Raw genomic sequence first — 57,671 nt, 5'->3', positions numbered from 1 at the left:
TCCTGCGACACCAGCGGACCGATGTTGATGCCGCCCGCGAGGCCGGGACCGATCCGCAGCGCTTCCACCGCCGGGATCAGCCGGTCCAGGAACTCCTTGACGATCGTGCGCTCCACCAGCAGCCTGCTGCCCGCCGTGCACATCTGCCCGGAGTGCCCGAACACCGCGCGCACGGCGTTCGGTACGGCGGCGTCGAGATCGGCGTCGGCGAAGACGATGTTGGGCGACTTGCCGCCCAGTTCGAGCGTGAGGCGCTTGAGCGACGGTGCCGCCGCGGCCATGATGTGCCGCCCGACCTCGGTGGACCCGGTGAAGGACACCTTGGCGACACCGGGATGCGCGACCAGTGCCGCCCCCGTACGCCCGTCGCCCGTAAGGACGTTGACGACGCCCTCGGGCACGCCCGCCTCCAGACACAGTGCGGCCAGCCGCAGTGCGGTGAGCGGGGTCTGCTCGGCCGGTTTGACCACGACAGTGCAACCCGCGGCCAGGGCCGGGGCGAGCTTCCAGGCGGCGATCATGAAGGGGAAGTTCCACGGCAGTACGGCGGCCACCACGCCGACCGGTTCGCGGACGCTGTACACGTGCCGGTCGGGGCTGGCCGCGTGCACGGTGCCCTCCAGCCGGGTCGGGGTGCCCGCGAAGTGGCGGATGGCCTGGAGGCCCAACTCCACATCGCCACGGGCGCGTTCGATGGCCTTGCCGTTGTCGAGGGTGTCCAGCACCGCCAGTTGCTCGGCGTCGCGCTCCACCAGGTCGGCGAGGCGCAGCAGGACGTCACGGCGCTGCCGGGGCGGCAGCCCGCGCCAGCGGCGGTCCCGGTGAGCGGTGTTGGCTGCCTCGACCGCCGCCGACACCTCGGCGGAGCCCGCCTGGACGACGAGGGTGAGCTGCTGCTGGGTGGCGGGGTCGAGGACCGGGATGCGTTCCGTCGCCGTGCCGGTGGTCCACTCGCCGCCGATGAGCATGGGCTCGCAGTCCGGCAGGTGGGGGATCACGATGCTGGGGTCCACGGTGTTCTCCTTCACGCCGGGCGTCCGGGACGGTGAGTGGGGTCGGGCCACGGTTCACGTACCGCCGTGGACACCGCCCGGGCTGTGGTCAGGACGCAGCGGTCGAACTCCGCCTCGCCGTGCTTGGAGTTGGCGTCGGTCACGTCCCTGCCCCAGACCCCGGTCTCGCTGACCTGGTCCATGCGGTAGTCCCAGAACGAGTCGACGTCGACGTGGGAGGTGGCCCGGTCCATCCGGACCAGCTCCGGCGCGAGGTGCAGCATCACGGACGTCTCGAAGAAGTTGGCGTGCATCAACGCCCGGCCGTAGGTGACATGTCCGTCGACCTCGGGCCCCGGGTACATCGTCACGTACCCCAACGCCCGCACCCGCGCGTCACGGTGACGGACCCTCAGCTTCTCGGCCGACACGTCGAGCGCGCCGTTGTTCCAGATGTGCCCGTTCAGGAGCACGAACTGCCGTACTCCAGAGGCGTACAGGGAGTCGATGACGTCCTCGACGACGGCGATCATGGTCTCCGGCCGCAGGGCCACCGTCCCGGCGAAGTCGCCGTGGGACGCGGACACCCCGAAGCTCAGGGGCGGGACGACGGGCACGCCGGTCAGGGCGGAGACACCGAGGGCGACCGCCTCGCAGATCCGGGTGTCCACGGCGAGGGGGAGATGGGGGCCGTGCTGCTCGGTGGCGCCGACGGGGATGATGACGGCGTCCTGGGCGGCAGCCGTGGACCCGGCCTCCGACCAGGTCAGCTCCTCCCACAGCACCGGCGTGCCGGACCCGCCCAACTGCGCGGCTAGTTCGGGGACATCGAGCCCTGTGGGGATCGTTCGTCCGGACGGACCGGTGACGAAGACGGACGACATGGCTCTCCTCTCCTCGGGACCGATGGCGTTCGTCATCGGCACAGGCTCTTCTCGGGATCGACGGCGCTCACCATCGGCGTCGGCTCTTCTCGGGCAGCAGGTCCAGGGCGCGCAACGGGACGGGCTCGTCCCCGTCGACCGTGGTGACCCACACGGTGGCGTCCGGGCAGTAGTCGCTGATCAGTTCACGGCACACCCCGCACGGCGCGATGATCCGGAACCACCCCGCCGGCTTGATCTGCACCGACACCACCGACGTGATGCTCAGCTCCGCCCCGGCGGGCAGGGCGCCCCGGGCGGTGCCCATGGCCACGCCTTCGGCACAGATCGAACTGCGCCGGCAGGAACCCTCCACATGGACCCCGGTGTGCACCCGGCCGTCGGCGGTACGCAGCGCGGTCGCGACCTCGTGACGGCCCGACCGCCACACCTTGGCCAGCAAGCGCTGGGCGGTGGCGAGGAGTTCGACATCGTCCTCGTCCATCGACGGCGGTACGGTCACGGGCCGCGCGTCCACGGCGCTCATACCGTCAGCCCCAGCAGCCGGGCCATGTTGCCGCCCTCGACCAGCGCCCGGTCCTTCTCGTCCTCGACCGCCTTCGCGATCTTCATACGCTCCAGGTCGAAGTCGGAGCCGGGCCACTCGCTGCCCATGAGGATCTTCTCGGGTCCCAGTCGTGCGTAGGCGCGCTTGACGTCGCTCATCAGCGTCGCCGACGTCTCCAGGTACACGTGCGGCTGCCGTTCGGCGACGATGATCGCCTCCGGCACGTTCCACACGGCCCCCATGTGGGCGATGATCGTGGGGACTTGGGGGTGGTCCCGCGCGATCTCCTCGATGGCCAGGGGCGCGCAGAACGCGTCGTCGAGAGCGTTGATCAGCACCAGCAGCCCGCGCCGCGCGCACGCCTCGAACACCGGGTCCAGCAGGCCGTGGTCGGCGACGTGGTAGCCGTGCAGGCTCGGGTGCAGTTTCAGCCCGACCAGGCCCGCGTCGGCCATCCGGTCGATCTCGTCGAGCGCGTCGTCGGCCTGCGGCATCACCTGCCCGAAGCCGAAGAACCGGTCCGGGTACGAGGCCACCAACGAGGCGATGAAGTCGTTCTCGATGCGCTGCGCGAGTGAGCACACCATCGCCATGTCCACCCCTGCCGCGTCCATCCGGTCGAGGATGCGGCGTGGCTCGAAGGGCTTGTACGGCGGCGGGGCCTGGCCCTTGCGGGCGCCGGTGAGGTAGTCGGAACGGCCGCGGACGTCCTGAGTGGTGTTGTACGCGTCGATGATCAAAGCGGTTCGTCCTTACTCGCTACTCGCGACGTGCTGCTCGCTGGAGACCAGGGGCAGATGGCAGCGCACACTGCGGCCCGGCGCGATCTCGCGCAGCTCGGGCACGCTGGTGCGGCACCGCTCCGTGGCGATCGGGCACCGGGTGCGGAACAGGCAGCCCTCGGGCGGATTCGCCGGATCGGGCAACTCGCCCTCCAGCACCTGCTGTTCACGCGTCTCGCCGGGCCGTAGCACGGGAACGGAGGACAGCAGCGCCCGGCTGTAGGGATGTGCGGGGGCGTCGAAGAAGGCGTCCCGGGAGGCGACCTCGACGATCTGGCCGAGATACATGACCGCGATCCGGTCGGCGATGTGCCGTACGACGCCCAGGTCGTGCGAGATGAACAGCATCGTCAGGCCGCGGTCGCGGACCAGGTCCGACAGCAGGTTCAGCACCTGGGCCTGGATCGACACGTCCAGCGCGGAGACGGCCTCGTCGGCCACGACGAACTGCGGTGACGAGGCCAACGCCCGTGCGATCCCGATGCGTTGGCGCTGACCGCCGGAGAATTCGTGCGGCCTGCGCGCGCCGGCCTCGGCGCCGAGACCGACCAGGTCGAGAAGCTCGGCCACCGCCTTCGCGGCCTCGGCCCGGGTGGCGCCGCGCGCCCGCAGCAGCGGCTCGGCGACGATGTCGGCGATCCTGCGGCGCGGGTTCAGCGAACCGAACGGGTCCTGGAAGACCATCTGCAACTCCGCCCGGGTACGGCGCAGTTGGCGACCACGCAGCCGGACGAGGTCGGTGCCGTCGAACTCGATGCGACCCGAGGCGGGTTCGATCACGCGCAACAGGGCTCGCCCGAGCGTGGACTTGCCGCACCCCGACTCGCCGACCAGACCGAGGGTCTCGCCCTGGAGGATGTCCAGGTCGACGTCCCGCAGCGCCCTGACCCGGCCGCCCGCCCGCCCCGGGTACTCGACCCGCAACTCGCGGGCCTGGATGAGCGCGGCGGTCATGCGATGCCTCCCTGGGCGCGGGCCGTGGCACGGGCCGGGGAGGGCAGCACACAGGCGTCGAGGTGCCCGTCGTCGCCGTGCCGCTGCCGCAGTACGGGCCGTTCGGAACACGCGTCGTGGACGAACGGACACCGGGGAGCGAACGCGCACCCGGACGGCCGGTCCACCCCGGTCAGAGGACTGCCCGCGATGGTCGGCAGCCGTCGTACGACAGGACCGTCGATCGGTGGCACCGAACCCAACAGGCCCATGGTGTAAGGGTGTTGTGGGTGAAACAGGACTTCCTCGCGCAGGCCCTGCTCCACGATCCGGCCCGCGTACATCACCGCCACCCGGTCGGCGACCTCGGCGACGACGCCCAGGTCATGGGTGATCAGCAGGACGGAGGTGCCGTGGTCGCGCTGGACGCGTTTGAGCACCGCGAGGACCTGGGCCTGGATCGTGACGTCCAGGGCGGTGGTGGGCTCGTCCGCGATCAGTACCGCCGGGTCGTTGGCCAGGCCCATGGCGATCATCACGCGTTGCCGCATGCCCCCGGAGAGCTGGTGCGGGTAGGCGCGTGCCGTGCGGTCCGGGCCGGCGATGCCGACCTCGCCGAACAACTCCACGGCCCGGCCCATCGCCTGACCACGTGTCACATCTCGGTGGGCGCGGATCATCTCGGAGACCTGGGCGCCCGCCCGGTGCAGCGGGTTGAGCGCGGCCAGCGCGTCCTGGAAGACGACCGTGATGTCCTTGCCGCGCACACCGCGCAACTCACGCTCCGACGCGGCGACCAGGTTCCGGCCCTTGAAGGTCGCCTCGCCGCTGATGTGGGTGCGCGGACCGCGGTTCAGGCCGACCAGGCTCATCGACAGGGCGGACTTCCCGGACCCCGACTCGCCCACCAGCGCGAGGACTTCGCCCTGGTGGAGGGTCAGGTCCACTCCGTCCACGGCGGGCAGCCGGCCGCCCGGAACGTCGAACTGGACGCGCAGGTCCCGGACTTCGAGCACCGGCGCGGAGGTCATGAACCCTCGCCCACGGCCATGGCCGCCGTGTGGATCAGGTCGGCGACGCGCTCCGGCCACACCAGGGTCGTGTAGTGGCTGCCCGGCACATGCTCGACAGTGGCCTTCATCCGGGCCGACATGTCGTTCTGGATCTCGGGCCGCAGTGTGCGGTCGTCATCGGCGACCAGATACCAACTGGGCAGGGTCCGCCAGGCCGGTGTGCCCGTCGGCTGCGTGAAGATGAGGTTGTCCGCCTTGCGTCCCTCCGCCTCCACCACGGCCCGCTGCTCCGGCGAGAGATCGGGGCCTATCTCCGCCCAGAACGCCTCGCTCGTCTCGGACTTCCACTCACCGTTCGGGCCGCGCTGCATGTACTTGGAGATCTCGGCCTCCTGGTACCGCTCGACGATCTCGTTGACCGTCTCGCCCTCGTCCGGCCCGAACGCGGCTATGTAGACAAGGCCTTTGACCCGCGGATCGCGGCCGACGTTGCTGATGACCGCGCCGCCGTAGGAGTGCCCGGCCAGCAGCACCGGGCCCGTCGTCTCCGCCAGCACGGCCGCCGTGTTGGCGACATCGTCCTCCAGCGAGGTCATCGGGTTGGTGACGGTGAACAGCCGGTGGCCGCGGGCGGCCAGCAGGGGCTGGACCTCCGACCAGGTCGTCGGCCGTCCGCCGGCGCCGTGGACCAGCACGATGTCCATGCGGGTCATCCTTTCCGTAGCCGCGGATCGAGGACCGTGTACAGCAGGTCCACCGCGTGGTTGACCAGGGTGAAGAGGAGAGCGATGGCGAGGGCGGCGCCCTGCACGACGGGGTAGTCGCGTTGCAGGACGCCCTGCACGAGCAGGCGGCCGACACCGGCGTACGAGAAGACCGTCTCGGTGATCACCGAACCGCCCAGCAGGGAGCCGAACTGGAGCCCGAGGACGGTCACGATGGGCAGCCACGAGTTGCGCAGCACGTGGTGGCGGATCACCACGCCCTCGCTCAGGCCCTTCATCCGGGCGGTCCGCACGAAGTCGTCGTCGAGGACCTCCAGCACGGAGGCGCGCACGATGCGGGTGATGAACCCGGCCATCGACAGCGCCAACGTGACGGCGGGCAGGATCAGATGCTGGATCCAGGGCCACACCAGCTCGGGGCGGTTCTGGAGAATCGCGTCCAGGAGAACGAAGTTGGTGGTCGGGTTGTAGTCGAGCGAGCTGGGCAGCCGGCCCAGCACCGGGAGCCAGCGCAGCCACACGCCGAACACGACGATGCCGAGCACCCCGAGCGCGAACCAGGGCAGCGAGAAGCTCACCGTGGCCACGGCCCGCGTCGACTGGTCGATCCAACTGCCCTTGCGCAGCGCGGCGATGACACCGGTGACGACACCGAGCAGCACCGCGATCGTCATCGCCGCGAGCGTCAGCTCGATCGTGGCGGGGAGCGCGTCGCCGAGCAGACCCAGGACGCTGTTCGAGCCGTAGAACGAGGTGCCGAGCCGTAGATGCACCAGGTCGTTCAGGAAGCTGCCGTACTGGACGAGGAGGGGGCGGTCGAGGCCGAGTGCCTTGTTGACGCGTGCCTCGTTCACCGCCAGTTGGGACGCGGAGAGGTTGTTGCCGCCGGCCGCGAGCGAGGTCGCCGGTGAGCCGGGGAGCAGGCGCATCGCGAGGAACACCAGGCTGGCCAGCGCGAACAGGACGACGGGGATGGTCGCGAGCCGTCGTAGGACCAACAGGGCTGTTCCCGCCGCCCACTTGGGCCTGCGTGCGGTGAGCAGTGCGGTGGTCACGCCGGCCCCCGTACGTCGAGCGCGTCGCGCAGGTCGTCGCCCACGAAGTTGCAGGCGACGACGAAGAGGAGCGTGAACGTCGCGGGCAGGACGACCAGCCGGGGTGCCGTGTAGAGGAACTCCTGGCCCGCCTGGACCATGTAGCCCCAGTCGGGCTGCGGGGGCTGGATGCCGAGGCCGAGGTAGGACAGGCCGGCGGCGAAACCGGCCGCGATCGAGAGGGTCATGACGACCTGGGCGAGCATCGGTCCCGCGATGTTCGGGAGGAGTTCGCGGGCGAGGATGCGCGGGGTGCGGGTGCCGCCCAGCTTGGAGGCGACGACGTAGTCACGGGCCGCCTCGCGGGCCGTCAGGGCGCGGGCGAGTCGGGCCAGGCCGGGCGCGAGGGAGACGCCGATGCCGAAGACCAGGCTCACCGTGCCCGGCCCCGCTGCCGCCACCAGCAGGATGACGAGCAGGATGGACGGAAACGCGAGCGCGAGATCCACGATCCGCATCAGGACCTGCTCGACGACACCGCCCGCGTATCCGGCGACGAGCCCGATCCCCGTGCCGACGAGGGCCGCCAGCGCGGTCGCCGCGAACGCCACCAGCAGCAACGGGCGGGCGCCGTGCACGAGTCGGGCCAGTTCGTCGCGGCCCAGGTCGTCCGTGCCGAACAGATGGCCCGCGGACCCCATCGGCAGCAGCGCCGACGAGGTCTGACGCAGCGGGTCCGCCTGGACGAACAGCGGCCCCACGACGGCCACCAGGACCAGCACGATCAGGACGGCCCAGGACAGCATGGCCGGCCAGGACCGCGCCAGCCGGCGCCGACGCCAGACGGCGAGGACGGTCCGCCCGGCGAGGGCGGACGAAGAGGGCCGTACCGTCGCCACGGGTGGTGGAGCGGTCGTGGTGTCAGACACTGGCTTTCTCCATGTAACAGCGGTGGTTGGCCAGCGCCGCCGTGTTCATGTGCTTCACGTGCGAGCCGCTCACCACGAGGTTGGCGAAGCAGGCCAGCATCGACAGGACCATGTAGTCCTCGGCCCAACGGCGTTGGATCTTCGTGTAGGCGGCCGTGCGCTGCGCGCCGAGGGGCAGGTTCTTGGCCGTGTCCAGTTCCGTCTGGAGCGAGGCGGCGTCCTTGAGCGTGTCCATGCCGGTGATCGTCGCGCCGTAGAGCCCGGTGGGGCTGGCCATGGCGCCGACCATGTCGTTGGCGTCCGGGACGTAGGTGTTGCGCTCCCAGATCATCAGATCGTGGTAGTCGTCCTTGCCGTCGAGCAGACGCGTGAAGTACGTGGCCGGGTCGACGGACGTCGTGACCACCTTGAAGCCGACGTCGGTCAGGTTCTGGGCGACGATCTGTGCCGCCTTCGGGTGCCAGGAGTCGCTCGCCGCCATGAGCCGGATGCGACGGCCGCCCGCGCCCGCCTCGGCGACGAGCTGCTTCGCCTTGGCCGTGTCCTGGGTGCTGAGGTCGGCGAGGCTGGTGTCGTAGCCGCTCTGCGCGGACGGGATGGCGTAGCCCCTGGGGAGCGCGCCGACGCCGTAGAAGGCCTGGTCGAGGATGGCCTTGCGGTCGATCGCGAGGTTGATGGCCTGGCGGACCTTGAGCTCGGGGACGCGCCGGGCGTCGATCATCAGGATCGCGTTGGCGTTGTACGGCGTCTTGTAGACCGTCACCGAGTCGTCCTTGCGCAGCTGCGCGGCGGCGGAGTACGGGGTGAACTGGGTGGCCGAGATGTCGCCGCTGAGCAGCGAACTGACGATCGTCGACGGGTCCTGGACCTGGCGCAGCACCAGCCGGTCGACCGGCGGTCTGCCCAGGCGGAAGTCGTCGAAGGCCGTGAGGGTGATCGACTGGCCGGAGGTGGCGGCGGAGAAGGCGAACGGGCCGGTACCGACGAGGTGTTTGCCGATGTCGGCGCCGTACTTCTTCAGCGCGGCCTTGGAGATGATGCGGCCGCCGATGTCGGAGAGCTGGCCGAGGGTGGTGCGGTCCGGCTTCTTGAGGACCATCTTGACGGTGAGGTCGTCCGGGGCGGTCAGCGAGGCGACGTTCGCGCCGAGGTCGGACAGCGGACGGGTGGCGCCCTTGGGCAGCGTCTTGTCCTTCTCGTCGAACTGCCGGCCCAGGCTGGCCAGCACGTCCGCCGAGGTCAGCGTGGTGCCGTCGTGGAACTTGACGCCCTCGCGCAGGGCGAAGGTGTAGGTGAGCTGGTCGTCGGAGATCGTCCAGCTCTTCGCCAGGTCCGGCGTGGGCTCGTTGGTCTCGAACGAGATGAAGGTCAGGCCCCGACAGATGCAGTCGACGGCCATCCAGTCGCCCAACGAGGTGTAGAACGACGGGTCGTTGACCGCGCTGGTCGCGTCGATGGCCAGGGTCAGCGTGCCGCCCTTGCTGCTTCCCTTGGCGTCGTCGGCCGCGGCACCGCAGGCACTGAGCAGGGCGGGGAGCCCGAAGCCGACTCCGACCCCGAGGAGCCCCGCGCCCCGGAGCATGGTGCGGCGCGACGCCGTCGACGGGGCGGAGCCGGGTGAGGACGATCCAGCTGACTGGTCCGGCATGTGGGCCTCCTTGGGCACCGATCCTCGAATAATGGATCTCAAAGTGTCGAGATTGGATCCAAAAACATGTTCACGGGCCACAGGGTCTCTCTCGTGTCCCGCGTGTTAAAGGCGTGTGAACCGGGCTGTGGATGCGATCCGGTCACGACCGGCTACGCGCCGGACAGTCCTCGGCGGCTCATCAACTCCGGCCAGACCACGGGGTCATGGCCCGGAACGAGCTCGTAGCCGCGCTCGGCGGCGATGCTCTTGAGCCGGCGGATGGGCTCCACCGTGCGCTCCGGATCGACACCGATCGAGGCGCCGATCGGACGCTCGTGCTCGATGTTCTCGGTGAGGTCGGCGGCGTCGAAGGCGAACACGAAACCGCCGCCGTCCGCGAGGTCGACGACGAAACTCTGGTGTCCGGGGGTGTGCCCGGCGGTCAGCACGGCGGTCACGCCGGGGGCGATCTCCGTGTCGCCGTCGGCCTGTCGCCAGTCGATGCGCGGGTCGTCGAAGTCGACGCGGAAGATCGAGTGGCGCTCCACCTCCGGCTGCCCCGACAGGCCGTAGGAGAGTTCCTCGCGCTGTACGTGCACCGGCACCCGTCCCGCGAAGTGCTTGAGTCCGCCCGCGTGGTCGGCGTGCAGATGGCTGACGGCCACCGCGTGGATCGCGTCCATCGGGATGCCGGCCGCGTCGAGGGCCTCCTCCAGAGGCTCGCCGGGGCCCGGCAGGATCGGCCGGTAGTTGGGGGAGCCGTAGAAGCGGCGGCGCAGGGCCGGGTCCCGGATCAGTGCCGTGTTGAAGCCGGTGTCGAGCAGCAGCCAGCCGCCGTCGCACTCCAGGAGCACGGCCGGTACGGGTTCACGCAGTCGTTCCTCGTACGGGGCGCCGTGCACGGAGACGGACTTGGGGAGTTCCTCCCAGCCCAGCAGCAGGGGCACGATCCTGCGGACACCGTGGCGTGGTGTCATGAGGGCTGCGGGTGAGACGGCAGGCGCATGGGTGTGATCCGTTCAGGGGCGCGGGAGTTCAGGTTCAGGTGACGGGTCCAGGGGTCGGTTTGGGGGCGAAGGTGGGCATCGATGGTGGGGATCCACACTCTAAGTATGTGGATCCAAAGGGCGGTTGCGGAGAGGTGAACAAGTTCTCTCTTCCCCCGGGCGACGTGCGCGGTCACGGGTCGGTGATGTCGAGCGTGACCCTGGACAGGGGACAGCTCACGCACGCCAGCACATGGCCGTCGGCCTTCTGCCGTGGAGTGAGGCAGTTCGGCTCGTTCTGCGTGACCTCTCCGCCGCGGAGCAGCACCATGCAGTCGCCGCAGTTTCCGACCGTGCAGGAGTACGGCATCGGCAGCCCCGCCGCGAGTCCCGCGTCGAGCAGTGTCTGGCCGGGCTCGACGACCACCGTTCCGACGGGGCGCCCGTCCTCCTCCACGACCATCTCCTGCGGCGCCGTCGCCACGGTCCCGGTGTCCGCTCCGCTGGTGTAGCGCTCCTGGTGGACCAGCTCCTCCGGGACTCCCCGCCCGGTCAGGACGTCCTGGACGGCCTCCATCAGCGGTACGGGACCGCAGGTGTAGTAGTGGGCGCCCGCCGCCGGGGACAGGCCGGTGATCCAGCGACGTATGCCGTCCGCGTCGAGGCGCCCGTCCCGGTGGGTCAGGACGTGGGTGACCGCCAGCCGGCCGGGGTGGTCCTTCGCCAACCGGTTCAACTCCTCGGCGAAGATGGTCTCTTCGCTGCTGCGGCTGCTGTAGAGAAGCGCGATCCGGTCGCGGCCCGGCACGGCGAGCCGGGTACGGATCATGCTCATCATCGGTGTCACGCCGCTGCCCGCCGCGACGAGCACGATCTCGTCCGGGGGCCGCTGCTCGGCGTGGAAGGATCCCGACGGACCGCGCACGGCGAGGCGGTCGCCGACCCGGAGGCTCTGGTGCACGTGGGTGGAGAACCGGCCGCCGTCGACGCGCTTGACGGTGACTTCCAACTGGGACGAACCGGGCGCCGACGATGCCGAGTAGGCCCGTCGTGCCGGGCGTCCTTCGATGTCGGCGACCAGGGTGAAGAACTGGCCGGGCCGGAAGTCGAACGGGCCCGGGTTCTCGCCCACGTCCTCCAGCACGAGGGTGACCGCGCTCGGAGTCTCGCGGCGCACCTCGGCGACGCGCACCTCCCGTAGCGGATCCTCCGCCCGTCCACCGGTGACCGCTTGCCCGGCGTCGGCGGGGCGTCGGCGCGGGAAGCCGCGGTGCCGGCCGCCCGTGCCGGGCTCGACGTCCTCGTAGCCCTCGTTCCGCAGCCCGGAACGGTAGAGGCGGTTGATCACCAGTCGCATCAGCCGGGTCATCCCCGGGACCGCTCCGACGGCCTTCAGCAGGAACGCGGGCGGACCGCCTTCGGCGTCGGCCGAACCGGCGGCGAGGTGCTCTCCTCCCAGCGCTATCAGGTCGGGCACCGTGCCCCGTCCGAGGTGAGCGGCGGGGGTCCACAGCCGCGAGCGCGCCACGGCGTCGTTGCCGGCCACCTCGGCGTGCTCGACGTCGATGAGCAACGCCAGGTGCGGCGGTATCCCGCGCAGCGCCATGGTCTCCAGCAGCGCGGGATCGTCGGTGATCGCACCACGGCCGCGGACGTGCAGCACACCGGTGCGCCCCGGCACCAGCGCGGCGAACGAGAGCCGGTCGTCCCGCAGCAGGTTGTGCAGTGTGTCCGCGCGTTTGTTGCCCTTCCGGTCCGGGACGACGAGCGTGCGGCCGTCGAGAGCGCGGGCCACTGCCTGCCGGTCCCCACGGGGACTCGTGTCGCTGCCACCGGAGTCGTCCCACGTGGACAGGGCGAGGAAGGGGGCAGCGGCCAGGAACTCCAGGACACCGGGTCGGGTCAGGGGCCCGTCGTCCGTGATCCCGGCGGCCGGCTCGGACGGGACGGGCGGCTGCCACAGGCGGGACCGGAGGACGGCCTGTGCGCAGTGCACGTACGCCTCCTGGATGTCGACGGTCGTCTCCGCGCCCTTCCGCGCGGCCACCGAGCCGTTGACGCGCAGGACCTCCCCGACGCCGGGCAGGAGGAAGAAGAACGAGACCGGACCGTGCGGGGCGTCGGGCCCGGGCAGGGTGAACGAGATGCGCGTGGACGAGTGGACGCGTGCGAACCCCGGTGTGCCGCCGATGAAGGTCGTCCTGCTGGTGCCGTCGGCGTGCCGGTATCCGACGGCCGCGATCGGACACCGCGCGAGGACGGTCCGGCAGCCCTCGTCGAGGGCACTGATCTGCTTGAGCATGATCGCCGACGCCGGGCGGCCGACCGTCGTCTCGACCTCGGCCTCCGTCGTCAGCCGACGCGGGGCGCCCAACCGGTTCGCTTGTCGCACGGGGATTCCTCTCAGAAGGAGCCCGAGCAGCCCGGGACGCGATCGGCCATGGCCTTGTTCTCGCAGCTCATAGCTATATTGTGAGCAATAGCTCAGCTCTTTGGCTACTCGCTTTTCGCGCCTTGAGGAGGCCCCCGGATGCCATCGGCCGACGACCGTCTTCAGCCACGTCGCAAGCCCCGCCAGGTGCGCGCCGAACTCACCCGCGAGCGCATCCTCACCGCCGCTGCTCACGTTTTCGCCGAGCACGGCTACGCCGCCGGCACCACCAACCGCATCGCCGAACGCGCCCGCGTCTCCATCGGCTCGCTGTACCAGTACTTCCCGAACAAGGACGCCGTCCTCGCCGCGTTGCTGGTGCGGCACATCGACCGCGGTACCTGGACGCAGGCCGAACAGCTCGACCTGTCTCCCGGCACTCTGGAGGCGACGGTGCGGGCGCTGGTCCGCGACGCGATCGACAACCATCGCGATGATCCGCAACTGCTGCGGATCATGATGGAAGAGGCGCCGCTCTCGCGGGAACTGCGCGACACGGTCGAGCGGCACGGAAAGGCTCGCGTCGGTCAGGTGCGCGACCTCCTCGCCCGGCACCCGGACGTGCACGTGCGACACCTCGCCACCGCGGCCGAGCTGATCGTGTTCACCGTGGAGATCAACATCCACAAGCTCATGGCCGACCCGCGGGCCATCCCGGTCGAGACGTTCGAGCAGGAGCTGGTCGACATGGTCACCCGGTATCTGCGCGGCGATCAGTAGGTGGGACAGGTGTCCCTTCGGTTGTCCCTTCGGTCAGGATTCGAGAAGCGCGGACCCGCACCGCACCTCTAGCGTGGGGGCAGCCGGCGGACCCGACGACGGGCCGGCCCGGTGGATACGGAGGGAAGACACGATGAGCAAGGCCACGAGGACGGACCCGCGGTCGTCCGCGCCGCACGCTGCCGACACCCATGACCTGATCCGCGTGCACGGGGCGCGCGAGAACAATCTCAAGGACGTCAGCATCGAGATTCCGAAACGCCGGCTGACGGTGTTCACCGGTGTCTCCGGCTCGGGCAAGAGCTCGCTCGTGTTCGACACGATCGCCGCCGAGTCGCAGCGGCTGATCAACGAGACGTACAGCGCCTTCGTGCAGGGCTTCATGCCGACGCTGGCGCGGCCCGAGGTCGACGTCCTCGACGGGCTGACCACCGCGATCATCGTCGACCAGCAGCGGCTCGGCGCCGACCCCCGCTCCACGGTCGGCACCGCCACCGACGCCAACGCCATGCTGCGCATCCTCTTCAGCCGGCTCGGCAAGCCGTACCTCGGCTCGCCCAAGGCGTTCTCCTTCAACGTCGCCTCCATCAGCGGCGCGGGCGCGGTCACCATGGAACGCGGCGGACAGAAGGTGAAGGAGCGCCGCAGCTTCAGCATCACCGGCGGCATGTGCCCGCGCTGCGAGGGCCGGGGCTCGGTCACCGACCTCGACCTCACGCAGCTCTACGACGACTCCAAGTCCCTCGCGGAGGGCGCGATCACCGTCCCGGGCTACACGGGCGGCGGCTGGAACTCCCGGCTCTACAGCGAGTCGGGCTTCTTCGACCCGGACAAGCCGATCCGCAGGTTCACCAAGAAGGAACTCCAGGACTTCCTGCACCGCGAGCCGACCCGGATGAAGATCGCGGGCATCAACATGACCTACGAAGGTCTGATCCCGCGCATCCAGAAGTCGATGCTCGCCAAGGACCGCGAGGGCATGCAGCCGCACATCCGGGAGTTCGTGGACCGCGCGGTCACCTTCACCACCTGCCCCGAGTGCGACGGCACCCGCCTCAACGAGGGCGCCCGCTCGTCGAAGATCAAGGGCATCAGCATCGCCGACGCCTGCGCGATGCAGATCAGCGACCTCGCCCAATGGGTCCGCGGCCTCGACGAACCGTCGGTCGCGCCGCTGCTCACCGCGCTGCGACAGGCCCTCGACTCGTTCGTCGAGATCGGACTCGGCTACCTCTCGCTGAACCGGCCGGCCGGCACGCTGTCGGGCGGTGAGGCGCAGCGCGTCAAGATGATCCGCCACCTCGGCTCCTCGCTCACCGACGTCACGTACGTCTTCGACGAGCCCACCATCGGACTGCACCCGCACGACATCCAGCGCATGAACGACCTGCTGCTGCGCCTGCGCGACAAGGGCAACACCGTGCTCGTCGTGGAGCACAAGCCGGAGACCATCGCGATCGCCGACCACATCGTCGACCTCGGCCCGGGCGCCGGTACGGCGGGCGGTACCGTCTGCTTCGAGGGCACCGTCGAGGGACTGCGCACCGGCGGCACCATCACCGGCCGGCACTTCGACGACCGGGCCAAGCTCAAGGAGTCGACGCGTAAGCCCACCGGCACCCTGGAGATCCGGGGCGCCGCGACCAACAACCTCCAGGACGTCGACGTCGACATCCCGCTCGGCGTCCTCGCCGTCATCACCGGTGTCGCGGGCTCCGGCAAGAGTTCTCTCGTGCACGGGTCGATCCCGGCCGGCGAGAACGTGGTCTCCGTCGATCAGGGCGCCATCCGCGGATCGCGCCGCAGCAACCCGGCGACGTACACCGGACTCCTCGAACCGATCCGGAAGGCCTTCGCCAAGGCCAACGGAGTGAAGCCGGCCCTGTTCAGCGCCAACTCCGAGGGCGCCTGCCCCACTTGCAACGGCGCCGGCGTCATCTACACCGACCTGGCGATGATGGCCGGCGTGGCCACCACCTGTGAGGACTGCGACGGGAAGCGGTTCGACGCGTCGGTGCTCGAGTACCTCTTCGGCGGCCGTGACATCAGCGAGGTGCTCGCGATGTCGGTGACCGAGGCCGAGGAGTTCTTCGGCGCGGGCGAGGCGGCGACACCGGCCGCGCACCGGATCCTGACCCGGCTCGCCGACGTCGGCCTCGGCTACCTCAGCCTCGGCCAGCCGCTCACCACCCTCTCCGGCGGCGAACGCCAGCGCCTCAAGCTGGCGACCCACATGTCCGAGAAGGGCGGGGTCTACGTCCTCGACGAGCCCACCGCCGGCCTCCACCTCGCCGACGTGGAGCAACTGCTCGGCCTGCTCGACCGGTTGGTCGACTCCGGGAAGTCGGTCATCGTCGTGGAACACCACCAGGCGGTCATGGCCCACGCGGACTGGATCATCGACCTGGGCCCCGGCGCCGGCCACGACGGCGGAAAGATCGTCTTCGAGGGCACGCCGGCCGACCTGGTCGACGCGCGCTCGACGCTCACGGGGGAGCATCTGGCGGCGTACGTCGGCGCGTGACCGTCGTGCAACTCCCTTGCACTGAAAGGGAGTTGCACGACGGCTCACGTCTTCTTGCCGAGGTCGGCGGAGCGCGCCACGAAGCGGACGGCTCCGCCGGTCACCCGGAACAGGAACCCTCCACCGTCGCCGCGGGCCTGGAAGAACTGCGTGGAGGCGTCGAAGCTCATGAGGCGCGTGATGCCTTGCCAGGGGCGACGCAGGAGTTCCGAGCGCAGTGCGGTACGGCCGTCGTCGCCGACGGAGGCCAGGCCGTGGGCGGCGAACCGGACGGCGTCGTACGCCTCGGCCGCCCAGGGGCCCGGCGCGTGTCCGTGGCGGGCGCGGAACGCGGCGGCGAACGCCTTGGTGCGGGTGTCGGCGTTCGCGTCCGTGTAGCCCGTGGCGATCCTCCAGTCCTCGCCGGCGGCGAGGAAGGGGGCGCCGAGGACGTGCTCGCCCGCGACCCTGGCGCCCTGGTGGCCCGCGTCCCGCAAGGCGTGGGCGCAGGCGGCGGCGCGGTCGGGGCGCACCCCGCTGAAGAAGACGGCGTCGCGGGGGCGGGCGGAGATACGGCGGGCGGCCCCGGTGAAGTCCTCGTCCGCGGCTACCTCCTCCACCGTCGTCCCGCCGTCGAGCACGCCGTCGACGGTGATGTTGCGGACCGTGGTCAGACTCTCCACCTCGGTGGCCAGGTCGTGCACGACCACCGTGCGGGCGGGTTTGACGACCCGGTTCAGATAGATCACCGCCGCGAACGGGCCGACGATCTGGGTGCTGCGCAGCACGAGGGCGCTGGTGGTGTTGACGACGTCCATGGCCCCGGTGTCGGCACGGGTGACGAGCACGGTCAGCCGGGCCTTCGTACACGGGGCGAAGGCAGCGGGCACGGTCGCGTTCGTGCCCGCCGCGATCACCACGGACACGTCCGGGGCGGCGGCCAGCCGGGTGGCCGCCGCGGCGGAGCCCTTCGCGGTGCCGGCGTCGTCCGCGGTGCGCAGGACGAGGTCCACGGTGCGCCCGGTGTCCTGGTTGTGCTGCTCGACGGCGAGGCGGGCGCCGCGCTCCTGGTCGGTGAAGAAGGGGTCCTCCGGGCTGCCGAGCAGGACGACCACATGGCGCGAGCGCCGTACGGAACCGCTGTTCGCCGACGCGGCGCCCCGGCCCCACTGCCACCACGCGCCCGCCCCGGCCGCCGCGGTGACACCGAGCGCGGCCCCCGCGACGAGCAGCCGCCGCCGGGTGGCCGAGGGCGGCGCGTCCACAGGAGTGGGCCCGGCGAGCATGGTGGGGTCGGGAACGGGCAGGTCCAGGACGCGTGCGGCCCGGGCGGCGACCAGGGCCGGCAGCCCTTCGGGCAGCCACTCGTCCACGGCGAACTCGCCGAAGACTTCGCGGAGTTCACGGGTGCTGGGGCGCCGCTCCGGTTCCTTCTCCAGGCATCGGCGTACGGTCCGGCCGAGGCTCTCCGGGATGCCGTCCAGGTCCGGTTCCTCCCTGACGGTCCGGTACAGCACGGCCGCCGCGCCGCCGGTGCCGAACGGCGGGCGGCCGGTGGCCGTGTGGGCGAGGACGCAGCCGAGCGAGAAGACGTCGCTGGGCGGACCCACGGTGTGTCCGCGGGCCTGCTCGGGGGAGAGGTAGCCGGGGGAGCCGACGACGGAGCCGTCCGTGGTGAGCGCGGTCGCGCCGACGGCCCGCGCGATCCCGAAGTCGATCAGCCGCGGCCCGTCCGCGGCGAGCAGCACGTTCGCGGGCTTCACGTCCCGGTGGACCAGCCCGGCCGCGTGCACCCCGTCCAGCGCCTCGGCCAGCACGCCACCGAGCCCGCGGAGCTGCGCCTCGGGCCAGGGCCCGCGCAGCGCCACCGCCTCGGCGAGGGACGGGCCGGGCACATAGGCGGTGGCCAGCCACGGGGAGCGGGCGTCGGCGTCGGCCGCGACGACCGGCACGGTCCACCGGCTCGTCAGGCGCGACGCGAGCTCGGTCTCGCGGCGGAAGCGGGCGCGGAAACCGGGGTCGTCGGCGTACTCCTCGCGGATCACCTTCAGCGCGCACCAGGCGCCGTACGGCGAGCGCGCCAGGTAGACGACGCCCATGCCGCCCGCGCCGAGCCGCCCGGCGAGCCGGTGCCCGCCGATCAGGGACGGATCGGTGGGCAGGAGCCGTTCCACGTCTGCCGCCTCCGTTTCCCCGTCGTTCCCGCCCGCCGCCTTGGGACCTCCGTCAGCTCTGGCTCTGCGCCGCGCGATTCAGATCGCCGAGCGATCCCAGCTGCCGGAACCGCCCGCCTCGCACCTCGTGGACGAAGGTCTCGTCCGCCCAGCCCGTCGAGCTGTTGTCGTACTGGTGGAAGTCGCCGAAGGCGTAAGTCCGCGCGATGCCCTGGTACTTGACCTTCGCCAGCCGTACGGCGAGATCGGCCCGCACCGGCCGTCGGCGTGCCCCGGCCGGGACCGTGCGGGCGAACTCGGCGAGCAGCATCCCCACACTGTCGTACGCCTCGGTCGCGTACGGCTCGGGAGTGCTGCCGTAGCGCTTTCGCCAGGCCGCGGTGAAGTCCTTGGCCCGCTTCGTCGTCAGTACGGAGGGATCCACGGCGTCCGTCACCACGTACCAGCCGTCGCCCGCCGCGCCCGTGAGACGCGGGAAGTCCGAGCCGTAGAGCTGGTGCTGCATCCAGCGCGGGCCGGCGAAGCGGGCCGTGGCCAGGTCCTGGGCCGTGCGGACGGTGGCGTCGAGGGTGCCCAGGTACACGAAGGCCCTGACATCGGCGGCGAGCAGTTGGCGCACCGCCTTCGGGCCGTCGTCCGTGTCCTCCGCGACGACGCGGGGTACGACCTCGCTCTTGAGGATGTTGCGCCAGTTGCCGACCACCTGGGTGCCCTCGTCCTGCATGGCCGGACCCCCGGCCCGGTCGATCACTACGCCGGCCCGCACCACCTGTTGGGTCACGTAGGCGTGCAGTCCGATCCAGCCGCCGAGCGCGGCGTGGGCGGGGCCGGTCTGGAACGAGGTCTTCGGCGACGTCAGGAAGTAGTCCTGCTGGCCCGTGCTGCTGGAGACATGGGTCAGCCCCGCCGCGCCGTAGACGGCCGCGGCCCTCTGCATGGGGAGCTCGGCGACCGGTCCCAGCACGGCGACGACGTTCCGGTCGGCGGTGAACGTACGGGCCACCGCCTGCGCGGTGTCCGCGTCGCCCTTGTCGGCGAGGACCTTCACCTTCAGGTCGTAGGAGCGCTTCGGCGTGGCGTTGTGCTGGGCGACGGCGAGGCGGGCGGCGCGTTCGGAGGCCCGGCTGACGGCGGCCTCGGCCGTGCCGGTGGTCGTGTGCACGCCGAGGACGTACACGGGACGCCCGGCGCTCGCGGACGGTTTCTCGTCGTCCCCTGACGCCCACACCGCCGCTCCGGTTCCGCCGCCCGCGAGCAGCAGCGCGCCGCCGGCCAGCAGCAGGCGGCGCCGCCCCGGGTGCCGGGCGGGGACAGCCGGATCGTCCACGACCGTGGGTTCGACGTCCGGGAAGGCGAGGCTCTCGGTGGCCCGCGCGGCGACCATCCGGGCGACGGGATCGGGGAGCCAGCCGCCGGAGGCGTCCGGAGCGTCCTCGGCGAACAAGCCCCTCATGCCGTCCGCCGTAGGCCGCTCGGCCGGGTCCTTTGCCAGGCAGCGCTCCACGAGGGCCCGCAACTCGCCTTCCAGACGGCCGAGTTCGGGCTCGTCGTGGACCGTGCGGTACATCAGGGCATCCGGTGTCCCGGTGCCGAAGGGAGGAGCGCCGGTCGCGGCGTACGCCAGCACGCAGCCCAGCGCGAACATGTCGCTGGCAGCGGTGGCGGGCTGCCCCTGGGCCTGCTCCGGGGCGAGGAAACCGGGGGTGCCGATCACGAGCCCGGACGCGGTCAGTGCCGTGTCGTCGGCGGCGCGCGCGATGCCGAAGTCGATCAGGCGCGGCCCGTCCAGGGCGAGCAGGACGTTGCCCGGTTTGACGTCCCGGTGGACGAGCCCGGCCGTGTGCACGGCGTCCAGCGCGTCGGCCAGCAGCCGGCCCAGGACGCGTACGGCCGGCGACGGCAGCGGGCCGTGACCGGCGACCGCCTCGGCGATGGAAGGGCCGGGGACGAACGCGGTGGCCAGCCATGGCTCGCGTGTCTCGGCGTCCGCGTCCAGGACGGGGACCACCCAGGGGCTGTCCACCCGCCGCGCCAGCTCAACCTCCCGCGCGAACCGGGCCCGGAAGTCGTCGTCACCGGCGCCCTCCCCCCGGATCACCTTGACCGCGGCGAGCGCCCCGGAGTCGGTGCGCCCGAGGTAGACGACGCCCATGCCGCCCGCGCCGAGCCGCCGCAGCAGCCGGAACCCCGCGATGCGGGACGGGTCGGAGGACCGCAGCGGTTCGCTCACTGCCCCGCCCCCTTCTTCTCGGTCGGTTCGGCGGTGGCGCCGGCGTCGCCCGCCCTGCCCCGGCCGTCGATGCTCGCCGCGACGAAGGTCATTCCCTTGCCCATGTCGGTGGTGACGGTGGAGTCCTCGGCCTTGGTCCGGCCCGCGCCGTGCCGCGCGGTCGCCGCCACGGTGACCGGCCCCATCCGGAACTTGTACCAGTCGAAGGGATGCGCCTTGCCGCCGGCGGCGGCCCAGGTGCCGGCCTCCGTCAGGTCGTCGTCGGAGATCACGGACCGCCCGTCGGCGAAGGCGTCGGCCCGCGAGTACAGGCCGAGCACCCGGTCCGTGGCGTTCAGTTGCTGCCCGGGACAGCGCAGCGCCTCCTCCAGGGAGCCGGCCATGTCGCGCCGCGCCGCAATGACGTCCTGGTGCACGGTGACGGTCAGCGACAGGTACACCGGCCCCTTGCCACCCTTCGCGGGCAGCTCGTACGCCCGGGTGAGACTGGCCAGTACGGTGCCGGGCAGCGCCTCGCGCCGCCACAGGCAGTCCTCGCCGAGTACGGCCCACTCGGCCGGATCGCTCTCGAAGGGATCACGCTTGCGGTACCCGGTGCCGAAGTAGTCGGGGCGCACGGTGAGTTCACGAACAAACTCGACCGCCTCGGCCCGCGTCCTCGGCGCCTGATCCTGGGCGAGCGTGTACGGCTCGTTCTCGGGCGACGCCGAGGCCGAAGGCGACGCTCCGGCGCTCTTCTCCGGCGTCTCCTGTGCCTTCGGCTCATCGTCCGGTCCGCTGCTGCATCCCGCCAGGAGCAGCACCCCCGCCGCCGCGGCTAAGACTGGTCTCCACTCGGCCATGTGTCGCTCCCGCCCCTGTGCCCACGCTCTTGTCATGAGTGTGGCGCACGCCAGTGCTCTTGGTTGCCAACTACCCTTATGAACGTGAGCAGTTAGGGGTTCTGACGACGGTGCACGGTGCTCTGGTTGCACGCCGGCGAAGTGTGGCCACTGCCGTGCCGTGGAGAACCTCCTCGGTACGTGCCGCCGGGACTCCCTGGCGTGGACGTGTTCTATGACAAGGGCGGCGTCTTCCATCACGCCGGGACCGACGCCCGGGACACGGTGAGTGAGCGGGTGGGTACCGAGTCGCCCTGACGGACCGTGAACTGTCCTGAGCGCACGGCGGGTTGTTTGTCGGAGATTTCCGGATGATGACCAAAGCGCGCCCCGGCCGGGAAGACTGGCGGTGTGTCAGAGATACGAACAGCCGTGGATCGTCTGCTGGTGCGTTGTGAGGCTGCGTGGACACCGGATGTGAAGCGGCATGTGGCCGGCGCCGGTGAGGATCCGGACAGCTGGCTGCCGGCGGCGGCCGGCCTCCTGCGCGCCTCCTGGAACGAGGGCGGCCGGGACTGCGCGGTGGCCGCGGCGGCCGTCCTGGAGTACGCGCTCGACGTGGGGGAGAGGCAGCATCCGCTGCGGCCGCGCTGGGCGCTGCACCTGTGGCTGGCCGAGCGCACGCTGGCGCTGCGGTTCGAGGACCACCGGTTGTCGGACGAGAGCCACCACTATCTCGCCGCCCAGACCCAGGGCCGGCCGGCGGACGATCCGGTGGCGGTCGCGGCGTCCTACCCGGAGGAGCCCCCGCCCCGCCACTTCGAGCCGCCCCGGCCGTCGCATCCGCACGCCGTCCGGCTGGCCGAGGGGCTCCCGGCCGACGACCTGGTCCGGCCCTGTCTGCTGGCCCGGCTCGCGCAGTCCGCGTTCTTCCGCATGGAGTCCGGCGACATGACCGTCCTGAAGGACGCGAGCCGGTGGGCCGACGCGGCGTTCGCCGGCCTCACCGCCGACCATCTGGAGGCCGGCCTCGTCAGCGCCACCGTCGTGCACGCGTCCCTGGCGCGGCTCCGCGACAAGCCGAGCGACACCCGGCCCGTCCAACTGGCGCTGCGGGGCGGCCGGTCGGCGCTGCGGGCGGTCGAACACGCCCGGCGCCACGGCACCGCCTCGGTCGACGGCGAGGCCGCCTCGGCCCACCTCATGCTCTCCCTCGCCCTCACCATGTCCGTGCCGTTCCATCCGGAGGAGGAGGTGATCGACGAGGCCATCGCCCAGCTGGAGGCGTTCCGGGCCTGCGGGCCCCCCGACGACAGCGGGATCTACGCCGGGAACATGCCGGCGCTGCTGGGCGCGCGGGCCATCCTCACCAAGTCGGACGCCGACCTCCGGCGCGCGGACGAACTGTGGGCCGCGCTCCAGCGGGACCTGCCCCCGGACCACCCCCTGCTGCCGCACATCGCCGACAAGCGCACCGCGTGCGCCGAGTTGGCGAAGATGCTCAAGTGGATGCCGGTCAGCGGCGCCCGACTGCTCACCTTCATGAGCCCGATGCTGGGACGGCTGCTGAACGGGGTGCAGCTCCCGCCCGTCCAGGTGTCCGTCCCGCTGGGCCGCCCCGGGGTGCGCTCACCCGGCCCCGGCCCGGAGGACTTCGCCCCTTTCACCGGCGGCCCCCGGCCCGCCTCGGCGGACGCCGGACCGGATCGGCCGCGAGCCGCCGACCTCGTCTGGCCGCCCGGACCGCCCGCTGACGCCGGGCCCGCGGAGCCGCCCACCGCGGCGGACCTCGACGGGTTGCCGCCGGACGCCGCGGCCGTGCTGGCCTCCCTGCTGGGCACCGGTGCCAACGATCCGCGTCGACTGGCCCTGGCCATGGACCAGTTGGAGGCCGCGCTGGCCGGGCCGCTGCCCGACGGGCGGCGCGGCTTCTTCGCCATCACCCTCGTGCAGTTCCTGGCCACGCGGTTCACCTTCAGCGAGCGCCACGAGGACCTGGAGCGGGCGGTGCGGTGCGGCGACGAGCAGTTGGCCCTGCTGCCGCCCACGAGCGCGCGGTACATCGACCTGCTGTGCTCCGTGGAGATGTACCGCAGCGACTACGGAATGGCGCGTCAGGACGAGGCGACCGTCGCCCGCGCCTCCGACGCGCTGGTCTGGGCGCTCGGCAGGCTGCCCGAGATGTCGGCGAGGTGGCTGGGCTGTGTCATCCCCTACGCGCACTCCTTGGCCGGCGTCTCCTGGATGCGCCGGGACGTGTCCGGCGTCCAGGAGGCGGTACGGCTCGTCGAACTGGCCGCGCGGAGCCTCGAAGAACTGCCGGGCCGACCTGAGTACTCAGCCGAGGTGGCCGCGATGCGCGAGCAGCTCCGCCCGGCCCTGGCGACCGTCACCGAACTGGTCCGCACCGCCTACGACGACGTCACCGGGTACCGCTACGGCGATCCCGAGCTCAGCTCCTGGGACCCGGCCACCGAACGGGTGCTGCCGCCCCGGGCCCGGTTCGAGAACGCGCGGGCCGCGTTCGGGTCGGCGGTCAACAGCCGGAACTGGGCCCGGGCGACGGACGCCGCAGAGGCCGCGCTGGAAGCACTGCCGCTGGTGGTGTCCCAGGCGCTGCACCGCGACGACCGCCAGGACGTCCTGCGCGCCGCGCTGCTCGGCCGCCGCTATCAGGGCCCGGGGGGCACCGGCCGCACCACCGACTTCCCTGACCGGCTCGCCGGGACGAGCCTGGCCCGCACCGCGTGCGCGGTGGCACTCGCCGCGGGCCGCACCGAACAGGCGGCGGCCCTGCTGGAACAGGGGCGGGCGGTGCTGATGGGGCAGGACCTCCAGGCCCGCAGCGACGACTCCGACCTCGCCGCGGCCCATCCACGGGTGGCCCGGGAGTTCACCGCCCTCGCCCGTCGGCTGCGGGAGACGGAGAGCGGGAGTGCGCCGGGCGGGCCCGGCGAGGCCGCGCGGATCCGGGAGCAGCACGCGGTGACCGAGGAGTGGCAGCGGCTGCTGGCCCGGATCCGGGGGCTCGACGGGTTCGAGCACTTCCTGCTGCCGCCGAGCGCCGAGCAGATGCGCCGCGAGGCGAAGGAGGGGCCGATCGTCCTGGTCAACATCGACCGGCTGCGCTCCGACGCCCTCGTCGTCACCACCAAGGGCATCGAGCTGGTGCCCCTCGACGTCACCGAGGGGCGCCTCGCGCACACCGCGCGGCAGTTCCTCGCGGCCGTCTCCGTGGGTGTCGGCGATTCGCGCGCCCAGCGCACGGAAGCCGCCGAGACCGTGTTCGACACCCTCGAATGGCTCTGGGACACCATCGCGGAACCGGTGCTGAACGCGGCGGGCCTGACCCGGACGGTCCCCGAGGGCGCCCCGCGCGGTGCGGTGCCGAGACTGTGGTGGTCGGCGTCCGGGCCGCTGGCCCATCTGCCGCTGCACGCGGCCGGCCATCACCGGGCGGCCGAACTCGGCGACGGGCGCTCGGTGTTGGACCGGGCCGCCTCCTCGTACACGCCGAGCATCCGGGCCCTGCGGCACGCGCGGCAGGCCCCGGTGACGCGCGCCGCCCGCGGCCCCTTCCTGGCAGTACGGCAGCCCACCGGTGCCGACGGCAGGGACGGCGCCTCCGTGGCGGAGGTGCAGGCGATGGGCCAGACCCTGCGCGGACTGCGGATCGTGGAGGGCGCCGACGCGACGGTCGAACGGGTGCTCACCGAGCTGTCCTCCGCGGCCACCGTGCACTTCGCGTGCCACGGCCTGAGCGACGCCGAGGACCCGTCCAGGAGCCGTCTGGAACTCGCCGACGGACGGCTCACGGTGCGGGACGTGGCGCGCGGACATCTGCCGCACGCCCAGCTCGCCGTGCTGCTGGCCTGCCACACCACCCGCACCGACCGCCTCCCCGACGAGGCCGTGCACCTGACGTCCGCGTTCCAGACGGCCGGGTACCCGCAGGTGGTGGGCGCACTGTGGGAGGCGACCGACCTGGTGTCGGTACGGCTGACGGAACGCCTGTACCGCGACCTGCGGACCTACGGCGACGGCCTCGACGTCACCGGCACCGCGCGGGTCGTGCACGGGATCGTACGAACACTGCGGGAGCGGCATCCCGGCTCACCGCGCGTATGGGCGCCGTACGTCCACACCGGGCGCTGACCAGTCACGACGGACAAAGGGAAGGAACAGGCGTGAGCACATCGGAGGGGGCGGCCGTGATCGACCGGGAGACGGCGGACGCGGCGCGTCTGGCGCTGGAGCTGATGCTGGAGGAGTGGCGGCTGCTGCCCGAGGGATGGGTGGAGATCGCCGGGCTGCTGGAGGAACTGTCGACGGCCGTCGCGGACGGGGACGCGACGACGGTGAAGACGCTGACCGGCGAGCTCGACGAGTGGTCGGGCAGCAGGGTCACCCGGATCGGGGGCGGCGGGGACGGGAGGGTTCCGCTGCCCGAGCCGGAGCGGGAGCGGGTCGTCGCGCTCGTGCACGTGCTCCGCCCGGACTCCCCGCCCGGCGGACCGCGCCCCGCGCCCGCCCGGCGGACCTGACGGCTGGCCGATGCTGTCGGTACTCGCCAATGTCGCGATCGGCCTGCTGACCAGCCTCGTCGGCCTCGGCCTCGGCGCACTGTGGGAGCGGGGACGGCGGAGGCGGGCGCTGTACCGCAGGGCCGCGTTCTTCGGCACCCGGCCGGGTGAGCACTGTGTGATCGTCGTCGGCACCAAGCACGGGCAGCCCGGCACGACCCAGCAGCGGGACCTGCGGGCGGTCGTCGAACTGGCCGTGCTGCTCAGCGAGTTGGGCTGCCGGGTGGGTGTGGAGTCCGGCGATCTGCGAGGCACCAACGGCGACCGTACCGAGTTCTGTGTCGGCGGGCCGATCGGCGGGTCCAATCCGCGCACCGGCGGACATCTGACGGCCCATCTGCCCGGGGTGACGATCACTCCGTTCAGCGACCGCCCCGACTCGGTGGCGATCGCGGTCGGCGGGGAGCGCTACTACTTCGACCGCGGCCACCAGGAGTACGCGGTGGTCGCCAAGTTCACACCGCCCGAGTCGAGCCGCCCGGTGGTGCTGGTGTGCGGGCAGAGCTCGGTGGCGAACCAGGCTGCCGTCCACTTCCTGCGGCGGGAGTACGCGCAGGTGGTCCGGTCGGTGGCGTCGGTCGACCGGTACTGCCTGCTGGTGAAGGTCTCCGACATCGGCGTCTACTCCTTCCACCGGTCGGTCCTCGAACGGGACGTGTCGGCGGAGGCGTTCGCGGCCGTCGGCTGAACACCCGCACCGGACGGGCGCGTTGACGACGACGAGCACCCGGTCCCCTGTGCCGGGTGCTCGTCGGACCGTGGGATCCGGGGCCGCTGGGTGCGGCCGCTCAGATCCCGCGTACTTCAGGCCATGTCTTTCTCTCCTCGGGGGCCGGCCGGCTCAGAGGCGGGACGGAGGCAGGGGGATGAACGGACGCAGTTCGTCGGCGACCCAGTGGACGGGCGTCTGGAACACCTCGCCGATCTGGGTGTAGAGGTCGTGCAGGGTGTCCGCCGACGTCGATTCGAAGCGCGCCCGGGTGGGGTCGGTGTCGCTGGTCGGAGCGTCCACGACGGTCACGAAACGGCCCTCGCGCGCGGCGGAGACGTAGACGACGTTGGAGTCCGCAGCCTCGGTGATCTGCGCGAGCCGGCGCAGCTCTCCCGGCGCCAGGGGCGGGATCCGTGCCTCCTCGGGCGTCGGCCGGGGCCGGCCCACCAGCCAGGGCTCGGAGCGGTTCTCCCGCCAGAACTGCCAGTCGGCGGCGGACAGCCGGTTGCTCGGCACCCCGTTCGCCCGGAAGAACTCCAGCGAGCCCATCCGCAGTGTGTCGTAGGCCGGGCTGGCGAAGTCGGAGCCGACCAGGTTCCACACCGTGCGCGCGGCGCCGAACAGGGCGAAGCCACCGGCCGGCAGCACGGCGTCGGCCAGCGCGCGGGCGAAGCCCTGCGGGTCGGACTGCGCGAACGGCAGGTACGGCGCCTGGAGTTCGCCCCACACGTCCGAGGCGTCGATGTCGGTGCCGACGGGGTCGAACTCGAAGCGGCCGAACCGCTCCATCCGCGACACCACGTCGCCCGGCAGCCGGGTGGCGCGGGGCGTCCTGGGGAACAGAGCCATGGTCGTCTCCTGGCGCAAGAGCGGGGACCGGCCGATGCGGGCGCACCGGAGCCGGACGCAACCTGTGTAACAAGGACGGGAGTTCGCACTCAACAGTTCTCCGGCGAACCGGACGATCTCCGGAAAACCCGGACGGCCGGCGGACGGGCCCACGACACCGGGACGACGTGCCCGGCCGTGTGCGAGACTCGGCCGCGACACCGGCGGCAACGCCGTTGCCCGGCAGGGGGGTTGCGCACGATGGGGCGTCCGCAGAAGGAGATCGTCCTGGACGGGTCACCGGCCCGGCTCTTCGCGTACTGGCTCCGGGACCTGCGCGGATCGGCCGGACTCACCCTGGACCAGCTGGCCCGCCGCACCGGCTACGGCAGGACGACCGTCAGCGACGCCATGCGGGGCGAGAACCATCCCACCCGACCGGTCACCCTCGCGATCGTCGGCGCCTGCGGCGGAGATGTGCGGCGGTGGGGCGAGTACTGGGCGCAGGTGCGCCGCGCCCTGGACCCCGACTCCCCGGACGGCCCGGCCGGCGTCGTGCCGCCGCCCTGGGACGGCTCGGCCGACCGCGCGACCGGGGCACATGCCGAGCGGTGCCCGCCGGACTGCGCGCGCACCGAGCCGCACGGCTGGTACACCGAGTCCGTGTCCACCCGGCTCCGGCTGGACACCCCCACCCCCGAGGCCCTGGAGCGCCGGATCGTGGTCGCGACCTGCGACGGCCTGGCCCGGATCCCCGTCGGCGTCAGCGTGCCCCGCCGCGCCGGTGACACCACGCCCCGCCACGAGCTGGAAATCTCCGTCGTCCGGGGAGGACGGCTGGAGGACGGCGGACCGCAGTACGAGAGCTACTTCGAACGGTTCCTGGTGCTGCCCGAACCGCTCGGGGCCGGGACGCGGCACGCGTACGAACTGCGGCTGCGCATCCCGCCGGACCAGCCGATGGCACCCCACTTCGTCCATGTGCCGCTGACCCGCAGCGGGCACTTCCGGCTGCGGGTCGACTTCGACCCGGCGAGGCCACCCCGCACGGTGTGGCGGCTGGCCGGCGTGCCCACCGCCGTCATCTACCAGCAGGACCCCGGCACGCCGACGCTGCGCCCCGACGAACACGGGCGCGTGGACGTCGAGTTCGGGGCGATGAAGGTGGGCTACGGCTATGGGCTGAGCTGGCTGGAGGCCGGCACCGGGGGATAGTCAGCCGCCGTGCGCAGCTTGCCGCGGACCTGTTCGGCGTCGGGATGGTGCAGATCCTCGAAGAGTGCCATGGCCTCCTCCCACAGGGCGTGCGCGTCCTCGTCCCGGCCGAGTGCCGCGTGGGCGTCCCCGAGATGCTCCAGGGCATGGGCCTCGCGGAAACGGTCGCCCAGCGCCCGGTCGAGGTCCAGGGAGACCTCGTAGTGGCCGATCGCGGCCGCGGGCCGGCCGAGCCCCTGTTCGGCGCGGCCCATGCCGATGAGGATGCCCGCCTGCCCGTCGAGGTGGCCGAGCCGGGTGTAGAGGTCCAGGGCGCGCCGTGCGTGATCGAGGGCGACGGTGTGTTCTCCCAGCCGTTCCCACTGCTGCGCCACGGAGGTGAGACCGTCGGCGAGCGCGACGGGGTCACCGGTGCGCTCCGCCATGGCGAGGGCGAGCCGGGCGTGCGGCATCGCCCTGCGGGGATCGCCGCAGGAGCTGTACACCCGGACGAGCGAGAGCCGTACCTCCCGCACGCCCTCCGCGTCGCCCAGGTCGCGGCAGGTGCGCAGCGTCTCGTACAGCAGGTCGAGCGCGTCCTGGGTGCGGCCCAGGCGGGAGAGGGCGTCGGCGAGCCGGCGGGTGGCGGTGGCACGGGCGGCGCGGTCCCCGGCCCGGCCCGCTGCGTCGCGGGCCAGCGCGTGCACGGCGGCCCGCTGCGCACGGCGGCCGGAGCGGCGCAGATGCACGGCGCAGGCGTCGGCCAGCCGCCAGGCGTACGGCTCCAGGCCCGGGGTCGCGGCGGCCTGGCCGATGACGGCCTGTAGCGCGGGCAGTTCCGACTCGAACCAGTCGGTCGCCGCGGAGTGGCCGTCGATCGGCGGCTGCGCGCTGGTGGGATCCGGCGCCTCGCCCGCTGTCGGACGCCAGGGCTCGAGGTGGTGGTCGGCCAGGCGCGCGGTGTCCAGGTAGTGCCGCAGCAGCCGTTCGGTGCCGTCCCGGCGCTCCTGCGGCGAGCCGCCGTCGAGGAGTTCCACGGCGTACAGCCGGAGCAGGTCGTGCAGGGTGTAGCGGCCGGGAGTGTGCTGGCGGACGAGGTGGGCGGCGGTGAGGGTGTCGAGGAGAGCGACGGGCGGCTCCGTGTCACCGATGAGGCCCGCGCAGGCCGTGGCGTCGATCTCGGGTCCGGGGTGGCAGCCGAGGAGCCGGAAGAGCCGGGCGGCCGGCGCCGGCAGCAGCGCGTACGAACCGTGGAACACGGACCGCAGGTCGACATCCGCGTCCTGCACCCCGAACAGGTCCAACGGCGCCCGGGCGCGCCGCAGTTCACGGACCAGGACGCCGATGGAACCGGCCGGGGCGGCGGCCGTGCGGGCGGCGACGACGCTCAGCGCGAGCGGCAACCGTGCGCACAGATCGACCAGTTCGTCGGTCTCGCGCGGTTCCAGCGCGATCCGCTCGGCGCCCATCTGCCGCTCCAGGAGGGTGCGGGCGGCATAGCGGGGCAGCACGTCCAGCGCTATGCGCAGGGCGCCTTCGCGTATCACCAGGCCGTCGAGGCGGTTGCGGCTGGTGACGACGGCGACGGAACCGGAGTCGGTGGGCAGCAGCGGCCGGACCTGGTCGGTGGAACGGGCGTTGTCCAGGACCAGCAGCACCCGGCGGCCGGCCAGCAGCGTGCGCAGCAGTCCGGAGGCCACGGCCGTGTCGGTCGGTACGGCGGCGGGGGTGACGCCGAGCGCCTGGAGGAAACCGTGCAGGGCCTCGCCGGGGTCCATGACCGGCTCGTCGCCGAAGCCCCGCAGATTGACGTAGAGCTGGCCGTCCGGGAAGTGGTGCTGCGTCCGGTGCGCCCAGTGCAGGGTGAGCGCGGTCTTGCCGACGCCCGCGGTGCCCTCGACGACGGCGACCCCGGCTCGCCCCGGGGCGGGGTCGCCGGACGGGCTCCGCACCGCGTCCAGCCGGCCGAGTTCGGCGTCCCGGGCGACGAACACGGGGTGGCTCAGCGGGAGTTGGCGGGGCACGGCGAGGGCGCCGGGGGACCGGCGGGCGGCGGTGCGGGCGGCGGTCGGGCGCAGCCGCCGGGCGGCGTCGACCTCGTCCCGCAGGGTGGCGAGCCGGCCGGCCTCGGGTCCGGAGACGCCCAGCGCGGCGAGCAGCGTGTCGAAGACTCCGGTGGCGGGCAGGGTGGTGCCGTTGAGATAGGCGTACAGGCTGCTGGTGGAGACGTTGAGGCGACGGGCGAGTTCACGACGGTCCAGCGTTCCGGCGAGCCCTTTCTCCGCCCGGACGACAGCCCGGGCCAGTTCGACCGCCAGGCGCTGCGCCAGTGCGTCTGCGCGTCGGCCGGGCGGCCGGGGTATTTCGTTCACCACCGTTCCTCCGAGGGGACGTTCACGGATCCGCACCGCGCGGCTCCAGACGATTCCAGTGTGTTCCAGGACCGCGGACGGCCGGACGGATCCGCGTGTTTGCCTGCGGAATCCACGCCGAGGGGATATCGGCCCCCGGCCGGCCGCAGGAGGACGACAGCCGTGCAGACCCACTGAGACCCGCGCCGCATCCGACTCCGGCCCTCCACGTGGACAGGGGAGACGTGGAGGGCCGGTTGCGGGTCAGGCGGGTTCGTCGGGGCGGAGGCAGCCGAGCACGGTGGCGGCGGCCGTGGCCCAGGTGCAGCGGGCGGCCATCTCCTCGCGGAGTTCGGCGGCTTCGCGGAACGCGCCGGGCAGGCTCCGCATGACGGCGTGAATGGACTTCTCCCACATCCGGACGTCCGCCTCCAGGTCCCGTACCGTGGCGGCCACGTCGACCACGGCCTGGTGCGCGACCGGCAGTTGCCCCTGATCGAGCAACAGCACGCCGAGCCCACTGCGCCCGCTCACCAGCACGGGCACCCCCGCGGCGATCGCCTCCAGACCGACCAGGCCGAACGCCTCCGCCCGGGACGGCATGAGGACCAGACTCGCCCGCGCCACGTCCTCCATGATGTGCCGGGGATCCGCCGAGAACGGGCGAAGGGTCACGTCCACCGCGGGGGTGCCGATCCAGTCCTCCACCTGTTCGTACAGTTCCCGCGACTTCCGGTCGGGAACGCCGCGGATCAGCAGTTCCCAGGAGCCGTGCTCCGCCCTCTTCGGTACCGCCGCCCCCAGCGCCCGGCAGGCGATGTCGAGCCCCTTGAGCGAGGCGTCGTCCAGCCGGCCCATCATCAGGATCTGCGGGATCTCGTCGGGGCCCGGAGCCGTGGCGGCCGGCCTGCCGTCGAATCCGGGATCGACGCGCACCACGGGAGCCAGATTCCGGGTACGCAGATGACGCCGCAGGTTCTTCGCCAGCCGTGGGCCGACCGCCACCGAACGCAGGGCGCCCTCGCAGAGTTCGAGTTCCCGCTCCGTGCGCTCCTGGGCACGGACCGCCAAGTCGGCTTCCGCCAGCGGCTTCTGGGCCTCCGCCCGGTCCGGCTCCACGTGCAGGAAGTGCAGTCGCCCCGCGTTCGGGAAGTACTGCTTCACCTGCGCCCGGGCGGCCAGCCCCATGTCCCTGCCGTGACCGATGACGAGGTCGGGCTCGAATCCATCGGTGAACGGCGGCCGCAGGAACAGCGACTCCTTCCCCGGAACACCCTGCTGAGCGGCGTCCACGAGCAGCACGTGGTGGTCGTCCGCATCCGCGCGTTCCGCCGCGGTGGAGGACACCACCAGGACACGTACGTTCGCACCGGCCTCGGCGAGGGCGATGCACAGCCCGCGGTTGAAGGCGCTCAGGCCACCGTGGGCGGGGAACCACTCGTCGACGACGGCCAGCACCCGGTCCCGTCCCGCCACCCGGGGGCTCCGCTCCCGCGACGGACCTCGCGCCGGTTCGGCCGGGCCCGCCGGACCGGCCAGTTCCCGGAGGGCGAGGAGGTCGTCCAGGCGCTGGAGGAACGACGAGCCGAACCGCCGGTCCGCGTCCAGGACGGCCTCGCCGTCGAGACCCGAGTCCTCCAGGGCGAGCTGGGCGTTCTCCCGGAGCGTCTCCACCACGCGCCGCATGAACCGGAGTTCGGCCTCGGCGCCCGTCAACTCATAGTGTTCCGCGCCCCAGTACGGCAGCCGCACCGCGGCGAGCGTCCCGTCCTGCCCCGCGGCCCTCGCGTCGCCGAGCGAGTGATGCGTCGCCCACTGGTGGCGCAGAGCGGTCATGTGCATCAAGTAGCGGACGAAGTCCGGCATTTCGGGACGGTGGTCGACCGACCACGCCCAGGATCCGAGCCGCGGGTCCGCGCCGACCCGCCCCAGCATCCGCAGCAGCCGCCACCGCCGCGACGCGTCGCCGCCCTCCGGCTCCGACAGGTCGACGTCCCCGGGCGTTCCCTCCGGCAGCTTCCCCAACTCCAGTGTCACCGCGCCCAGATGACCCACCCCGACCGGGCCCACGATCGTCTCGGCCAGCTCACGCAACCCGGACCACTCCCGGCCAGGACCGGCACCCAGCAGGACCGACACGTTGACGATCTCCCCGTGCCGCCGCAGGACCGCCTGGTCGAGCAGGTCGGCGGACTGCACTCCCGCCACCACGACCGGTCCGTGCGGGGCAGGGGCGAGCAGGTCGTCCGGCACCCGGACCGGCAGCGCGTCGTACAACTCCCGGTCCGCGTGCTGCAGTTCACGAAAGCGCCCCCATACCGCCCGGACGGAGGCCCGCCCTTCCTCGGCGCGTCCGCCGTACAGCGGGACGAAGACGTGGACCGCGACCTCCTGCTCCGTGACCCCCCGCTCCGTCACTTCTTCCTCGGTCACGTGCCGGTACACCCCCGCCTCGCGTCGCCACTCCCGGCGTTCTCGCTACAGTTGAGCCCACGCAGTCTAGGGCGGATTCACCCGGAACGGACATGGATGCCGCGCTGTTCACGCGGGCCCGCGTGTTGCTCGATGACATCTCCAAGTCACGGCTTCCGCACGCCGCTTGGTCGCGTCCCGCCGCCGTCGAGGCACTCGCGGCGGCCTACGACGCGGAGGACGGGCCCGCTCTCGAAGTCGCCGTCGCCCGGCTCGAAGTCCTCAGCCCGAACCGGGTGGACCGCATCGCCGCCCCGGCCGACATCCCGCCGCCGGAGCCCCTGCGGGAGAAGCCGACGGCGACGACGACCGACGCTGAGGCGGCACCGCCCCTCCGGTGAAGCCGTCGCCGTACCGCCGCCCGCGTCTGGCCCTGGCGCTGCGGCGCGCCCGCCGGGCGACCGTGGACGGCTGCTTCCCACGCCGTACGGACCGGGCCGTCGGCTTCTGAAGGCCGCCCTCGGGTGGGCCGGGCGGGCGGACCGGGTCCCGCTGCTGGAGGGGATCGCCGCGCCGCACGCCGAGTCGGCCCGGCTCGGGGGAGGTGCTGCCGCGGGCTTCCGGTCGGTGGAGGCGCTGCGCAGGGCCCTGGCCCGTACGGCGAGACGGGTCCGCGTCCACTACGGCGACGCACCGGCCGCGTGGGCGGCCCACCACCACGTCGGCATCTGAGAACCCCGGGGCCCGCTGCCGAGTTCCACCGACTCGCCCTTCGCCACCGCGAGATCCTCCACGCCGACGGCGGCCGGAGCGCCGGACGTTGAGCCCGCGATGGCCGAACTGGCCGTAGTGGCCGTAGTGGTGGGCTTTGTGGGCAGTGGTGGCGATGTATCGATTCGGCTAACACCTATCCAGGTTGTGCAGGAAATGTGTGCGGCTCGTGATTGAATCATGCACAACTCGGCCAGGTGGCCAGATCCCGATCGTTCGGTTCCCCGTGTCCTGACGCTCATCAGCAGGATGTCCGCACGCTCGTGCAGGTCAGTCCACCCGGCCGAGCCGGTACGAACGTGCGACAGGGGCGGGAGTGGTCGATCCGCGCGCGCCCCTGCCGTAGCGCACCCTCTGTCCCCTCGCCCCTCCTGACCGGAGGCCGGCGCCCGGCATGACCCGGCACCTTCCGCGGCCTGCCGGACGGGAGCGTGCGCCGCGTCACCGTGCCGGCCCACCGCGACTGCGGTGCCGCCTGCCGTCACGTACGTGAAGGGAACCCTCGATGACCGTCACAGCCGCCACCGCCACCGTCTCCGACTTCTACTACGGCGCGGTGACCCCCGTCGCCGCCTATCTGATGGCGTGTCTGGGAGCGGCCCTCGGGCTGCGCTGCACGACCCGTTCGCTGCGCCGCCCGCAGCACAGAGCCCGCTGGCTGGCGCTGGGCGCCGTCTCGATCGGCTGCGGCATATGGACCATGCACTTCATCGCCATGATCGGCTTCAGCGTCGAGGGCGCGCTGGTCGACTACGACGCCACGAAGACGCTCCTGAGCCTCGTCGTGGCGATCGCGGTGGTCGCCGTAGGAGTGTTCCTCGTCGGCTACCGGGGCGGATCCCCGCTGAACCTGGGCGTGGCCGGCACGGTCACCGGGCTCGGTGTCGCGGCCATGCACTACCTCGGGATGGCCGCCATCCACACGAACGGCACCCTCCACTACGACCCCACGACCGTGGTGCTCTCCGTCCTGATCGCCGTCGCCGCGGCCACCGCGGCGCTGTGGGCGGCGGTCTCCATCCACGCGCTGTGGGCGAGCCTCGGCGCGAGCCTGGTGATGGGCGTGGCCGTGACCGGTATGCACTACACCGGCATGGCCGCGGTCTCCGTCCACCTCACGAACCTGGCCGGGTCCTCGCAGTCCTCCGCCGACCTGGTCGCGTTCCTCCTCGTGATGCTCGCCGGTCCGCTCCTCGTGCTCCTGGTCGCGGCCGTCATCGTGATGTTCGACCCCGACATGATGCTCGGCGAGACCGAGGCGGAGACGTCGGAGCCCGTGTCCGCCCCGCTGTTCGGCGGCGACTCCGTGTTCCCGCCGAGGGAGCCGGCCGAGCAGGCGCAGAGCCGCACCTCCTGGTGACCTGACTCCGGCGGCGCGAACAGCCGCCGCACCGGGGTCAGCGGCCGCGAGGCCCCGTCCGCAGCAGGGCGGCTCCGAGCGGGGTCAGGGTGTGCAGGACCGTGTTGGCGTGACGGTGACTGGTGATCAGGCCGGCGTCGCGCAGTACGGCGGTGTGATGGCTCGCCGTCGTCGGTGTCACACCGGCCCGGCGGGCGGCCTCGGTGGTGGTGGAGCCGGTCGCGCTGGCTCTCAGGATGGCGGCGCGGGTCGGGCCCAGCAGCAAGTTCAGCGGCGGGGAGTCGGCGTGCGGGGTCACCGCCGGCAGATGGTGGAGGGGATAGAGCAGCACGGGCGGGAGCCCGGAGTCGGCCAGCGCGATGGGCGCGTTCCAGCAGAAGTGGGAGGGGATCAGGAGCAGGCCCCGCCCGCCGAGGTGGACGTCGCGGTGGTCCGGATACGGATCGATCTCCAGGACCGGTGCCCGCCAGCGGATCGTGGGGCCCAGCCCGGCGAGCATGCCCTCGGTCCCGGCGTGGAACAGGGTGTGGGCGTGCCGCGCCCGCTCGGCGTGCAGACGCTCCTGGATGTTCTCCTCGTGCGGGGCGATCGCGGCACGGTGGTAGGCCCGCAGGGCGTCGACGAGTCGTTCGCGCATGTCCAGGTCGGTGAGCCGGCGGGCCCAGGCCGGGGCCCCGATGCCCCGGGTGAGCATGTCGACCTCGCTCATGACCCGCTCGGACGGCGTCGCGAGAACGGCCTCCAGCCCAGCGTCCAGTCCTTGGGTGCCCTCCGGCGGTGTCAGGAAGTCGGGGAAGTAGCTGGCGCGCGGGAAGAGCGGCAACAGGAAGGTCTTCACCGTCCGTTCGAGCCCGGCTCCACGCAACGAGGCACACGCGGTGTGGAACCAGGGCGCGTAGGCCCAGCGGCCCTCACGGGTCTGGAGCCGGTGCAGGCTGACCGCGATCTCCCAGAGCGCATGCGGCTCGGTCGCCACTCTGACCTTGGTGAGGTCCTCGGGCGTGAAGTGAAAGCGGAGCATCCGTTTCTCCGTGGGCCACCGTCGCGACCTGCGAAATGTCCGGGCCTCGCATGAGCATGACAGCGACATACCCGGACCAGGAACATGAATTCCCGCCAGCCGTAGGCCAGTTGGCACCCTCCATATGAATGGGCACAGGATGTCCTCGTCCCAGCAGGAGTACGACCGGAAGTCCAGCCGCACACCCCGTCGGGGCCGCAGGGCCCTCGCCGCCGTAGCGCTCACTTCGCCACCGCCGCCCTGGGGCTGATCGCCCCGAGTTCCGCGAGTGCTGGTCGGCTACCTGCTGATCCGCTTCGTCGGGGTCCTACGACGCCCCGTTCGGCCCCGCCTGTGACGTCTCGGGTGTCTCCGCGGGGGCGGGTGGCCGATCCGCCGGTGACGGTTCGGGTTCCGGGTCGGGCTGGTGGCCGCCCCGCAGGGCCGAGGCGACCGCGGAGACCAGGGCCATGCCCGCGGCGACGCTGAAGACGATGGTCAGGCCGTGGTGGAACGGGCCGGAGACCAGCTGGGGGAAGAAGGTGTGGCCGGTCAGGACGGCGCGCTGGGCGGCGGTGACATGGTCGAGGCTTCCGTCGGCCGCGAGCAGGTGCTGGATGGGGTTGTTGCCGAGGAACGTGGCGAACAGCGTGCTCACCGGTGGCAGCGACGCCGCTTGCTCGGCCGCGCCGGCCGGTACCCCGTGCAGCTGAAGTCCGTGGCTCAGCGTCCTGGGCAGCGAGGTCGCGAGCCCGGACACCATCAGGGAGAAGAACACGCCGATGGACAGGGCCGTGCCCGAGTTCTGGAAGGTGGACCGCATACCCGAGGCGACACCCCGGTACTCGCGCGGCACGCTGCCCATGATGGACGACGTGTTCGGCGCGGAGAACATGCCCTGGCCAAGACCGTTGAGCAGCAGCAGCGCCGCGAACATGCCGTAGTCGAAGTCGATGGGCAGCGCGAGCAGGCCGAGGAAGGAGAGCGCCACGACGACCAGACCCGTCGTCGAGAACATCCGCGCGCCGAACCGGTCCGACAGATAGCCGGACAGCGGCCCGGCGATGAGGAAACCGAGGGTCAGCGGCAGCATGAAGATGCCCGCCCACAGTGGGGTGTCCTCGTAGTCGTAGCCGTGCAACGGCAGCCAGATGCCCTGCAACCAGATGATCAGCATGAACTGGAGCCCGCCCCGCGCGATCGCGGTCAGCAGCGCGGCCAGGTTGCCCGCGGCGAAGGCCCGCACCTTGAACAGGGCCAGGTTGAACATCGGTTCGGCGATGTGCGTCTCGACGTAGCAGAAGACCAGCAGCAGGACGACGCCGCCGATCAGGCCGCTGAGCACCCACGGGTTTCCCCAGCCGGTGGCGCTGCCGCCGTAGGGCTGGATGCCGTAGGTGATGCCCGCGAGGAGGATTCCGGCGCCCGCCGCGAAGGTGAGGTTGCCCAGCCAGTCGATGCGGCCGGGGCGGCCCGCCGAGGTCTCGCGCAGGCTCAGGTACGACCAGATCGTGCCGGTGATGCTGATCGGCACGCTCACCCAGAACACCGCGCGCCAGTCGACGACGGCCAGCAGACCACCGGCGAGCAGGCCGAGGAACTGGCCGGCGAGCGCGGTGATCTGGTTGATGCCGAGCGCCATTCCACGCTGCCGGGCGGGGAAGGCGTCGGTGAGGATCGCGGCCGAGTTGGCGGTGAGCATGGACCCGCCGAAGGCCTGCACGACGCGCCACAGGATCAGCCACATGGCCCCCGCGCCCGCGCGGAACGGGTCAAGCGACAGCGCGACGGACGCGCACGCGAAGATCAGGAAGCCGATGTTGTAGATCTTCACCCGGCCGAACATGTCACCGAGCCGGCCGAGCACGACGACCAGCACCGCCGAGACCAGCAGATAGCCCAGGATCATCCACAGCAGATAGCCGATGTTGCCCGGCGCGAGCGGATCGAGACCGATACCGCGGAAGATCGCCGGCAGCGAGATGATCACGATCGAGGCGTCCATCGTGGCGATCAGCACGCCGAGCGTGGTGTTCGACAGCGCCACCCACTTGTAGTTCGGCCCGACGGGAGTGTCCTTACGACGCCCCGAGCGCACGGCGCCCAGCAGCGACGGCCGGCCGCCTCCGTTCCCCTGTCCGTCGCCGGGTATGTGCGCGCGCTCGTTCACAGTCGCTCCGCGAGTCGGTCGAGAAGGGGCAGGGCGGAGGCGAGGGTCGCGCGTTCTTCCGCGGTGAACTCGTCGAGCACGGCCCCGAGCCGGTGGACCGACTCGGAGCGCCGCTCCGCCAGCACGGCGCGCCCCTCGTCCGTGATCGCCACGATGCTCCGCCGCCCGTCCGCCGCATCGGGGCTACGGCGGACGAGCCCGCGCTGTTCGAGCAGCGCGAGGGTGCTGGCCATCGCCTGCGGGCGGACCCGCTCCGCCTCGGCGAGGGCTGTCGGTGATTCGGAACCGTCGCGGGCGAGCCGGGCCAGGACCGAGACTCCGGAGAGCGATACATCTCCCACGGCATGCGCCTGACGCAGGCGCCGCGTCACCCGGCCCACCGCGAGCCGCAGCTCGGACGCGAGACGGGTGGTGTCGTTCGTACCGTCCACCTTCATGGTTACTAACCGTAGATTTATCAGCCTGAACTGCTCAACCAATTGTTAGTAAATGGCGCGAGGAGGCTGCTGGTGGAGAGAGGACGCCCCGCGGGGCTGTTCGTCGGGCTGTGCACCCTGGACGTCATCCAGCTGGTGGACCACGCGCCGGGCCCGAACGAGAAACTCACCGCCCGGGACCAGGCGGTCGCCGCGGGCGGCCCGGCGGCGAACGCGGCCGTCGCCTTCAGTCACCTGGGCGGCGCGGCCACGCTCCTGACGGCAATCGGCGCCCACCCGTTGGGAGTTGGAGTGTCGGCCGACCTGCGCGCGCTGGGCGTGACCGTCTCCGACCTGGCCGCCGACTCGGCGGAACCGCCCGCCGTCTCCTCCGTCCTGGTGACCGCGTCCACCGGGGAACGCGCCGTCGCCTCGACCAACGCGACGGCACACCGGCTCGCCCCGCCCGACGACCTCGACGCGCTGGTGGCGGCCTGCGAGATCGTCGAGTTCGACGGCCACCACATGGAACTGGCCGTCGCCGCGGCCCGCTCCGCGCGCGCCCTGGGCCGTAAGACCCTTTTCGACGGCGGCAGTTGGAAGCCCGGCACGCAGAACTTGCTGCCGCTGATCGACGTGGCCGTCTGCTCGGCCGACTTCCACCCACCCGGCACGAGCACCCCGACGGACACGCTCCGTTTCCTGCGGGAACACGGGGTCGCCTGGTCGGCGGTCACCGGGGGAGCGGACCCCGTTCAGTGGGCGGGGCCGGGTGGCGACGGCACGGTGGCCGTACCCGCGGTGCGGGTGGCGGACACGCTGGGCGCGGGTGATGTTCTGCACGGGGCCCTCGCACATCACCTCGTGGGGAGCCGTCCGACATCGGAGGGTTTCGCCGAGGCGCTGCGGGCGGCAGCCGTCGTGGCCTCGCGGGCCTGCGCCTCGTTCGGTACGCGGGCGTGGATGCGGGAGGGGTGACCCGGGTCGACCCGTCCGGGCCTGAGAAGATCACCAGAAACGTGCGCGTCAGCGGACCGTACGTACGCAACAGGGGTGGGAAACATGATCGTTGTACTGCTGCTCGGCGTCCTGGCGCTCCTCATCGGCGGGTGCGCATGCGTGTTCTGGGCCGAGCGCGGCGGGCCCCGCTGGGCCCGTGTCGTGGCGACCGTGACCCTCACCGCGAGCGAACTCCTGCGCGGCTCCGACAAGAAGCGGCGGTGGGGCCAGAACTCGAGCAGCCAGGGCGACGACTAGCAGGATCGGGTCGCCGCGGCACGTGCCGAACCGGTCGGGGAACTCGCCGGGACGGAACCCTTGCCCGTGCCCCAACGTGCCTAGACTGAGCCGTCGTTGATCGTTTCACGGACGGTCTCAGGAGGACCACATGCCCCGCACCCCGTCTCGACGCACCGCTCTGCGCGGCCTGGTCGCAGGCTCAGCCGTGGTGATCGGCTTTGATCCCTTCACGCGCGGCTGGGCGGTGACCGACACCGGCCGACCGCTCACCGGCGTCCCGCACCTGGACGGCACGCTCCACACCGACGACGCTTCGCTGACCGCCGACGCCGACGACTTCGGGCACATCGTGCACCGGCGTCCGGCCGCGGTGCTGCGGCCCGGTTCCGTGCGGGACGTCGTCGCGATGGTGCGGTTCTGCAATCTGCACGGGCTCCGTGTGGCCCCGCGCGGACAGGGCCACGGTACGAACGGACAGGCGCAGGTCGAGGGCGGCCTGATCATCGAGACCGAGCCGCTCGCCTCCATCGGCCTTGTACCGGTGGGGAGTTCACGCGTCACGGTCGGTGCGGGCGCCAAGTGGAGCGACGTCGCCAAGGCGGCCATCGCTCACGGTCTGACCCCGCCCGTCTTCACCGACTACCTCGAACTCTCCGTCGGCGGCACCCTGTCCGTCGGCGGGCTCGGCGGCCAGAGCCACCAGCAGGGCGCCCAGGTCGACAACGTCCTGGAACTCGAAGTCGTCACCGGAGCAGGGGAGTTGCTCCGCTGCTCCCCGACCCGCCACCGCGACCTCTTCCACGCCGTGCTCGCCGGTCTGGGCCAGTGCGCGGTGATCGTCGGCGCCACCCTGCGCCTCGTCCCGGCCCCGGAGACCGTACGGCACTACCTCCTGCCGTACGACGACCTCCAGACCTTCCTCGACGACCAGCAACTCCTCGCCACCGAGGGGCGGTTCGCCTACCTCGAAGGCCAGGTCGGCGCGGACACCGCCGGGGCCTTCAACCAGTTCGCCATCGAGGCCGTCGCCTACGGGCCGCCGGTGGGGGACACCCCCGACGACACCGTGCTCCTGCGAGGGCTGCGCCATGTCGTGTCCGGCGCCCAGATCACCGACCTCGGCTACTACGACTTCCTCGACCGGCTCGCCGCCTCCGTCGCCGCGCTGAAGGAAGCGGGGCTGTGGGCCTACGCCCACCCCTGGCTCAACGTGGTCATCCCGGGCCGTAGAACCGCGGACGTGGCCGGCACCTTGCTGGATGCACTCACCCCGGCCGACCTAGGACCCGGAGTCGTCCTCCTGTACCCCCTGCTGCGCGAGCACCTCCACACACCGCTGCTGCGCATGCCCGACGACCCGATGCCCTACCTGTTCGCGGTCCTCCGCGCCGCGCCGCCCGAGGACACGGCGACCGTGCAACGACTCCTGAGCGCCAACCGGTCCGCGTACGAGACGGTCCAGGCGGCCGGCGGCACTCAGTACCCGGTCGGCTCGGTCCCCTTCCAACACGCCGACTGGAAGCGGCACTTCGGGCCGGTCTGGAACCGGTTCGCCGAGGCGAGGAAGACGTACGACCCGAAGGGGATCCTCGTGCCGGGGCAGGGCATCTTCTGAACGCCGATGCCCTTCTAGTCGGGCGGCAGGTCCGCCAGCGCGTCGCGCAGCGCGGCGCGGGAGGCCACGCCGAGCTTGGGGAAGAGCTGGCGCAGGTGGGCGGCGACGGTGCGCGGGGAGAGGAAGAGGCGTTCGGCGATCTGCTTGTTGGTGAGGCCGGCCGCCGCGAGGAGGGCGATCTCGCGTTGCTGGGGCGTCAGTGATGCCGTTCCGGTGACCCCGGCGGTTGTGACGGACAGGCCGGTCGCCCGCAGCTCGTTGCCCGCCCGGGCCGTCCAGGGGCGGGCGCCGAGCCGCTCGAACGTGTCGATGGCGTCGGCGAGTCGGGTGCGCGCCTCCGTCGTGGACTTCACCCGGCGGAGGCGTTCGCCGTAGGCGAGACGGACCCGGGCCAGCTCGAAAGGCCAGCGGTCGGTGCCGGGTACGGCGAGCGCCTCCTCGAACAGGTCGAGCGCTTCGTGGTCCACGGCCGCGATCGCCGCCGACGCCTTCACCAGGAGGGCCAGCCGTGGCGAGATCGCGGCGATGCCCGCCTCATCTGCCGCCGCCGCGTGGGCCGTTGCCTCCGAGGTCCGGCCCGTTCTGACCGCCGCCTCGACGAGATCCATGACGACGAACAGGGCCGGGGGGACGTGCGAGGCGAGTTCCCCCGCCCGGCTGATGGCGCACGCGTGCCGGTAAGTGTCCTCGAACCTGCCCTGGCCGAGCGCGGCGAGCGCCCGCGCATGCGAGGCGCACGACAGGTAGGAGCCGACACCTCGCGGTGTCGCCCACAGGGTCATCTCGTCCGTGAGGGTTTTGACGGCGGTCTCGTCGCCCCGGGCAGCGGCGACCAACGCCCGTTGGTACAGGAACTCCGTCGCCAGCAGCTGGTAGCTGTGCGCTTCGCCCAGATCCCGGCCCTGCGTGGCCTGCGCCTCCAACTCGTCCCACTCACCCGCCGCGAAATGATCCCGGCCCAGGTACACCAGCCCCTGGATCTCCACGGTGAGCGAGCTGTTGTCCCGCCCGTCGCGGAGCACGCGCCGCAGCGCCGTCCTGCACGCCGGCAACCGGTCCACGTAGAGGGACGTCATCGCGAGCCGGATGACCCGGACCGGGTCGGCCTCCTGGTCGAGGGAGGCGATGGCCTCGTCGAGCATCCCGAGCGCGGGCGGAGCCGTACGAGCCGGGTCGGCCATCGTGCTGAGGGTCAGGGCGAGTTGGTCCGGGACCTCCGGTTTCAGCAGGCCGAGCGCCCGGTGCAGCGGCTTCCACAGCTCCGTGCGCTGACTGCTCTGGCACAGCCAGGCGAGCGTGTACAGCGCGTCGATCATGGTGGGATCGGCGGCGTCGTACGGCTGGTGCTGCATGTCGATCGCGCCGACGAGCAGCCGGTGGGCGGTGTCGAGGTCGCCCTCGCCGCTGAGGAGGATGTGGTGTGCAGCGGCGACCGCGGCGACCAACGGACCCGCCCGTCCGCCGTCGGCCAGGCGGGCCTCTTCGAGCAGCCTGGGCACATCGCGCAGATCGCCGGTCAGATCCGCGCCGAGATAGGCCGCCTCCGCGATCCGGCGACTGCGCTCGTAGCCGCGCGGGCTCAACTCCGCGGCGCGCAGCAGCGCGGCGATGGCACCGCCCGCGTCACCGCGCCGCACGTTGTCGCGCGCCACTTCCTCCAGCAGACTCGCGACTTCCTCGGTCGGCTCGACCGTGGCGTGGGCGAGGTGCCAGGCGCGTCTCTCCGGGCGGTCCGACCAGTACTCCGCCAGGGCGCGATGCGCCTCGCGCCGCTGCTCGCTGGTGGAGAGTTCCACGACGGCGGAGCGCGTGAGGGGATGGCGGAACGTCAGCCGGCCGGTGGTCGCGTCCACGAGTCCGGCTCGCTCCGCGGGCGCGAGGTCCTCCATGCCGACCCGCTCGGACGTGGCCGAGGTGAGGACGCGCAGATCACCGGTGCCGTCCAGGACCGCGTACAGGAGAAGCAGCCGGGTCGACGCGGGCAGCGTCTCGACGCGGGACGCGAACACGGCCTGGAGACGCCGGCTCAACGGCAGCAGTTCGGGCACCGCGGCACCGGAGCGCTGCGGGCCGGTGAGCGCGACGGGCAGTTCCAGCAGGGCGAGCGGGTTGCCCTGCGCCTCCGCCAGCAGCCGCTCGCGTACGCGCGGGGCCAGGGACGGGCTACGAACCTGGATCAACGCAGCCGCAGCCGTCGTATCTAGAGGCTGTACGTCGTGATGGGGCACTCCGCCGCGTTCGAAGAAGCTTCCTTCCCCCGACCGGTAGGCGCCGAGGAAACCGACCCGGCTGCCACCGAAGCGGCGCGCGACGAAGCCGAGCACCACGGCGCTGGCACGGTCCAGCCATGGGAGATCGTCGACGAGCACCAGCAACGGGCGCTCCGCGGCGGCCTGGACGAGCAGGGTCAGCGCCGCGTTCGACACCAGCAGCTGATCGGACGGTGCGCCCCGGTCCAGTCCCAGCGCGACACTCAGGGCGGTGCGGTACGGGTCCGTCAGGCGGTCGAGACCGGCCAGCAGCGGCTGAAGGACCTGGTGGAGACCCGCGAAACTGATCGCGCTCTCGAACTCCACACCGGCGGCGCGCACGACCCGCGCGCCCGTGACACGAGCCTGACCGGCCGCGGCGTCCAGCAACACCGTCTTGCCGACACCGGCGTCCCCGGACAGCAGCAGCGCCCCGCCGGAGACCGTGACCTCGTCGACGAATCCCCGGACCAGCCCGAGATCGTGATCGCGGCCGATGAGCATCTCGGCCGGACCCGACAGCGAAGACCCGTCCCCGTCCCCGTCCATGCGCGTCTCCCTTCCGGTCTCGGACTTTACGCCGGGCCCCCATTTTCATCTCATGAACAATCCGCCGTTGACGTCGAGCGTCGCGCCGGTGATGTATCCGGTGTCTTCCCCCGCCAGGTGTCCCACGAGCGCGGCCACCTCCTTCGGCCGCCCGAACCTGCCCACCGGAATACGGTCGGCGGCACGCCGCAGCGCCTCGGCCGGGAGATCGTCCATCACGGGCGTCTGTACGGCCGCGGGTGCCACGGCGTTGACGGTGACGCCGTAGGGGGCGAGTTCCTGGGCGAAGACCTTGGTCAGCACCAGTACGCCCGCTTTCGCCGCCGCGTAGTGCGGGCCGGCGACCAGTCCTCCCTGCTGCCCCGCGAGCGACGCGAGGTTGATGACACGGCCCCAGCCGCGCTCCCGCATCGCCGGTGCGCAGAGGCGGGTGAGGACGAGGACGCTGCGCAGGTTGGTGGCCATCAGGGCGTCCCACTCGTCGAGATCGACGTCCCACACCGAGCCGGGTGCCGTACGCGCCGCGTTGTTGACCAGCACATCGGGGCTGCTCCACGCCGAGGACACCGCCCGCACCGCGCGCCGCGTCACCTCGGGGTCGCTGACGTCGGCGTGCACCGCCATGGCCGAATCCCCGTCAGGGTCAAGGGATTTGGCCAGTGCCCGCACGCCGGAGTCGTCCTGGTCCAGCAGCGCCACGCGCAGGCCGCGTCGGTGCAGTTCGCCGGCGATCGCGGCACCGATGCCGCGGGCGGCGCCGGTGACCAGGGCGACCTTGCGGTCCGCCGTCGGGCGGGTCGAGTCTGCTGAGGGTCGGGGCGCACCCACCGGTTCGGGTCTCCTTCGCTTTCGCTGCCGGGATCGGACGGCATCGACATGTCGGTACGTCGGTACGTCGGTACGTCGGGTTCGGGATCAGACGACGTCGGTGTGGGGGAGGGGCTGGCCGAGCAGGACGCGGCCGTAGAGCTCCCGGCTGGTCTCGACGCTCAGGGCCGCGTGGCGGGAGGCCGTCCCGATGTCGCGCCAGGCGCGTTGCAGCGGTGAGTCGTCGGAGAAGCTGCTCGCGCCGGCCGTGTCGAGGAGGAGGCTGACCGCGTCGCGGGCGCAGCGCATCGCGTGGCTGCCGTCCATCCTCAACCGTGCCCGGGTCTCCAGGTCGGGGCGCCGTCCCTCGCGTGCGGCCTCGTCGATCTCGTCGGCCGCGCGCCGTACGTGCAGTCTGGCCGTGTCGATCAGCGTGGCGGCCTGGGCGACGTTCAGCTGGTGGGGTGCCGCTTCCGCCGTGTGGGAGTGCAGGGGCGAGACGGACCGCTTGCCTCCCGCGAGGTCTCGGACGACCAGTTCGAGGGCACCGCGTGCGATGCCTACGCCCGTGCCGACCAGCGGCAGATTGATGGACAGCGGGAAGACGACCCGGGCCTCGCCCGGGTGACGCCGGATGCCGATCCCCTCGGCGATCTCGGCGAACGACACGAACCGGTCGTCGGGGACGAAGAGTTGCCGCGTCGTGGCTGTCCGGCTGCCGGTGCCGCGCATGCCGGCCATGTGCCAGGTGTCCGCCACGGTGAGCGCGGACGCGGGGACGAGGGCCAGCCCGCGTTCCGGCCGGCCGCGGTCCTCCCGGACGATGCCCAACAGCACCCAGGCCGCGTGGTCGATGCCGGATATCCACGGCCACCGCCCGCTGAGTTTGAGTCCGCCGGGTACCGCCGTGACCGAACCGGACGGATTGGCGGCCCCGCAGAGCAGCGCATCGGGATCCGACTCCCAGACCGCGGTGCGGACCGAGTCGGGGAGTTGAGAGGCGAACAGCGCGGCTCCGTACGCGATACCGACGAGCCACGAACTCGACGCGCACCCCGCGGCCAGCTCGGCACACACGTCGACCGCCGTGCGCACACCGGCGCCATGGCCGCCGTAGCGGCGCGGTGTGCCGAGCGTGAACAGCCCCGCCTCGCGGAGGGCCTTCGCGCTCGGTTCGGCCAACGTGCGCTGCTGCTCGGTCTGTTCGACGTGGGCCGAGACGAGCGGTGCCACAAGCCGTGCCACATGGACGAGTCGGGCCTCGGCGACGGGCTGGGCGGCAGTCCGCGGTAAGTGATCCCGGCTGTTCCGGTGGGTCATCGGGGCTTCCTCCTCTGGCGGCCGATCCACAAAGGGCGGTGCTGCTCCGAGCGGGATCAAGCCGCCGCGCAACAACATCACCTTACCTGGAGATGATTCCTCCGGATAAGCTGGCGTCGGCGTCCGCGCCGGGAGTCGTTCTTGCCGCGTTGGTCGAACTCGCACGTGTGCAGGTCGAGTTGGCGTGGCGGAGTGTGGTGCGTCTGCCGGGGGCGGCGGCCCGGTCGGCACTCCGGCCAGGCGGCCGTGCGGCTCGCGACGGCGTTCCGGCGGCCGTCGGGCCCCGAGCGCAGCCGGTCGTCCGGCGCGTGCCACAGCCAGCCGTCAGACCCTGAACACAAGGGAGAACACGTGAAGATCGTCGTGGTGGGCGGCGGCGTCGCCGGTCTCGTCACCGCTCTGAGCCTGCATGCCGCGGGAACGACTCCGCTCGTCTGCGAGTCCGCCCGCGAACTGCGCGCCGTCGGAGTCGGCATCAACCTGCTTCCCCACGCCGTGCGCGAACTCACCGAACTCGGGCTCGGCGACGCGCTGGACGCCATCGCGCTGCCGCCGGAACGGCTGGTCTACTGCGACCGTCGAGGACGCCGGATCTGGGAGGAGTCCCTCGGCCTGGCGGCCGGCTACCGGTGGCCCCAGTACTCCGTCCACCGGGGCGAGTTGCAGATGCTGTTGCTGGACGCCGTCCGCACCCGCATCGGTCCCGACGCGGTCCGCACCGGCATGGCCTTCGAGCGCTTCGAGCATCAAGGGCCGGGCGTGGCAGCGCACTTCGTGGACCGGCACACCGGCGCGCCTGTCGTGATCGAGGCCGATGTCCTCGTCGGCGCCGACGGCATCGACTCCCGGCTGCGGGCCCAACTCCACCCCGGTGAGGGGCCACCGCGCGGGAACGGCGTGCAGATGTGGCGGGGCCTGAGCCGGTACCCGCACATCCTCGGCGGGCGGGCGATCGTGGTGGCCGGCGGTCGCCCCGGGGACAAATTCGTCGCCTACCCCGTCGCCGACCCGGCGGTCGAGGGCGGACCCACGCTGATGAACTGGGTGCTGGAGATCCGCAGGCCGGAGCCCGGCGAGGGACCGGACCGGTCCAACCGTCCGATCCCGACGGAGGAGGCGCTGGCCGGACTGTCCGGGTGGGATCTGCCCTGGGTCGACCTGCCCGAACTGATCCGTGGCTCCACCGACATCTACGAGTACCCGATGGTGGACCGGGACCCCCTGCCGCGCTGGAGTTTCGGCCGGGTGACGCTGGTCGGCGACGCCGCCCACCCCATGTACCCCATGGGCATGAACGGCGGCTCCCAGTCGATCGTCGACGCGCGTGTCCTGGCCTGGACCCTCTCGCAGCACGACGATCCCGTACGGGCTCTGGAACGGTACGAGAACACGCGCCGGGAACCGCTGAACCAACTGGTGCTGGCCAACCGCGAGTTGGGCCCGGAGAAGATCATCGCCCTGGCCGAGGAGATCGGCGGCCCGGTGTCCGCCGAGCGTGCGACGGCTGTGTCGCAGGGGTACAAGCGGCTCGCCGGGTGCACGACCGCCGTGCTCAACTCCAGGGATTCCTGGTCGGTTTCACCGGCGATGCCCTGAGGGTCGGCGATGCCCTGAGGGTCGGTGACGCCCTGAGTGTTCGGTGGCCCCTGGGCGTCGTGGTGGGGCGGGCTTCAGTGCGCCTCCTCATGCCGAGGCCGTAGCCGGGCCGGAGCGTTCCCGCCGCCCGCCGCGGTGGTGCCGCGCGCGGCGGCGCGGGCCGGGCCGTCGGGGATCGTGAAGGCGAAGACGGCGGTCGCCGCCGCGAGGGCGGCCAGGGCCAAGTAGGCGTGCTGGTAGGCGGAGATGGGCGGATTCGCCGCGGCTGCCGTGGGCGTGCTCAGGACCAGGGCCGTGGTCACCGCCGCCGGCGCGAAGGCGCCGCCGGTCTGCCGTACGACCGTGTTGAGCGTGGACGCCTGGGCCAGGTCCTTGCGGGAGAGAGTCGCCAGCGAGGCCACCGTGGTCGGCATGAAGACACCGCCCATGCCGATGCCGAGCAGGAACATGTAGCCGCGGAAGGTCCACAGGCCGGTGTCCTGGTCGCAGGTGGCGAGGAGCAGCAGGACCGCGCTCACCATGGCCAGACCCGAGCCGATGATGATGCGGGGGCCGACCCTGGAGTAGAGGATCCCGGCGACCTGGACGGTCAGCAGCACACCGAAGGCCTCGGGGAAGGTGCTCGTGCCGGACTCCAGGGCGGACCGGCCCTGCCCCTGCTGGAGGAAGAGCGGACCGAGGTACATCGCGCCGAGGATCGGCACCAGGCCCACCAGGTTGATCAGGTTGGTGTCCCGGAAGAGCCGGTCCGCGAAGAGGCGGAGCTTCAACAGCGGCTGGTCGACGCGCAGTTCGAAGACGATGGCGGCGCCGAGCAGGACCGCGCCGAGCACGAGGGCGGTGACGACGGCGGGGGAGGACCAGCCGCGGTTGGGCCCCTCGGAGACGCCGAACATCACGCCGCCCAGCGCCGCCGCGCTCAGCAGCAGCCCGGTGAGGTCGAAGCGGCCGGGCCGGTGCCCGCGGTGCCCGGCGAGGAAGAGTGCCCCGAACACGACGGCGGGCAGGCCCAGGGGCAGGTTGACGTAGAACACCCAGCGCCACGACAAGTGGTCCACCAGTAGCCCGCCGAGCATCGGCGCGACGGCCGGGGCTATCTGCTGCGGGATGATCATGTACCGGGAGATCCGCACCTGCTCCCAGGAGTTGAAGGTGCTGTAGAGCAGCGAGGACGCGGCCGGGAAGAGCACTCCGGCGGACAGGCCCTGCACCGCGCGGGAGGCGACGAGCTGACCGAGGCCGGCCGCCGCGCCGCACAGCAGTGACGAGGTGAGGAAGGCGCCGAGGGCGGTGAGCAACACGCGCTTGGCGCCGAACCGTTCGACCAGCCAGGCGGAAGCGGGGATGGCCATGGCCAGGCAGACCGGGTAGACCACGACCACCCCGTCCAGGGCGGCCGTCGTCAGGTGGAACTGGCGGGCGATCGACGGGAGCGCCACGGTCGTGATCGCTCCGTCGACGATGGCTATGAACGTCACGCAGACACACATGACGGGGACGACGAGACGCTGGCCGGGGCGGCGGAGGCGGAGTCGGCGGAGGTCTGGAGAGCGAAGGCGAGGGGCGAGGGGGACGGGAGAGCGTCGGAACGGCAGCACATGCTGAGCATACTCACTATGTGAGTGCTCATTGCCGCCGCCCGAGGCTCGTACAATCGGCCCTCACCACGGAACGGGGAACGCCATGGCAGTGCACGGCAGCAGCGACATCCTGGTCGACGAGCTCTACGAGACGACGCACCAGCTGCGCCAGTTCGTCGAGACCCGGCTGCGCGCCAACGGGGCCTCGGTCGCGCGACTGCGCGCCCTGCGGATGCTCGCGCACGCCGAACAGCTCCTCCGCATGCGGGACTTGAGCGAGATGACCGGCGTCGCGGCACGGACCACGACCAGCATCGTGGACAGCCTGGAACGCGACGGTCTGGTGGAGCGCGTACGCCACCCGCACGACCGCCGCGCGTTCCTGCTGCGCCTCACCGACAAGGGCCGGGAGTGCCACCGCGAGGCGGAGGAGATCGACGGCCTCGCGCTCGCGGAGGCGACGGCGGAGCTGGACACGGAGGACCGGGCGCAGCTACGGACCCTGCTCGCCCGCATCCGGAAGGCGACGGCCTGAGACCGGCGGACCTGCCCCGTGCTTCAGGCGGTGGTCCAGTCGCGGAGCTGGCGGGCGATCCGGGCGAGGCCCAGCTCCCCGGAGGCCGCGTCGCGCACGAGTGCCACGGCCGCCTTGGGCGGGTAGTCGAGGCGGCGGTCGTTCAGGATCAGATAGGCCTCGGTGGCGTGCCAGGCGAAGGCCTCGTTCGAGTGCTCCAGGCACGGCAGCTTCGCGAGGGTCTGTAGGAGCGCGGCCGCCTTGAGGTGCAGGGAGCCGTAGATGTCGCGCTCCATCGCACGGGCGTCGACCCGCGCGGCAGCGGCGTAGAGCGGGCCGTAGTCGTCGACCTGGGGATCCCGGTCGAGCAGTTCGGCGGCGTGCAGCAGGAAGGTGACGTCGAGCGCGTGCGGGGGTTCGGGCTGGGTCACGCGGCGTGTCCCTGCTCCTGGCGCTCGAGTTCACGGAGGGCGTCCGCCTCGGCCGCCCGCTGCTCGGCGCTGCGGTCCGCGCTGCCGGGCTCGGCCGCGAACGCCGCGCCGCTGCGCGCCATCGACTCCTTGAAGCCGTCGAGGAACCGCTCCTCGACGGCCGTCGCGCGGGCGTAGGCGGCCGAGAGGATGTACTCCTGCAGGCTGACCCCGGCCTGCTTGGCGGCGGCCTCGATGGCCGCGCGCTGCCGGGGGTCTCGGAAGCGGAGGTTCATGGCTTTCGGCGTGTTCGGCATGACGTCCACGGTACCAGTGGTACCACGCGCGGGAACCGGCATTTCCTACACCGGCGTATGGCCCTCCAGGTAGGTGCGCACGGGTGCCGGCACCCCGGCGGCGATGGCGTCGGCGAACGACGCCCAGCGCACTTGCCCCGCGGTGAGTTGAGCCTCTCCCGAAGGGTCGTCGCTGAGCAGTTGGCACACCACGGCCGGCCCGCCTCCGGACTCGGACTCCAGAAGGCTTGTGCCGTCCACGAGGAAGCCGGTGAGTTCGTACACCGCCCGCGCGGCAGTGGCCTGCGCCGTCTCGGCCTCCTCGGGGACACCGGACGGCAGACTCCAACCGCCCTGCACATCCACCAGCAGCACACGTCCGTCGTTCACGACGACCGCGTCCACCGCGTCCTCGGCGACCTGCTCCAACGCCATGTCCCAACCGTCCCTTCGTGCACGGCGCGACCGTTCGTCCGGCCACGTCCGAGCCCGTTTCCTACCCGGGACGGATCGGTTCACGCGGTACGGACGGACCGCGCCGCCTCACGGGCCCCGCCTCGGCAACGGCGGCTCGCGCATCGGACGAGCCCCCATACGGTTCCGGCCACACCGCAGGGGGCATTCTCCGCCTGGGCATCACATGGAACACGGCACCCTCGCGCGAGCGGGGGAGAGGCGCTGCCTGGCCGCGACCGACGGCCGGCACGAAGCGCGAGCGACAGCACCATCGGAATCCGCAAGGGCGGTATGCACGATGAGCGTGGCTGGAATCAGCAGCAACATATCCGGCGGAGTGTTCTTCTCCGTCGTCGTCCAAGGCCGCCACATCAAGATCGAGTTGCCGCCACAGGTGTCGCCGGCGCTGCACGGACTCCCGCCCGCGTCCCCCGTGTTCGTCGGCCGGGACGCCCATCTCGACGTCCTGCTGGGCCGGTTGGACCCGGCCGCCGGAGCATCGGCCGCCGGAGCGGGCGGACCGGTCGTGATCGTCACCGCGGTCGGCGGCCTGGCCGGCGTCGGCAAGACCGAACTCGCCCTCCAGTCGGCCCGCACCGCCCGGGACAGGGGCTGGTTCCCCGGCGGCGTGCTGTTCGTCGACATGTTCGGCTACGACGACGCACGCCGCGTCGAGCCCGCACAGGCGCTGGAGGGATTCCTGAGGGCGCTGGGCGTGCCCGGCGAGCACATCCCGCACGGCGTGCAGGACCGGCAGCGGCTCTACACCTCGATCCTCGCCTCGTACGCGAAGGAGGGCCGCCGCATCCTCGTGGTGATCGACAACGCGGCCACCCACGAGCAGGCCAGGACCCTGCTGCCCGCGGACAGTTGGACAGGCGCCGTCGTGACGTCCCGGCACACCCTCGGTATGCTGAACGCCCGTCTGCTGGACCTGGATATTCTTCTCATGAATGACGCGGTCAGGCTCCTCGACAGCACTCTGCGGATGGCCCGTCCGGACGACAGCCGGGTCACGGACTCACCCGAAGACGCTCTCCGCATCGCCGAGTTGTGCGCGGGACTGCCGCTGGCGCTGCGCATCATCGGCGCCGTACTGATCAGCAGACCCGGCACACCGCTCGCCCGGATGGCGGCCGAACTCGCCGACGAGAAGGCCCGGTTGGAGGCGTTGCGGTACGAGGACAGTGCCGTGGGGGCCGCCTTCGAGCTGTCGTACCGTCAACTGCCCGTGGAACAGGCACGGTTGTTCCGCCTGCTGTCGCTGAACCCGGGACCGGACGCCTCCACGCACGCCGTCGCCGTGCTCGCCGGCACGGATCGCGACGCGGCGCGCAGGGACCTCCAGGACCTGGCCCGCGCCCACTTGGTGGAGGCCGGTACACCGCACGGGCGTTGGCGCATGCACGACCTCGTCCGTTCCTTCAGCGACCGGCTCGCGGCCGAGGACGAGGAGCGGCGACCGGTGCTGACCGACCTGTTCACCTGGTACACGCGCTCCGTGGACGTCGCCGACCAGGTCATGCGGCCCGGGCGGATCCGGCCCGACCTCGGTGCGGCGCCGGGACCGGCACCTGCCGCGTTCTCCGACCGCAACAAGGCCCTCGCCTGGTGCGAGGCCGAGCAGCCCAACCTCGTGGCGGTCGTGCACAACGGCGTCTCCGAGGGGATGGGCCACCTCGTGTGGACCATCCCGCTGAGCATGTGGGGCTTCCTCACCCAGACGCTGTCCTGGGACCAGTGGATCGAGGCGCACCAGGTCGCCGCCGACGCGGCGGCCCGGTGTGGCGCCCGCTCGGGCCAGGGCTGGCTGCTGAACAACCTCGGCACCGGCTACCGTGCCATCGGCCGGCCGGAGCGCTCCCGCGCCGCGTTCGCCGCCGGACTGGACGTCCGGCGCGGCCTGGGTGACCTGCACGGACAGGCCGACTCCCTCAAGGACATGGCCATGACCGCGCGGGTCTGGGAGGACTGGGACGAGGCGCTGCGGCTCTCCTACGAAGCGCTGGACGTCATGGCCCGCCTCACGGTGCCCGACCGCTCCGGCAACGCGGCGGCCCTCGACATCATCGCGGTCTCCCTGGCCCACCTCGACCGGCTCGACGAGGCCGCCGAAGCGGCCGCCGGCGCCCTGGCCATCTGGGAGGACCTCGACGGCAGGCGCGACGACCGGGCCTGGGCCCGCTGCAAGCTCCTGCACGCGGGCATCGCGCGGCGCCGGGCGGAGTACGGTCCGTCGATCGGACACTGTCTGGAGGCACGGGAGGTCTTCGAGCGCATCAACGACACCCGTGACGAGGCCGAAGTCCTGCGCACACTCGGTGAGTTGTACGTCGCGACGGACGACCCGGCGTCGGCGCGCGTCCACTGGCGGCGGGCGGTCGAGCTGTACGAGCGCCTGGGCGACACCGCCGCCGTGGAGGCGCTGATCGGCGACCTCGCGACCCTGCCCGGACCCGACACCGACGGAGAACCCGACGGCACGTCGGACGACGAGACCTGACGCAACCGCCGCCCGCCCGTGTGACGAGCAGTTGGACGCGCCCATGAAGATCCTTGTCACCTTCGTCCATGTCAGGGATGCGGTCAGGGTTGTGGCGGCGGCCTTCACCCGGGCGCCGCGCGTCAACTCGCCCGGGCGGTACGCCGTTCACCACCTCGTCGGGTATCCGGCGAGCGTGCGGGATGTGGTCGAGTCGGTCGAACGGTCGACCGGGCGCCCGCTGCCGCTGCACCACCGGCCCGCCATCGCCCAGGAGGCCCGAGTGCCGATCGCCGCCCGGTGACGGACACCCCGCTCGTCGACGACGAGCCGCTCGACAACTCGCCCGTCGACAACGCCATTTCGGGTGGCCTCTTCCTGTCCTGGGTGATGCAGGGTCGAGACTTCACCTTCCGCGTGCCCTACCAACTCCCCCCGGCGCTTGCCGCGTTGCCCGCACCGAGCCCGGCGTTCGCCGGGTACGGAGACGAACTGGCCGCTCTGAACGCCCTCTTCGCACGCGACACACTTCAGGGCAGTCCCGTGGCCGTCGTCGGCGGCCCGACCGGCAGCGGCAAGACGGAACTCGTCCTGACGGCCGCTCACCAGGCCCTTGCCCAGGGCCGGTTCCCCGGCGGTGTGCTGTTCGCCGACGTGTCACGGCTGCACGGCTCCGCCCTGCTCGGCGGATTCCTGCGGGCGACGGGGCTGCCCGCCGACCGCGTGCCACCCTCGCGGGCGGCACGGTCCGCGCTCTACGCCCTGATCCTCACCGAACTCGCCCGCAACGGCCGCCCGTTGCTCATCGTCCTCGACGACGTGACGCATCCTGACCAGCTCGCCGGACTGCTGCCCGCCACGGCCCCGGCGACCACGATCGTCACGACACCGGTGCACCTCGGTGGTCTGGGCACGCACCGTATGGTCCTGCGCCCACTGGCCACGGCCGACGCGACCCGGCTCCTGCACCGCGCCGTGACGACGGCCCACCCCGACGACACCCGGATCCTCGACCACCCCGAGGACGCCGCACGTGTCGCCGATCTCTGCGACGGTCTGCCGCTCGCCCTGCGTACCGCCGCGGTCCTGCTCGCCGAAAACCCGCACCGCCCGCTCGCGGAACTGGCCGCCGACCTCGCCGACCCACGCGCACGTCTCGACGAACTGGCCCATCCCGACCGCGACTTACGCAGCCGCCTCGACGCAGGTCACGCCCGCCTGGACCCCGCACAGGCCCGGCTGCTGCGCCTGCTCGCCCTCAGCGACGACCCGGAGACGACCACATCGACACTCGCCGCACTCTGCGCGGAACCCGAGGACACCGTCCGCGACCGGCTCACGTCACTGCTGCATCTGATCGAGTCCGGTACTGCGCCGGACAGTTGGCGCATGCGTGCACTCGAACGCCTCTACGTACGAGCCGGACCCGGCGCTCCGTGACTGACGGGAACCGGAACACCCCGCCGAGCGTTCCCCACCACAGGAGTGGTGACGCCCCGTCAAGGATGGTGCCAGATGGACCCGGTGTCGGTAGGACTGCTCGCGTCGCTGGCCGGCGGTGCGGGCGGTGAGGTGGGACGGCAGGTGTGGACGGCCCTCACGACTCTCGTACGGCGCCCGTTCCACCGCGGTGATGGCGGCGTGGGCGGGCCGGTCCCGGGCGAGGACGAGCTGATGCGCCTCCAGCAGGCCCCCGGTGACGAGACCCGGGCCCACGCGCTGAGCACAGCACTGGCCGTACGCGCGGCACTGGACCCCGACTTCGCCACCGCCCTCATCGTCTGGCACGAACAGGCCAAGCTGGTCCGCACCGGCGACGGCTCGGTCAACAACGCGATCAGCGGCGGCAGTTACTACGCCCCGGTCCTCCAGGGTCGCGACTTCCGGACCACCTTCAACACCTCACCGCCACCGCGCCCCGGTGAGCCGGACGCGGGGGAGTGACGTTCCGCGCAGCGCGGCGACCGCGGTCGCGACGAGGGCCGGCAAGGCGAACTGCCGTCGGGGAGGGCGTTCGTGGGATGAGGGCGTGGAAAGGTGGGGGTGCACCTATGGGTAACGGGCCGGTCCTCGCCGGAGATTGTCGTGACGGCGGCGAGAGTTTCCAAGTTGCTCTGCGCTGAACAGTCCTGACGCAGCGTCAGCATCATGGGCGATTGTCGGACATGTGCCGCGTTCTGCTGGCAGCGGGTGGTATGCCGGTGGAAAATGCGGCTACGAGGCAGCCCGCGCACCATTCCATCAGGATGTGATCCGCATGCTTCTCACCCAGGACGACTGGTACGAGACCTCGCGCGACCTCGACTGGACCTTTTCGTACGTGGACCGTGGTGCCGCCTTCCCCGCGGAGTGGACCGGCGCCGAAGGCATCCCGGAGGACGCGTGGGACGCCTGGGAGGAGCCGTTCCGTGTCTCGTACCGGGACTACGTGCGCGTCCAGCGGGAGAAGGAGTCCGGGGTCAAGGCGGTGAGCAACGCCCTTCAACGGGCGGGGAGTTACGACCAGTTACCCGCCTCCCATGTCGCCGCCTCGCAGATGCACATGGGACTGATCACGATGGTCGAGTACATGGCCGTCACCATGCAGAGCCGGTTCTGCCGCTTCGCCCCCTCCCCGAAGTGGCGCAACCTCGGCGTGTTTGGACTGCTCGACGAGACCCGGCACACCCAGCTCAGCCTGCGCTTCTCGCACGCCCTGCTGAAACACGACACCCGCTTCGACTGGGCGCAGAAGGCGTACCACACCAACCAGTGGGCGGTCGTCGCGGCGAAGAGCCTCTTCGACGACATCATGCTGGGCGCCGACTGCGTGGAAGCCTGCCTCGCCTCCAACCTGACCCTTGAACACGGCTTCAGTAACATTCAGTTCGTGGCTCTCGCCTCCGACGCGATGGCCGCAGGTGACGTCAACTGGTCGAACCTGCTCTCCTCCATCCAGACCGACGAGGCCCGCCACGCCCAACAGGGCTTCCCCACCCTGGAGGTGGTGATGGCCCACGACCCGCAACGTGCGCAGCGGATCGTGGACGTGGCGTTCTGGCGTGCCTCCCGGATCTTCCAGACCCTCACCGGACCGGCGATGGACTACTACACGCCGCTCGACAAGCGGAAGATGTCCTACAAGGAGTTCATGCTGGAGTGGATCGTCGACCAGCACGAACGAGTGCTGGAGGACTACGGGTTGAAGCGCCCCTGGTACTGGGACGACTTCCTGTACTCCCTGGACAACGGCCAGCACGCGATGCAACTCGGCCTGTGGTTCTACCGGCCCACCCTCTTCTGGAACACCAGCGCCGGTGTCTCGAAGGACGAACGGGCCTGGCTGAACGACAAGTACCCCCAATGGGAAGAGAACTGGGGCGTCCTGTGGGACGAGATCATCCGCAACATAGACGCCGGACACATCGACCGCACCCTCCCCGAGACC

General features: G+C 71.8%; 46 protein-coding genes (1 of these 46 running past the window's edge). 18 read left to right on the top strand and 28 right to left on the bottom strand.

What is annotated here, in order from left to right; all coding sequences use genetic code 11:
• The 12 genes from ACNFOC_RS05725 to ACNFOC_RS05670 form a co-directional block, all read right to left on the bottom strand.
• Nucleotides 1–1,013 carry the 5' portion of an aldehyde dehydrogenase family protein gene (locus tag ACNFOC_RS05725; RefSeq protein ID WP_416957242.1) on the bottom strand. The gene continues 445 nt to the left of window position 1, outside the view, so the window shows 1,013 of its 1,458 coding nt (coding positions 1–1,013); it begins with the start codon at nt 1,011–1,013; its stop codon lies beyond the left edge, outside the window.
• A gap of 11 nt (nt 1,014–1,024) precedes the next feature.
• A complete protein-coding gene (locus ACNFOC_RS05720) occupies nt 1,025–1,912 on the bottom strand; it encodes a creatininase family protein (protein WP_416957240.1) in 888 nt (295 codons plus the stop codon).
• Nucleotides 1,913–1,943: 31 nt separating this feature from the next.
• A complete protein-coding gene (locus ACNFOC_RS05715; protein WP_416957238.1) occupies nt 1,944–2,402 on the bottom strand; it encodes a cytidine/deoxycytidylate deaminase family protein in 459 nt (152 codons plus the stop codon).
• Nucleotides 2,399–3,163 carry an amidohydrolase family protein gene (locus ACNFOC_RS05710; RefSeq protein WP_365302983.1) on the bottom strand — a complete coding sequence of 255 codons (765 nt, stop codon included), beginning with the start codon at nt 3,161–3,163 and terminating at the stop codon, nt 2,399–2,401. Before ACNFOC_RS05710 ends, ACNFOC_RS05715 begins: the two co-directional genes overlap by 4 nt.
• Nucleotides 3,164–3,175: 12 nt before the next feature.
• Nucleotides 3,176–4,159, bottom strand: a complete 984-nt coding sequence (locus tag ACNFOC_RS05705) for an ABC transporter ATP-binding protein (protein WP_416957236.1) — start codon at nt 4,157–4,159, stop codon at nt 3,176–3,178.
• Nucleotides 4,156–5,169 carry an ABC transporter ATP-binding protein gene (locus tag ACNFOC_RS05700; protein WP_416957234.1) on the bottom strand — a complete coding sequence of 338 codons (1,014 nt, stop codon included), beginning with the start codon at nt 5,167–5,169 and terminating at the stop codon, nt 4,156–4,158. Before ACNFOC_RS05700 ends, ACNFOC_RS05705 begins: the two co-directional genes overlap by 4 nt.
• Nucleotides 5,166–5,855: an alpha/beta hydrolase gene (locus ACNFOC_RS05695; RefSeq protein ID WP_416957232.1), complete on the bottom strand. Its 690-nt coding sequence runs from the start codon at nt 5,853–5,855 to the stop codon at nt 5,166–5,168. The genes ACNFOC_RS05700 and ACNFOC_RS05695 overlap by 4 nt, the downstream gene beginning before the upstream one ends.
• A gap of 5 nt (nt 5,856–5,860) precedes the next feature.
• Entirely contained in the window at nt 5,861–6,931 is a 1,071-nt protein-coding gene (locus ACNFOC_RS05690) for an ABC transporter permease (protein WP_416957230.1), read from the bottom strand.
• Nucleotides 6,928–7,839 (bottom strand): ABC transporter permease, encoded by a 912-nt coding sequence (locus ACNFOC_RS05685; RefSeq protein ID WP_416957229.1) that lies wholly within the window; start codon nt 7,837–7,839, stop codon nt 6,928–6,930. Before ACNFOC_RS05685 ends, ACNFOC_RS05690 begins: the two co-directional genes overlap by 4 nt.
• Nucleotides 7,832–9,487 (bottom strand): ABC transporter substrate-binding protein, encoded by a 1,656-nt coding sequence (locus ACNFOC_RS05680; protein WP_416957227.1) that lies wholly within the window; start codon nt 9,485–9,487, stop codon nt 7,832–7,834. Before ACNFOC_RS05680 ends, ACNFOC_RS05685 begins: the two co-directional genes overlap by 8 nt.
• A 152-nt stretch (nt 9,488–9,639) precedes the next feature.
• Nucleotides 9,640–10,446, bottom strand: a complete 807-nt coding sequence (locus tag ACNFOC_RS05675) for an N-acyl homoserine lactonase family protein (protein WP_416957225.1) — start codon at nt 10,444–10,446, stop codon at nt 9,640–9,642.
• A gap of 202 nt (nt 10,447–10,648) precedes the next feature.
• Nucleotides 10,649–12,847, bottom strand: coding sequence for a 2Fe-2S iron-sulfur cluster-binding protein (locus ACNFOC_RS05670; protein WP_416957223.1), 2,199 nt, complete (start codon nt 12,845–12,847; stop codon nt 10,649–10,651).
• Nucleotides 12,848–12,985: 138 nt separating this feature from the next.
• Here ACNFOC_RS05670 and ACNFOC_RS05665 point away from each other — a divergent pair, with 138 nt between their 5' ends.
• Together ACNFOC_RS05665 and ACNFOC_RS05660 are read left to right on the top strand one after the other, a co-directional pair.
• A complete protein-coding gene (locus ACNFOC_RS05665; protein WP_416957222.1) occupies nt 12,986–13,606 on the top strand; it encodes a TetR/AcrR family transcriptional regulator in 621 nt (206 codons plus the stop codon).
• A gap of 133 nt (nt 13,607–13,739) precedes the next feature.
• On the top strand, nt 13,740–16,130 hold the full coding sequence (locus ACNFOC_RS05660) for an ATP-binding cassette domain-containing protein (RefSeq protein WP_416957219.1): 2,391 nt from the start codon (nt 13,740–13,742) through the stop codon (nt 16,128–16,130).
• A 44-nt stretch (nt 16,131–16,174) separates the two neighbouring features.
• On the opposite strand, the gene ACNFOC_RS05655 is transcribed toward ACNFOC_RS05660, so the two are convergent.
• The 3 genes from ACNFOC_RS05655 to ACNFOC_RS05645 are packed head-to-tail and all read right to left on the bottom strand — an operon-like array spanning nt 16,175 to nt 21,355.
• Nucleotides 16,175–18,283: a bifunctional serine/threonine-protein kinase/ABC transporter substrate-binding protein gene (locus ACNFOC_RS05655; RefSeq protein WP_416957217.1), complete on the bottom strand. Its 2,109-nt coding sequence runs from the start codon at nt 18,281–18,283 to the stop codon at nt 16,175–16,177.
• A gap of 52 nt (nt 18,284–18,335) precedes the next feature.
• A complete protein-coding gene (locus tag ACNFOC_RS05650) occupies nt 18,336–20,513 on the bottom strand; it encodes a bifunctional serine/threonine-protein kinase/ABC transporter substrate-binding protein (protein WP_416957214.1) in 2,178 nt (725 codons plus the stop codon).
• Entirely contained in the window at nt 20,510–21,355 is an 846-nt protein-coding gene (locus tag ACNFOC_RS05645; RefSeq protein ID WP_416957212.1) for a hypothetical protein, read from the bottom strand. The genes ACNFOC_RS05650 and ACNFOC_RS05645 overlap by 4 nt, the downstream gene beginning before the upstream one ends.
• Before the next feature lie 456 nt (nt 21,356–21,811).
• On the opposite strand from ACNFOC_RS05645, the gene ACNFOC_RS05640 reads away from it, so the two are divergent.
• The 3 genes from ACNFOC_RS05640 to ACNFOC_RS05630 are packed head-to-tail and all read left to right on the top strand — an operon-like array spanning nt 21,812 to nt 26,605.
• Complete coding sequence (locus ACNFOC_RS05640) at nt 21,812–25,489, top strand: CHAT domain-containing protein (protein WP_416957210.1); 3,678 nt, start codon at nt 21,812–21,814, stop codon at nt 25,487–25,489.
• A 32-nt stretch (nt 25,490–25,521) separates the two neighbouring features.
• Complete coding sequence (locus ACNFOC_RS05635) at nt 25,522–25,878, top strand: CATRA system-associated protein (RefSeq protein ID WP_416957208.1); 357 nt, start codon at nt 25,522–25,524, stop codon at nt 25,876–25,878.
• A 10-nt stretch (nt 25,879–25,888) separates the two neighbouring features.
• Entirely contained in the window at nt 25,889–26,605 is a 717-nt protein-coding gene (locus ACNFOC_RS05630) for a hypothetical protein (protein WP_416957206.1), read from the top strand.
• Nucleotides 26,606–26,758: 153 nt separating this feature from the next.
• On the opposite strand, the gene ACNFOC_RS05625 is transcribed toward ACNFOC_RS05630, so the two are convergent.
• On the bottom strand, nt 26,759–27,478 hold the full coding sequence (locus tag ACNFOC_RS05625; RefSeq protein ID WP_416957204.1) for a hypothetical protein: 720 nt from the start codon (nt 27,476–27,478) through the stop codon (nt 26,759–26,761).
• Between the two features lie 240 nt (nt 27,479–27,718).
• Here ACNFOC_RS05625 and ACNFOC_RS05620 point away from each other — a divergent pair, with 240 nt between their 5' ends.
• Entirely contained in the window at nt 27,719–28,672 is a 954-nt protein-coding gene (locus tag ACNFOC_RS05620) for a helix-turn-helix domain-containing protein (RefSeq protein WP_416957202.1), read from the top strand.
• On the opposite strand, the gene ACNFOC_RS05615 is transcribed toward ACNFOC_RS05620, so the two are convergent.
• Both ACNFOC_RS05615 and ACNFOC_RS05610 read right to left on the bottom strand, forming a co-directional pair.
• Complete coding sequence (locus tag ACNFOC_RS05615) at nt 28,633–31,023, bottom strand: ATP-binding protein (RefSeq protein ID WP_416957200.1); 2,391 nt, start codon at nt 31,021–31,023, stop codon at nt 28,633–28,635. The two genes, ACNFOC_RS05620 and ACNFOC_RS05615, sit on opposite strands and share 40 nt — an antisense overlap.
• 243 nt (nt 31,024–31,266) lie before the next feature.
• Nucleotides 31,267–33,435 carry a CATRA conflict system CASPASE/TPR repeat-associated protein gene (locus tag ACNFOC_RS05610; RefSeq protein WP_416957198.1) on the bottom strand — a complete coding sequence of 723 codons (2,169 nt, stop codon included), beginning with the start codon at nt 33,433–33,435 and terminating at the stop codon, nt 31,267–31,269.
• 92 nt (nt 33,436–33,527) lie between these two features.
• Between ACNFOC_RS05610 and ACNFOC_RS05605 the strand changes: the two genes are divergently transcribed.
• Nucleotides 33,528–33,815 (top strand): CATRA system-associated protein, encoded by a 288-nt coding sequence (locus ACNFOC_RS05605; protein WP_416957196.1) that lies wholly within the window; start codon nt 33,528–33,530, stop codon nt 33,813–33,815.
• Nucleotides 33,816–34,690: 875 nt separating this feature from the next.
• Nucleotides 34,691–35,545 carry an MHYT domain-containing protein gene (locus ACNFOC_RS05600; RefSeq protein WP_416957194.1) on the top strand — a complete coding sequence of 285 codons (855 nt, stop codon included), beginning with the start codon at nt 34,691–34,693 and terminating at the stop codon, nt 35,543–35,545.
• A 37-nt stretch (nt 35,546–35,582) separates the two neighbouring features.
• On the opposite strand, the gene ACNFOC_RS05595 is transcribed toward ACNFOC_RS05600, so the two are convergent.
• From ACNFOC_RS05595 to ACNFOC_RS05585, 3 genes are all read right to left on the bottom strand, one after another.
• Nucleotides 35,583–36,566, bottom strand: a complete 984-nt coding sequence (locus ACNFOC_RS05595; RefSeq protein ID WP_416957192.1) for an ArsR/SmtB family transcription factor — start codon at nt 36,564–36,566, stop codon at nt 35,583–35,585.
• A gap of 307 nt (nt 36,567–36,873) precedes the next feature.
• Nucleotides 36,874–38,715: an MFS transporter gene (locus ACNFOC_RS05590; protein ID WP_416957190.1), complete on the bottom strand. Its 1,842-nt coding sequence runs from the start codon at nt 38,713–38,715 to the stop codon at nt 36,874–36,876.
• Nucleotides 38,712–39,152: a MarR family winged helix-turn-helix transcriptional regulator gene (locus ACNFOC_RS05585; RefSeq protein ID WP_416957188.1), complete on the bottom strand. Its 441-nt coding sequence runs from the start codon at nt 39,150–39,152 to the stop codon at nt 38,712–38,714. Before ACNFOC_RS05585 ends, ACNFOC_RS05590 begins: the two co-directional genes overlap by 4 nt.
• Nucleotides 39,153–39,224: 72 nt before the next feature.
• Between ACNFOC_RS05585 and ACNFOC_RS05580 the strand changes: the two genes are divergently transcribed.
• The 3 genes from ACNFOC_RS05580 to ACNFOC_RS05570 all read left to right on the top strand — a co-directional run bounded on the left by ACNFOC_RS05580 (nt 39,225) and on the right by ACNFOC_RS05570 (nt 41,985).
• The gene (locus ACNFOC_RS05580) at nt 39,225–40,109 is read left to right on the top strand and encodes a PfkB family carbohydrate kinase (protein ID WP_416957185.1); all 885 of its coding nucleotides are present in this window, start codon (nt 39,225–39,227) and stop codon (nt 40,107–40,109) included.
• An 84-nt stretch (nt 40,110–40,193) separates the two neighbouring features.
• A complete protein-coding gene (locus ACNFOC_RS05575) occupies nt 40,194–40,388 on the top strand; it encodes a hypothetical protein (RefSeq protein ID WP_416957183.1) in 195 nt (64 codons plus the stop codon).
• Between the two features lie 130 nt (nt 40,389–40,518).
• The gene (locus ACNFOC_RS05570; RefSeq protein WP_416957181.1) at nt 40,519–41,985 is read left to right on the top strand and encodes an FAD-binding protein; all 1,467 of its coding nucleotides are present in this window, start codon (nt 40,519–40,521) and stop codon (nt 41,983–41,985) included.
• Nucleotides 41,986–41,999: 14 nt separating this feature from the next.
• Here ACNFOC_RS05570 and ACNFOC_RS05565 read toward each other — a convergent pair whose 3' ends face one another.
• From ACNFOC_RS05565 to ACNFOC_RS05555, 3 genes are all read right to left on the bottom strand, one after another.
• The gene (locus ACNFOC_RS05565; RefSeq protein ID WP_416957179.1) at nt 42,000–44,783 is read right to left on the bottom strand and encodes an ATP-binding protein; all 2,784 of its coding nucleotides are present in this window, start codon (nt 44,781–44,783) and stop codon (nt 42,000–42,002) included.
• A gap of 45 nt (nt 44,784–44,828) precedes the next feature.
• Nucleotides 44,829–45,611, bottom strand: coding sequence for an SDR family oxidoreductase (locus tag ACNFOC_RS05560; RefSeq protein ID WP_416957177.1), 783 nt, complete (start codon nt 45,609–45,611; stop codon nt 44,829–44,831).
• An 87-nt stretch (nt 45,612–45,698) separates the two neighbouring features.
• Nucleotides 45,699–46,910 carry an acyl-CoA dehydrogenase family protein gene (locus ACNFOC_RS05555; protein WP_416957175.1) on the bottom strand — a complete coding sequence of 404 codons (1,212 nt, stop codon included), beginning with the start codon at nt 46,908–46,910 and terminating at the stop codon, nt 45,699–45,701.
• Between the two features lie 351 nt (nt 46,911–47,261).
• On the opposite strand from ACNFOC_RS05555, the gene ACNFOC_RS05550 reads away from it, so the two are divergent.
• Entirely contained in the window at nt 47,262–48,506 is a 1,245-nt protein-coding gene (locus ACNFOC_RS05550) for an FAD-dependent monooxygenase (RefSeq protein WP_416957173.1), read from the top strand.
• Between the two features lie 74 nt (nt 48,507–48,580).
• On the opposite strand, the gene ACNFOC_RS05545 is transcribed toward ACNFOC_RS05550, so the two are convergent.
• A complete protein-coding gene (locus ACNFOC_RS05545; RefSeq protein WP_416957170.1) occupies nt 48,581–49,996 on the bottom strand; it encodes a DHA2 family efflux MFS transporter permease subunit in 1,416 nt (471 codons plus the stop codon).
• Nucleotides 49,997–50,189: 193 nt separating this feature from the next.
• Between ACNFOC_RS05545 and ACNFOC_RS05540 the strand changes: the two genes are divergently transcribed.
• A complete protein-coding gene (locus tag ACNFOC_RS05540) occupies nt 50,190–50,621 on the top strand; it encodes a MarR family winged helix-turn-helix transcriptional regulator (RefSeq protein WP_416957168.1) in 432 nt (143 codons plus the stop codon).
• Between the two features lie 23 nt (nt 50,622–50,644).
• On the opposite strand, the gene ACNFOC_RS05535 is transcribed toward ACNFOC_RS05540, so the two are convergent.
• The 3 genes from ACNFOC_RS05535 to ACNFOC_RS05525 are packed head-to-tail and all read right to left on the bottom strand — an operon-like array spanning nt 50,645 to nt 51,741.
• Nucleotides 50,645–51,031, bottom strand: coding sequence for a fic family toxin-antitoxin system, toxin component (locus ACNFOC_RS05535; protein ID WP_416957166.1), 387 nt, complete (start codon nt 51,029–51,031; stop codon nt 50,645–50,647).
• Nucleotides 51,028–51,327: a type II toxin -antitoxin system TacA 1-like antitoxin gene (locus ACNFOC_RS05530; RefSeq protein ID WP_416957164.1), complete on the bottom strand. Its 300-nt coding sequence runs from the start codon at nt 51,325–51,327 to the stop codon at nt 51,028–51,030. The genes ACNFOC_RS05535 and ACNFOC_RS05530 overlap by 4 nt, the downstream gene beginning before the upstream one ends.
• Nucleotides 51,328–51,372: 45 nt before the next feature.
• Nucleotides 51,373–51,741 carry an NUDIX domain-containing protein gene (locus ACNFOC_RS05525; RefSeq protein ID WP_416957162.1) on the bottom strand — a complete coding sequence of 123 codons (369 nt, stop codon included), beginning with the start codon at nt 51,739–51,741 and terminating at the stop codon, nt 51,373–51,375.
• Between the two features lie 319 nt (nt 51,742–52,060).
• Here ACNFOC_RS05525 and ACNFOC_RS05520 point away from each other — a divergent pair, with 319 nt between their 5' ends.
• From ACNFOC_RS05520 to ACNFOC_RS05500, 5 genes are all read left to right on the top strand, one after another.
• Nucleotides 52,061–54,265 carry an ATP-binding protein gene (locus ACNFOC_RS05520; protein WP_416957160.1) on the top strand — a complete coding sequence of 735 codons (2,205 nt, stop codon included), beginning with the start codon at nt 52,061–52,063 and terminating at the stop codon, nt 54,263–54,265.
• 43 nt (nt 54,266–54,308) lie between these two features.
• The gene (locus ACNFOC_RS05515) at nt 54,309–54,548 is read left to right on the top strand and encodes a hypothetical protein (protein WP_416957158.1); all 240 of its coding nucleotides are present in this window, start codon (nt 54,309–54,311) and stop codon (nt 54,546–54,548) included.
• Entirely contained in the window at nt 54,545–55,684 is a 1,140-nt protein-coding gene (locus tag ACNFOC_RS05510; protein ID WP_416957156.1) for an AAA family ATPase, read from the top strand. Before ACNFOC_RS05515 ends, ACNFOC_RS05510 begins: the two co-directional genes overlap by 4 nt.
• Nucleotides 55,685–55,759: 75 nt before the next feature.
• Nucleotides 55,760–56,188 (top strand): hypothetical protein, encoded by a 429-nt coding sequence (locus ACNFOC_RS05505; RefSeq protein WP_416957154.1) that lies wholly within the window; start codon nt 55,760–55,762, stop codon nt 56,186–56,188.
• 313 nt (nt 56,189–56,501) lie between these two features.
• On the top strand, nt 56,502–57,671 hold a 1,170-nt coding region (locus ACNFOC_RS05500; protein ID WP_416957152.1), incomplete at its 3' end, for a ferritin family protein.

This window comes from Streptomyces colwelliae, assembly GCF_048158785.1.
GTDB lineage: Bacteria > Actinomycetota > Actinomycetes > Streptomycetales > Streptomycetaceae > Streptomyces.
The sequence above is the reverse complement of the archived record's forward strand: the minus strand, read 5'-3'. Positions and strand labels throughout refer to the sequence as shown.

Coding starts and splice junctions, on each gene's coding strand:
- ACNFOC_RS05720 (WP_416957240.1), bottom strand. CDS start 1,912: ATGACGAACGCCATCGGTCCCGAGGAGAGGAGAGCCATGTCGTCCGTC.
- ACNFOC_RS05715 (WP_416957238.1), bottom strand. CDS start 2,402: ATGAGCGCCGTGGACGCGCGGCCCGTGACCGTACCGCCGTCGATGGAC.
- ACNFOC_RS05705 (WP_416957236.1), bottom strand. CDS start 4,159: ATGACCGCCGCGCTCATCCAGGCCCGCGAGTTGCGGGTCGAGTACCCG.
- ACNFOC_RS05700 (WP_416957234.1), bottom strand. CDS start 5,169: ATGACCTCCGCGCCGGTGCTCGAAGTCCGGGACCTGCGCGTCCAGTTC.
- ACNFOC_RS05695 (WP_416957232.1), bottom strand. CDS start 5,855: ATGGACATCGTGCTGGTCCACGGCGCCGGCGGACGGCCGACGACCTGG.
- ACNFOC_RS05680 (WP_416957227.1), bottom strand. CDS start 9,487: ATGCCGGACCAGTCAGCTGGATCGTCCTCACCCGGCTCCGCCCCGTCG.
- ACNFOC_RS05675 (WP_416957225.1), bottom strand. CDS start 10,446: ATGACACCACGCCACGGTGTCCGCAGGATCGTGCCCCTGCTGCTGGGC.
- ACNFOC_RS05665 (WP_416957222.1), top strand. CDS start 12,986: ATGCCATCGGCCGACGACCGTCTTCAGCCACGTCGCAAGCCCCGCCAG.
- ACNFOC_RS05660 (WP_416957219.1), top strand. CDS start 13,740: ATGAGCAAGGCCACGAGGACGGACCCGCGGTCGTCCGCGCCGCACGCT.
- ACNFOC_RS05645 (WP_416957212.1), bottom strand. CDS start 21,355: ATGGCCGAGTGGAGACCAGTCTTAGCCGCGGCGGCGGGGGTGCTGCTC.
- ACNFOC_RS05630 (WP_416957206.1), top strand. CDS start 25,889: ATGCTGTCGGTACTCGCCAATGTCGCGATCGGCCTGCTGACCAGCCTC.
- ACNFOC_RS05625 (WP_416957204.1), bottom strand. CDS start 27,478: ATGGCTCTGTTCCCCAGGACGCCCCGCGCCACCCGGCTGCCGGGCGAC.
- ACNFOC_RS05620 (WP_416957202.1), top strand. CDS start 27,719: ATGGGGCGTCCGCAGAAGGAGATCGTCCTGGACGGGTCACCGGCCCGG.
- ACNFOC_RS05605 (WP_416957196.1), top strand. CDS start 33,528: ATGGATGCCGCGCTGTTCACGCGGGCCCGCGTGTTGCTCGATGACATC.
- ACNFOC_RS05600 (WP_416957194.1), top strand. CDS start 34,691: ATGACCGTCACAGCCGCCACCGCCACCGTCTCCGACTTCTACTACGGC.
- ACNFOC_RS05595 (WP_416957192.1), bottom strand. CDS start 36,566: ATGCTCCGCTTTCACTTCACGCCCGAGGACCTCACCAAGGTCAGAGTG.
- ACNFOC_RS05585 (WP_416957188.1), bottom strand. CDS start 39,152: ATGAAGGTGGACGGTACGAACGACACCACCCGTCTCGCGTCCGAGCTG.
- ACNFOC_RS05575 (WP_416957183.1), top strand. CDS start 40,194: ATGATCGTTGTACTGCTGCTCGGCGTCCTGGCGCTCCTCATCGGCGGG.
- ACNFOC_RS05570 (WP_416957181.1), top strand. CDS start 40,519: ATGCCCCGCACCCCGTCTCGACGCACCGCTCTGCGCGGCCTGGTCGCA.
- ACNFOC_RS05565 (WP_416957179.1), bottom strand. CDS start 44,783: ATGGACGGGGACGGGGACGGGTCTTCGCTGTCGGGTCCGGCCGAGATG.
- ACNFOC_RS05555 (WP_416957175.1), bottom strand. CDS start 46,910: ATGACCCACCGGAACAGCCGGGATCACTTACCGCGGACTGCCGCCCAG.
- ACNFOC_RS05545 (WP_416957170.1), bottom strand. CDS start 49,996: ATGTGTGTCTGCGTGACGTTCATAGCCATCGTCGACGGAGCGATCACG.
- ACNFOC_RS05540 (WP_416957168.1), top strand. CDS start 50,190: ATGGCAGTGCACGGCAGCAGCGACATCCTGGTCGACGAGCTCTACGAG.
- ACNFOC_RS05530 (WP_416957164.1), bottom strand. CDS start 51,327: ATGCCGAACACGCCGAAAGCCATGAACCTCCGCTTCCGAGACCCCCGG.
- ACNFOC_RS05525 (WP_416957162.1), bottom strand. CDS start 51,741: ATGGCGTTGGAGCAGGTCGCCGAGGACGCGGTGGACGCGGTCGTCGTG.
- ACNFOC_RS05520 (WP_416957160.1), top strand. CDS start 52,061: ATGAGCGTGGCTGGAATCAGCAGCAACATATCCGGCGGAGTGTTCTTC.
- ACNFOC_RS05515 (WP_416957158.1), top strand. CDS start 54,309: ATGAAGATCCTTGTCACCTTCGTCCATGTCAGGGATGCGGTCAGGGTT.
- ACNFOC_RS05505 (WP_416957154.1), top strand. CDS start 55,760: ATGGACCCGGTGTCGGTAGGACTGCTCGCGTCGCTGGCCGGCGGTGCG.